We start from the raw sequence: 57,017 nt of genomic DNA, 5'->3' as shown, positions 1-57,017 counted from the left end.
GGTCGACTCTCGTGCAGTGTTCGGCCAACGCGTCGGCGACGGCGGGGTGGTGGCACCTCGCGGACAGCTGCATGCCGTCGCCCCGTGCGATGGGCTGCCACCGGGCCGCCGCCACGTCGTCCGCGAGGCGGGCGAGGTCGACGGGGTCCGGGATGCCGAGGTGTTTGACGATGGTGAAGGGCAGCGCGGTCAGCTCCACCGCGCGGGCGTGGGCGACCGCGAGGACCAGGCCGACCAGCCGTTCCCGTACGGCCTGGTGCTCGTACCCGCGCAGCGGCGGGTAGTAGTCGTCGCCCCATACGAACGCGCCACGGCCCGTGCCGCACAGGTCGTGCGGGGGGACGCTCACGCCGGTGAGCAGCCGGGCGAGGGGTTCGCGCTCCAGGACCGCCCAGATGTCGTCCCTGCTGTTGCCACCGACGGCCGCCGCGTCGAGCACCGCGTCCGTGGTCACCCGGCGGCGGCCGGCCCACTGGTGGAACAGCCACCAGGAGATGTGCCGTTGCCCCTCCCCCGCGTTCCCCGCGTCCTGCGCGCCCTTCCCGTCCTGCGCGTCCTGGCGTCCGATCCCGTTCGCCCGCCGGACGATCCGCTCGTGCGACCTGAGGAAGGTCTCGTAACCGCGCCGGTCCTGTCCCGGGTCGTCGGACTGTGCGAGGTCGGTGGCCCCGACACCGGCCAACTCGGCGGCGCCACTGGCCCGTTGAGTCTGATACAGGAAGGGCAGCAGGGCCAGCAGGGCGGCCTCGGGCGGTGAAAGGGCCAGCTGGGAAAGCTCGTTGACCAGCATTCCGCTGAGCTGTTCGGCGATGCGGACGGCCAGGCCCTCGTCGAGCCAGGGGTCTCCGTCCAGGGCGCGGTGATCCTCCCGCCTCCGGCGCGCCAGCGCTCGTACGGTCTGCTCGGCCTGCTCCTTGAGGGCCTCGGTGACCTCGCCGGTCCCGCACCGGGACCAGGCCACGCAGTCCGCGACGGCGGTCGCCCACTCGTCCTCGGCGGTCGTCCCCGGCTCGTGCGGGATCTTGGGGTGCTCTTCGCGAACGCCTGCCGCCCGTGCGTTCCGGTGGAGGACCCGCCACTGTTCCCAGTCGGTCAGAGGGAGGTGCGGGCCGACGGCCTGCCCGTACTTGGCCCGCAGCAGCCGTTCGTACGCCTGGATGAGCAGCTTGAGCTGGTCGGCGTTCCTCGGCACGGTCTGCCGTTTCAGCCACCCCTCCAGGGTGGCGTCCGGCAGGTCGGTCGCCCGCCGGGGCGGGAAGGCGCTGCGCAGCCGATGGGCGGCAGGCTCACCTGCCCTCCGGTGCAACTCGCCCAGCCTGTCGAAGAATTCGTCCCGCGCCTGCGTCTGTGCCTGTGCCACCCCGCGCCAGCCCTCCGCCGTGCCCGACCGCCCGAGTCGGGCCGACTCGGGCGACTCGGCATGTGGATGCTAGCGCTCTGGCCAGGGGGAAAGCAGGGGATCGGCGGAGTCGGCCCGGTACGGGACGGGCCGGCCGACAGACGGTCGTCCGGTCGCGTCGTTCCGGCGCGGCCCGGACCCTGGAGGCCTCATGGACCCCCTGCTCGTTCTCTTCCTCTCTCTCGGTGCCGTGCTCACCGTGCTGATCGTCGCCGCCGCCGGTGTGCTCGTCGTCCGCTTCGCCCTGCGCGACGCGAAGTCTCAGGACCGGGCGGGGATCCTCACCGCTGCGGCGGAAGTGGTCCGCGCCTTCCGGGGAAGGCGGTGACGCTGCTTGCGGCGGGAGCGTCAGCGGGAGCGGCCCGCGCCCCGTACCGCGAACCGGATCGGCGTGCCCGGTACCGCCTGGGCCGCCGCCGGAAGGTGCTCTTCGGGGACCACGCCGATCACCGGGTAGCCGCCGGTCACCGGGTGGTCGGCGAGGAAGACCACCGGGAGCCCGTCCGGGGGAACCTGGACCGCCCCCAACACCATTCCCTCGCTGGGGAGTTCGTCGTTCTTCGTACGGGCGAGGGCCGGGCCCTCGGTACGCAGGCCGATGCGGTTGGCGGCCGGGGAGACCCGGTAGCCGGGGGCGGCCAGCATGCGGACCGCCTCGGCGGTGAACCAGTCGTGGCGGGGGCCGAGCAGCAGCGGCAGTACCAACTCGGCGGGCGGGGCCTGCCAGGGCACCGTGTCCACGGCGGGCGGAGTCGGGTGCGGGGCGCCCACCGGGAGCAGGACGCCGGATGCGAGCGGGTCGGGGCCGAGGCCGGAGAGGAGGTCGGCGGAGCGGCTGCCGAGAACGGGTTCGACCGCGACGCCACCGGCGACAGCAACGTACGTACGGAGACCGGCAGTTGGGCGGCCAATGTCGAGGAGGGCGCCCGCCGGGACGCGTACCGGGGCTGCCCAGGGGACGGGCCGGCCGTCGACCCGTACCGGGCAGGGGGCACCGGTGACGGCGACCGTCACCGGTACGAGGGTGCGGAGGGAGACGCCGTCGAGGGTGGTCTCCAGGGTGGCCGCGCCACGCGGGTTGCCCACGAGGCGGTTGGCCAGCCGGTGGGCGTGCGCGTCGAGGGCTCCGGAGCGGGGAACGCCCAGGTGGGCGTGGCCGGGGCGGCCCTCGTCCTGGACGGTGGTGAGGGCTCCGGGGCGTACGACTTCGAGGGCGGGAGCGGGCGGGGCGCCGGCGGCTGCCGGGGCCTCGGAGGCTGCCACGGTCATCACGTGCGGGTCTCCTCGGTGAAGCGCACCCGGGTGCCGGGGGCGAGCAGGGCGGCCGGTTCGCGGTGGGGGTCCCACAGCACGGCGTCGGTGGTGCCGATGAGCTGCCAGCCACCGGGGGACGAGCGGGGGTAGACGCCCGCGTACTCGCCCGCGAGGGCCACCGATCCGGCGGGTACGGCGGTGCGCGGGGTGGCGCGGCGGGGCAGGTGGAGAGCCGTCGGCAGGCCGGTGAGATAGCCGAAGCCGGGGGCGAACCCGCAGAAGGCGACCCGGAGTTCGAGCCCACCGAGGGTCGCGGGGACGCGGTCGACCGGCATGCCCCAGAGGTCGGCCACGTCGGCGAGGTCGGGACCGTCGTAACGGACGGGGATCTCGATCAGCGGCCCCTCGTCGGCGGTGAGCGGCGGAATGCACCAGGTACGGAGGTCGGCGGCGAAGGCCTGCGGGTCGGCGAGCCCGTCGAGGAGAACGGTCCTTGCGGCGGGGACGATGTCGCGGACGGCGGGCAGCGCGTCGGCGGCACGGCGCCGGAGGACCTCGGCGTGGAAGGCCTGCGCCTCGGAGAGACCGTCGAGCTCGACGAGGAGGGCGTGGGGGCCCATGGGGCGGATGTGGAGGAGGGGGGTGGTTGGGGTGGCAGGGGTGACGACGGAGGGCGGGGTGGCCGGGGCGGCGTCGGAGGGCGTACGGCTGGTGCTCATGCGAGGACCTCCTGCTGGGCGCGTGTACGTGGCAGTTGGGACCATCCGGTGACGGCGGGCTGCGCCGCGCCCGGACGCGGCAGGCCAACCCCTTCGAGCGTCGCGGGGTCCGCCGCGCCGGGACGCGACAGTTCGCCCCGTTCCCGCACTGCGGGTTCCGTCGCACCGAGACGCGGCAGTTCGCCCCGTCCGCGCGCAGCAGGGTCCGCCGCACCGGAACGCGCCAGCACGCCCCGCCTGGACAGGACGGCGTCCACCACGCCCGAACGCGGCAGTCCGACCCCTCCGAACAGCCCGGGGTCCACCGCACCGGAACGCGGCAGTTCGACCCATCCGCGCGCGGCAGGGTCCGCCGCACCGGAACTCGCCAGCACGCCCCGCCTGGACAGGACGGCGTCCACCACGCCTGGACGCGGCAGTCCGACCCCTCCGAACAGCCCGGGGTCCGCCGCACCGGAACGCGGCAGTTCGCCCCATCCGCGCGCAGCAGGGTCCGCCGCACCGGAACGCGGCAGTTCGGCCCGTCCGGACACGACGGGTTCCGTAGCACCCCCGGACGGGATGCGTGAGGAGACCGGTGCGGCGGCTGCCTTCGTACCACTCGCGGTCATGCGCATGTGCACGGCCGTACGCATGCCCGCGGTCATGCGCGTACGCGCGGTCATGCGCGTACGCGCGGTCATGCGCGTACGCGCGGTCGCACGCCTACTCGCGGCCGTACGCGTACCCGCGATCGCGTGCATCCCCGTGCTGACCCGAGGGCCTCCCCCGCATCGTCCGCACGCAGAGGTTCGGCCCCGCACCCGTCCGGTCGGTGCCGCCGCGGCCCGGGGGCGGTCGCAGGAGAGAGCCGCCGGGACGGCGGCAGCGCCCGTACGGGCACGCCTGCGGGTGCTCACGCGAACGCCTCCAACTTGACTCCCGCGCGCAGCAGTTGGGCCCGCACCCGGCCTGCGAGTTCCGCGGCGCCAGGAGTGTCGCCGTGCAGGCACAGCGAGCGGGCCTCGACCGGGATACGTTCGCCGGTCAGCGCGGTGACCCCGCCGCCCGTGGCCATCGCGACCGAGCGGGCGACCACCTCGTCCGGGTCGTGGATCACCGCACCGGGCTCGCGCCGGGACACGAGGGTGCCGTGCACGGTGTAGGCGCGGTCGGCGAACGCCTCGGGAATGGGGACGAGTTGGGCGCTCTCGGCCTCCGCGAGGAGTTCCGAGCCGGGGAGGCCGAGGACGGGCAGGTCACCGCCCGCCATCCGTACCCCGGCGACGACGGCCGCTGCCTGCTCCGCGTCGTCGACGGTGCGGTTGTAGAGCGCGCCGTGCGGCTTCACGTAGGCGACGCGGGAGCCCGCCGCTCGGGCGAAGACCTCCAACGCGCCGATCTGGTACGCGACTTCGGCGGCCAGCTCGTCGGGGGGCACGTCCATCGCGCGCCGCCCGAAGCCCGCCAGGTCGCGGTACGAGACCTGGGCGCCGATCCGTACCCCGCGCTCGGCGGCCAGCTCGCACACCCGGCGCATCGTCACGGGGTCGCCCGCGTGGAAGCCGCAGGCGACGTTGGCGCTGGTGACGACGGACAGCAGTGCCTCGTCGTCGGTGAGCGTCCAGCGGCCGAAGCCTTCGCCGAGGTCGGCGTTGAGGTCGATCACCCCGGCCGCCTCGTCCACCCCGGCCGTCTCGTCCACCCTGGCCGCCTCGTCCACCTCGGCCGCCTTGCCCACCTCGGCCGCCTCCGCCGTCTCGGGCGTGCGGGCCGCTGCTACCGATGCTGCTGCGGTCATGCTCGTACCTCCGCTTGGGTGTTGAGTGTGTCGAGGATCAGTTGCCGCGAGTCGGCGAGATAGCTCTTCAACTCGGCTTCTGCCGCGCCGAGTTCCCCGCTCCGGACGAGGTCGGCGATGACCCGGTTGCGGCCCACGAAGGGTTCGTGGAGGTGGGCCGGGGAGGGCATCGCCTGGAAGACCAGGCGGAGTTCGGCGAGGATCGCGCTCATGTAGGAGTCGGTGCGCGGGCTGCCCGCGAGGGCCGCGAGCGCGCGGTGGAAGTGGATGCCCGCGTCGGCGACGCGCGGCCAGTCGCCGGCAGCCGCCGCACGCTCGCCGTCCTCCACGGCGCGGAGCACGTCGGCGACGAGCCGCGGCGATGCCGGGCCCGCGGCACGTACCCCCGCGGTCTCCAGCGCGAACCGCACCGCGTAGATGTCGACGATGTCGGCCGGACCCGGCACGCGTACGAAGACACCCCGGTTGAACTCGTGCACCACCAGCCGCTCGTGCACCAGCAGCCGGAACGCCTCGCGCACCGTGTTGCGCGAGACCCCGTACGCCTGGGCGAGCGCCGCCTCGGGCAGCTGCTCGCCGGGCTTCAGACCGCCCTCGGCGATGCGGTCGCGCAGGGACGAGGCAACGCGCTGAGCAGTGCCGATACCGCCGTCAATACCGCTGCCTGCACCGCTGCCACCACGGCTTTCACCACGGCTTTCACCACCGCTGCCGGTGCCGGATTCCGTGCCCTCGCCAAACCTCACAGCTCCTCCTCGATTCCTCGCCGCTCCCCCGTCGACGGAGTGTCACCAGAGATCCGCATGGTGGAAACCATTGTGGGATTGTTGAGCAATACCTTACTGTCACCGGAATCCGCTAGTCCGCCACGCCACCACTCAGCTGCCTCAGCCGCACTCAGCTGGTCGTCCCGTGCGGACCGAGACCGACTGACTGGAAGGCGGGCGACGCATGATCGTCCTTCTCGGCGTCGTCGTGGTGATCGCAGGATTCGCCACCCGACGCAATCCCCTGCTGGTGGTCGGCGTCGCCGGCATAGCCACCGGCCTGCTCGGCGGCCTGTCGCCGCGCGAGGTGCTCGCCTCGTTCGGCGAGGGCTTCGCCTCCAGCCGGTCCGTGACGATCTTCGTGATCACACTGCCGGTGATCGGCCTCCTGGAGCGCTACGGGCTCCAGGAACAGGCCCGCCGCCTCATCTCCCGCTTCACCAAGCTCACCACGGGCCGCTTCCTCACCCTCTACCTCGGGCTGCGCCAGCTCACCTCGGCGCTCGGGCTCACCAGCCTCGGCGGTCCGGCCCAGACCGTACGCCCGCTGGTCGCGCCGATGGCGGAGGCCGCGGCCGAGAAGAAGTACGGTCCGCTGCCCGAGAAGTGGCGCGAGAAGGTGCGTTCGCACTCCTCGGGCTCCGACACCGTCGGCCTGTTCTTCGGCGAGGACTGCTTCCTCGCCATCGGCTCGATCCTGCTGATCACCGGCTTCGTCAACACCACGTACAACCAGCACCTCGAACCCCTTCACCTGGCCCTGTGGGCGATCCCGACCGCCGTCTGCGCCTTCTTCATCCACGGCGCACGCCTGCTGCGCCTCGACCGCCAGATGGCCCGCGAGCTCAAGGCCGTGCACGCGGCCGGCACCGCAGGCTCGGCCGACAGCAAGGAGACGGCCAAGTGATCAAGGCAGAGTGGTTCTACTGGCTCATCGGCGCGATCTTCCTGATCATGGCCGCGCAGATGTTCCTGGACCGTACGAACCCCAAGCGGTTCGGCACCGCCGCCTTCTGGGGCCTGCTCGGCGTCGGCTTCGTCTACAGCACCTGGGTGGTCGACAAGTCGGCACCCGCGGAGCCCCTCGGCGTACTCGTCCTGATCATGATCGTGCTGGCGGGCTGCGGCTTCACCGGGCGCGGCAAGGTCAGCACCACCACGCCCGAGCAGCGTGCTGCGTCCGCCGTTCGCTTCGGCAGCAAGCTCTTCATCCCGGCACTGACGATTCCGGTCGTGGCGATGCTGTGCGCGACACTGGTGAAGAAGATCCACATCGGTGGGGAGCCGATCTTCCAGGACGGCAGCGAGACCATCCTGGGGCTCGGCGTCGGCGCCCTGGTGGCGCTCGCCGTCGGGATGTTCCTGCTCCGCGAGAAGAAGATCGCCGTCCCGGTCCACGCGGGCCGCAACATGGTCGAGGCCATGGGCTGGGCCATGCTGCTGCCCCAGCTCCTCGCCGTACTCGGCTCGATCTTCCAGAAGACGGGCGTCGGCGCGCAGGTCGGAAAGATCACCGAGGCGGTGCTGCCGAGCGGCATGGTCCACGTCTCGGTCATCGTCTACTGCCTGGGCATGGCGCTCTTCACGATCATCATGGGCAACGCCTTCGCCGCGTTCCCGGTGATGACGGCGGCCATCGGCTGGCCGGTCCTGATCCAGTCGGGCGGCGGCGACCCCGCGGTCGTCCTCGCGGTCGGCATGCTGTCGGGCTTCTGCGGCACGCTGTGCACGCCGATGGCGGCCAACTTCAACCTGGTGCCGGCGGCTCTCCTCGAACTCAAGGACCAGTACGGGCCGATCAAGGCGCAGATCCCGACGGCGGGCGCGCTGCTGGTCTGCAACATCGCGGTCATCTCCCTCTTCGCCTTCTGAACCGGCCTTCGCATCCAAGGACTTCCCATGTCTCCCCTCCCCCGCGTCCTGCTCACCGGCTTCGAGCCCTTCGGCGGCGAGGACGTCAACCCGTCCTGGCAGGCGGTCTCGCTGGTACGGGACGCACCGCCCGAGGGCGTCGAGCTCCACGCCGTACGGCTCAGCTGCGTCTTCGGCCGGGCCAACGACGAACTCCGCGCCGCGGTAAGGGACTTCACCCCCGACCTGGTCCTGTGTGTGGGCCAGGCGGGCGGCCGCCCCGACCTGACCGTGGAGCGCGTCGCGGTCAACGTCGACGACGCCCGCATCCCCGACAACGCGGGCAACCAGCCCATCGACGAGCCGATCGCACCCGAAGGCCCCGCCGCGTACTTCACCCCGCTCCCCGTCAAGGCGTGCGTGGCCGCGGTGCGCGGGGCGGGCCTGCCCGCCTCGGTCTCCCAGACCGCCGGAACCTTCGTCTGCAACCACGTCTTCTACGGCCTGGCCCACCTCGCCGCCACCGAACTCCCCGCCCTGCGCGGCGGCTTCGTCCACGTCCCGTACGCCCCGGAACAGGTCACGGACCGCGCGCTCCCCTCCCTCCCCGTCCCGTCGATGGCGGACGGCCTGCGCGCGATCATCACGGCCGCACTGACGACGGAGCAGGACCTGCGCGTCGCGGAAGGAGCGACGCATTGAGCATCCGCTCTCTCGCCCCCCACGCCCGCACCTTCGCCGAGGTCGCGGCGGCCAACGTCACCCGCCCCTACCCCTACGCCCCGATGCACCTGATCGCGGGCCCGGAAGACCTGCACACCCCGCGCGAGCAGCACCCCGCGTTCTACGGGGCGTACGACTGGCACTCCTCCGTCCACATGCACTGGCTGCTCGTACGACTGCTGCGCCGGCACGCCGCCGAGATCGACGCCGCAGCCGTCACCGCCGTACTGGACGAGCATCTGACGGCAACTCACCTGGCGTCAGAAGCCGCCTACTTGACCTCCCATCCCACCTTCGAGCGCCCCTACGGCTGGGCCTGGCTGCTGCTCCTCGAAGCGGAGTGCCGCGCACTGGGCCCCTCGGGCGCCCACTGGGCCGAGGCCCTCGCGCCCGCCGCACGGGCAGTCGCCGGTCTCGTACGGAACTGGCTCCCGAAGGCCACGTACCCGGTGCGCCACGGAACGCACGCCAACAGCGCCTTCGCCCTCGGCCTGATCCTGGACAGCGGTCGCGCCGACCTGGCCGCCCCGGTGCGCTCCACCCTCGCCCGCTGGTTCGCGGACGACCACGACGCCCCGGTCCACTGGGAGCCCTCGGGCCAGGACTTCCTCTCCCCCGTCCTCGCCGAGGCCGACGCGGTACGGCGGACCATGCCCGGCGACGCCTTCGCCGGCTGGCTGGACCGCTTTCTCCCCGCGCTGGAAAGCGACTCCCCGCTCCTCGCCCCGCCCGTGGTCGCGGACCCCGCCGACCCGCAGATCGGCCACCTCATCGGGCTCTCCCTCAGCCGTGCCTACGCCCTGCGGAACATCGCCGCCGCCCTGCCCCCGGCCGACCCCCGCACCCCCCTCCTCCGTACCTCCGCCGAGGCTCACCTGACGGCGGCGCTCCCGCACACCGACTCGGGAGACTTCACGACGGACCACTGGCTGGCCACCTTCGCGGCGTTGGCACTGGCAGCGCCGGAGATCTGACGTACGATCAACTCCCTTGCACAGTAAGCCTCTTGGTATCCCACGACCGGACAGCACACGGGCCGTTGGCTGTGGGGATCAAGGGGCGCACGTGGCCTGGTGGCAGACCCGGATCGGGGGTAGGTTCGGGCGTTCGCAGGCTTCGCAGCAAAAACGCTGTGCCAACGGGGGTTGGGGTCACGATGACGCAACGCACAGCCGCACTGGGACGCTACGAGGTGCGTCTGCTCCTCTGGCTCCTGGAGCAGTGCGGCAGCCGCGCCCATGTGCCGGTGCCGACAGGTGGGTTCGCCCGGCAGCAGAACAAACCGGCGCTCGGGGTCGCCGCAGTCGTCGAGGACCTCCAGGAGCGGGGCCTGGTACGGGCCCACGAGGACGGGGAACGGCCGCCGCCCGACGCGGAGCTCACCCCCGAAGGGCTCGCGCTCGCCCTCGAACTCTCCGAAGAACTCCATGACTTGGGCACCCTGCACCGCTACGCCGAGGACGCCCTGCTCGACTGGGCGCAGGAGCAGGAGCGCACCGGGCGCCTGCCGCGCCTGAAGGAGTTCTTCGTCTCCGAACAGGTCTTCTTCCACGGCAGCCCGCTCAGCCTGGCCGACGTCGAGGGCAGCGCGCGCTTTCTGCGCGGGGCGGGTCTGCTCGTACTGAGCGGTGACAGCGTCACGGCCCGGGTGTCGCTGACCGCGGCAGGGCGGCGGTGTGCGACCGACGGCCGCGGGGTATCGGCATATCTGGCCCGTGAACCCGCCCAGGCCGGCATCCACATCGGCACCGTCCAGGGCGACTTCCACGTCACCTACGGCAACATCATGAACTTCGTCGACACGATCCACGACCGGGCCCCCGGACTCGACCTGGACGCCGAGCGACTGGACCAACTCCTGCGGGACAGCGAGGAACTGCGCCGCACCGGCGCCCTTCCTCCGCAGCCCGGCAGACAGCGCACCCTTGCCGCCCGGATCAGGGACCAACTGGCGACGGCCCCCAACTCGGCTGCGGCGCAAGGGCTGTTGCAGACCATCGGGCCCATCCTGACGAGACTGATCGGCGGCGGCTGATGGGCGCGGAGCAGGGAGGACGAGCGTGAGCAGACTGTACGGCCGGGACGTCCTGCTGCACGATCTGGTGCCGCGCCTGGTGGGCCTCGACGCCAAGGAACCGGAGCTCCTGCGGCAGGCGCACCCCGTCGACCCGCCCGCACTGCTGCTGACCGGGCCGCACGGCAGCGGTCGCACCGCGGTCCTGGACGCCCTGTTCGGCGCGTACCACGCGCGTCTGCCGGTGGCCGAGGTGAACTGCGCACGCGACGCGGGCCCCGTCCTCCGCGAGGCGATGGTGTCCAACACGTCACCGGGCGCCCACCTCCTGGCCGCGGTGGCCTGCGGGCTCTGCGCCCGGATCGACGGATACCGGCGGGTGCGGCTGCCACGCCTGTGGACCGGGCTCGCGGCCGTCTCCGCCTGGCACCGCGGCGACCAGCAGGAGCAGCGGGTCGCCCAGGCCCGGATGCGGCTGCTGCTCACCAAGTGCGGTCTGGTCCCCGGGGGTTCCCCTGCGGCGGACAGCTGGGTGCAGGACGTCAACGACCTGCTGCCGCTGGGCGACCAGGGCGAACTCACCCCGGTCGCCGACACCTGCGTGAAGCTGTTCGCCAAGCGGTATCTGAACCGGCGGGAGGTCCGCGACACAGAGGCCTTCTACGCGGACCGCCTCGGGCCCGACCGGGGCGCGCAGCCGTTGAGCGAACTGTGCCGCTCCTTCCATCTGGGGGACGACCTCCAGGAGGAGTCCGAGGCCTCGCTCGCGGCGGCGCTCCTGGCGGACCTGCGGTCCCACTACAGCGGCTGGGCACGCCTCAACCGCACCCCCAGGCCGCTGCTGCTGCTCGACGACGTGCACGCCGCACCGGGCTCCCGGCTCCTGGGACAGCTGCTGGACTGCCGGGCGGGGGATGCCCGCGATCCGCTGATCCTGGTGGCCACCGCGCGCGGCGACGCCCGGCACCGGGCCGGGCCCGATGCGGCGGTGCGCACCCTGGCGCAGGTCGCGGGCGGGGCGAGCGGCTGGCAGCGGCCGTCGGCCGGGTCCGCGTCCGCCGGGCTCATCGCCCTGCCCCTGCCGCCGCTGGAGCGCGCCGACATCGTATCGATGCTGATGTCCGCCGACCCGCCCCCGAGGTCCGAACTGCCGCGCTCCGTACGCCGGTTCACCCAGGGTTCGCCGCTGGGGTGCGGGCTGGTCAGGGACGCCGTCGCCGCCGATCCGCGCGCCGCGTCCACGGCCGGGCACGATCTGGGGCTGCTGCAGCTGGCCGGGCAGTCGGTGACCCATCAGATCGCGGCCCAGCTCGTGCCGGACGCGCATCTGCGCCGCAATCTGGTCCTGTTCTCGGTGGCCCGGGACGGCGCCGCGGCGCGCGCCCTGGCGGACCGCTATCTCGGCTCCGACGCCGAGCGCGCGGCGGTCGAGACCGTCTACGGCTATCTGCGGTCGGAGTACGGGGCGCCGGTGCCGCGGCCGTTCGTCGCCGACCCGTTCCTGCGGGCCGTGCTCGTCCAGGAACTGCGCCGCCGCAAACCGGAGTCCACGCATCCGCCGCAGACCTGGTCCGGCATCCACGCCCTGCTGAACCAGCACCACGTGAACGCGGGGCAGCGCACCCAGGCCCTGCACCATGCGCTCGCGGGCGACCACGCCGAGCAGGTGGCGCTGCGGCTGGCGGAGCTGTTCCGGCCGCCCGCCTCCGCGCAGGAGTGGCTGCGCACCCTGTGGCAGGTGGCGTCCGCCCCGCATCCGCCGCGCGCCGACTGGGCGGGCGGGTGCCTGTCCGTCGCCACGGGGACGCCCGGCACGGAGCTCGCCGGGGACTCCGTACAGCGCTCCGTACACCGGCTGCTGCATGCGGTGTGGCTGGCCGCCGACCCGCTGACCGCACCGGACGAGACGCTGTGCGGGCGGATCAAGTGGGAGCTCGAACTCCTGTCGGCGCGGCACTCCACGGGCGCGGGCACGCTGTACGACGCGGCCCAGGAGTGGCACGACGAACTGCGTGAGCTGCGCACCCCGCCCTCCGCCGAACCTGCCGTCGGCGCAGCGCCGACTCCGGGTGCCGCGCCGGGTGCCGCGCCGGGTCCCGCTCCGGGCGCCGCACCGACGCCCGGCGCCGCACCTGGCCCTGACCCTGCCCCAGGCCCAGGCCCAGGCTCAAGCCCTGCCCCTGGCCCTGGCCCTGGCCCCGAAGGGAGCCGCGATGAAAGCCACTGAGTTCTTCGTCCGTCCAGCACGGGGGCTTGGCCGGCTGGTGTTCGTACGCCCCTACACCCGTCTGCGGCACCGCCCGCCCGGGACCGCCGAGAAGGTCGTGGCGGGTGTGCTGGCCCTCGTCCTCCTGGGCGTCGCGGCACTCTTCGTGGTGCCGTGGATCACCAGGGGCGACTGCGCGCAGGGCCTTGAGGAGCAGCAGGGCGAGTGCGTCGGCCTGCTGGACGCCACGGCCTCGTCGCCGTCCTTCAGACCCGGCGCCGACGGCCCCGATCCGCGCTTCTCCCGCCTGGTGACGGACGTCGCCGAGGAGAACCAGCGGGTGCGCGACGCCTGGGAGCGCCCCGCGGAGGACGCCCACAAGAAGCCCTACGTGAAGGTCGCCCTGCTGCTTCCGTTCAACGCCTCCGAGTCCGGGGCGATGACCGCCGAGCTCATCGAGCACAGCCTGGCGGGCGCCTACACCGCGCAGCTCAGGGCCAACAGCGCCCAGACCGGCGTCAATTTCCAGCTGCTGCTGGGCAACATCGGCACGCACCTCTCGCTGTGGCGCCCCGCCGTGACCAGGGCCGCGGACCTCGCGAGGGTTCAGGAGCCGAAGGACAGCGATTCGCCGCTCGTCGGTGTGATGGGCCTGCCCAACAGCGAACAGGACACGCTCGACGCGGCGAACGCCCTGAGCGCCGCGGGCATCCCGGCGGTCAGCGGCGTGCTCAGCTCCCCCGACATCCAGTCCGAGACGCTCTTCAAGACGGCCCCCAACAACCGCAACTCCGTCGCCGCCCTCGCCGAGTACCTCAAGAACAGCCCGGGAAAGAACCAGGGCTATCTCGTCTGGGACTCACGCGCCCAGGACAACTACGTCACCAACACCAAGGCGGAGCTGGAGAAACGCTTCGGCAAGGCCTACCGGCTGGACATCCGGCAGAGCTCGTACGTGGGCACCATGGGCCCCTACCAGGGCGCGCCGCACGCCGTGGCGTCCGCCGCCGAGGGCATCTGCAAGACGGGCTCGGACACGGTGTTCCTGGCGGGCCGGGACTGGGACCTGCCGTATCTGGTGGAGGCGATCGCCAAGGAACCCGAGTGCCAGGACCGCAAGGGCATGCACACCATCCGGATCCTGCGCGTCTCCACCGGGCTCACCTCGCGGATCCTCACCGACGACTCCCGCAAGCAGATGGAACAGGCGAAGGTCGTCACCCTCAACGCGGCGCCCACGGACGGCCCTTCATGGCGTGCGGGCCAGGGCGCGCCCACGCAGTTCGCACCGTTCGCCGCGGCCATGGACAAGGAGGCCGGGATCAAGGGCCCCGCCCTGGACGACGGTTACGCGATCATGCACTACGACGCGTTCCAGGTCCTGTCGGAAGCCTTCGCCGAAGCCAACGAGGGCTTCGCCGAACGCCGGCTGCCCTCCACGCACGACGTCACCAACACGATCAGAAACATGCGGATACTGCCCGGCAACAAGTGCCAGGGCTGCGTCAGGGGCGCGAGCGGGAACTTCGGCTTCACCGCGGGAAACGGCAACTGGCCCGTCTGCAAGCCCGTCCCGGTCGTCGAGTTCCCCCGCCCGAAGGGCTACCGCCCACCGGAGTCGTACCGGACGAACCAGGGGAAGGACGGGACCTGCCCCGGGTGAGAACGGACGTGCCCCGGGTGAGCCTTCGCGCACCCGGGGAATCCCGGTCCGTCCCGTCGGGATCCGTCCCGTCGGGATCCGTCCCGTCAGCCCTCGTCCGCCGCCAGCCGCAGCGAGATCGAGTTGATGCAGTACCGCTGGTCCGTCGGCGTCGGATACCCCTCGCCCTCGAAGACGTGGCCCAGGTGGGAGCCGCACTTCGCGCAGCGGACCTCGGTGCGGACCATGCCGTGCGAGCGGTCCGAGATGAGCTCGACGGCGTCGGTGTCCTTCGGGTCGTAGAAGGACGGCCAGCCGCAGTGGGACTCGAACTTGGTGTCCGAGCGGAACAGTTCGGCGTCGCAGGCGCGGCAGGAGTAGACGCCCGCCGTCTTGGTGTCGGTGTATTCGCCGACGAAGGCCGGTTCGGTGCCGGCCTGGCGGAGGACGGCGTACTCGGCCGGGCTCAGCTCAGCGCGCCACTGCTCGTCGGGCTTCTCGATGTCGTACGGCATAACAGCTGTCCCCTTACTTCCGCGCGAGTCGCGCCAGGATCTCCGGGCCCAGGTCCGTCACGTCGCCCGCGCCCATGGTGAGAACCAGGTCGCCGGGTCGGGACATTCCCGCGATCACGTCGGGGATCGCCGACTTGTCGGAGACGGCCGTCACGTCCGCGCCCGCCGCCTTCGCCGCGTCGACGATCATGGCGCTCGTGATGCCGGGGATCGGGTCCTCGCGGGCCGGGTAGATGTCGAGGACCACCGAGGCGTCCGCGAGGGCGAGGGCCTCGCCCATCTCCTTGCCGAGTTCCTGGGTGCGGGAGAAGAGGTGGGGCTGGAAGACGACCAGGAGGCGGGATTCGGAGGAGTCGGAGGCGGTGGCTCCGCGCATCGCCTCCAGGTCGGCCGTCATCTCCGTGGGGTGGTGCGCGTACGAGTCGATGACCTGGACGCCCTGCTCCTCGCCCTTGAGCTGGAGGCGGCGCTTCACGCCCGTGTAGGCGCCCAGCGCGGAGGCCAGGTTGTGGGCCGGGAGGCCCAGGGCGACGCCCGCCGCGAGGGCGGCGACGGCGTTGTGCGCGTAGTGGGCGCCGGGGACCGAGACCGTGAAGGTGAGGAACTTGCCGTTCAGGAGGACGGTGACCTCGCTGGTCAGACCGCGCGGGGTGATCTTGTGGACCCGTACGTCCGCCTGGGCGGAGTCGCCGTACGTGACGATGTTGAGCATCGAGAGGTCGCGGAGGCGGGAGGTCAGCTCGACGGCGCCCGGCTGGTCGGCGTTGATGACGAGCGTGCCGCCGGGGACGATCTTGCCGACGAAGGTCTCGAAGGAGTCGTAGATCTCGTCCATCGAGGCGTAGTTGGCGTGGTGGTCCAGCTCGACGTTGAGGACGATCGCGACCTGGGGGTCGTACTTCTGGAAGCTGCGGTCGCTCTCGTCCGCCTCGGCGACGAAGATGTCGCCCTCGCCGTGCGTGGCGTTGGTGCCGGGGCCCGCCAGGTCGCCGCCGATGGCGTACGAGGGGTCGAGGGCGAGCTCGGTAAGTGCGACGGCGAGCATCGAGGTGGTGGTGGTCTTGCCGTGGGTGCCGGCGACCGCGATCGAGCGCAGGCCGTGCATGAGGGAGGCGAGCGCGTCGGAGCGGTGGACCACCGGGATGCCCAGCTCGGCGGCGCGGACCAGCTCGGGGTTGTCCTCGCGGATCGCGGACGACACCACGACGCTCGTGGCGTCGTCCGCCAGGTTCCCCGCGGCGTGCCCGACGTGGACCGTGGCGCCCCGTGCGCGCAGCGCCTCGGCCGTGGCGGATTCCTTCGAGTCGCTGCCCGCGACCTTCGCCCCGCGCTGGGCGAGGATCTTGGCGATGCCCGACATTCCGGCGCCGCCGATGCCGATGAAGTGCGGTCGGTCCAGAGCGGTGGGGATGCCGGGTGCCATGCGCGTGTCTCCCAGTGGTGCGGGTGATAGGGGGTCCTGAAGGGGCCCAGCCTATTCGCTGTGCGAGAAGAGCTTGAGCACCGGTACGCCGACCTTGTGGCGGGCCCGCGAAGCCCAGTCGCGGTGGAAGAACTCCTCGACGTAGTGCGGCGCCGTCAGGACGATCACCTCGTCCGCACCCGTCTCGTCGACCACCGACCTCAGCAGGTCCAGCGGGTGGTCCTCCACCACCTGGCCCACCGCCTCGCTGCCGGCCTGGCGCAGCGCCTCAAGGGACACCGACAGGGCCTGGACGGCGAGGGGCCTGGCGGCCGGGCCCTCCGGCTCGTCGCCCTCGCGGACCGCTTCGTCCAGTTCGCCCAGTGCGACGTCGTCGATGGCTCTGAGCAGTACGTCGGCCTGGTCGCCGCGTGGCTGCATCAGGACCACGAACGAGACGGACTCATCGCCGTGCAGGGTCGTGACGAACTCCACGTCGGCCGCAGTGAGGGGCTTCTCGATCATCAATACGCTCGTGAACATGTCGGGCGCCCTTTCTCCTTCTCTGGCCCGTACGCCTGTGCGCACCGGCCGCTGCGAAACCTTGCGGAAACCATCCTTCCCCGTGCCCGCACGGGGACCGCGAAGTAAGTGTGCCCACCGGGAGCTAACCGGAACGGTGAATTCCGCTCTTTGTCGACCCTAGACCAATGATCACTTTTCGCATTGATTCCGACGGTACTGGGTGTAAAGGAACCCGGCCTCCTCCAGAATCGACGCCAGTACGAAGCGATCCGGAACCTCACGACCCGGCCCGTCCGCGATCCGCTGGGCACGGCCCGCCGTGAGCATCGGGGACACCGTCAGGCACAGCTCGTCCAGTACCCCGTCCGCGATGAACTGGGCCAGCAGCCGCGGCCCGCCCTCGGTGAGCTGCCTGGTCAGGCCGCGATCGGCGAGGGCCCGTACCGCTTTGGCGGGCTCCACCCGGCCGCCGTCCCCGGCGATCAGCACCTCGGCCCCGGCCTCGCGGGCCGCGCGGATGCGGTCCAGGGGGGCCGTGGCACCGGTCAGCACCAGGGTCGGTACGAGCGGGGAGACGAAGAGCGGAAGCGAGAAGTCCAGGTCGAGGCTCGCGCTGACGACGGCGATCGCGGGGACCGGGGCCTGTCCGGCCGCCTCCCGGCGTGCCGCGAAGGCCTCGCGGGCGCGGGCGGGCCGGTAGCCCTCAAGACGTACCGTTTCCGCGCCCACCACGACCACGTCGGCCAGACAGCGCAGGGTGCCGAAGATCCGCATGTCGGTGGCGGAGGAGATCGGCTGGGAACGGCCGTCGTGCTGGGCCGCGCCGTCCAGCGAGGAGACCATGTTGGCGCGCAGCCACACCTCCCGGTCCGCGGGGTACGCGTAGGCGTCGGCCAGCGCGTCCAGGCTCCACTCCCCGCAGCGCTCCGGGTCCCCCTCCCCGCTCTGCTCGGTCGCTACGTGCGGTGTCTCGTCGGTCACAGGGAACAGGCGTCGCATGGGAGGCAGTCTGGCACGGTGCCCGCGCAGCCCGGAGCGGAGCTTAGAGTGGACGGTTGTGTCGTCCTCACAGCCGTCTTTGCCGAAGTCGTCGTCCGTGTCCGAGCAGGGCTCCGGCCCCATAGCCGACGCGGTCCCCCTCTCCCTGTGCGCCCGCGAGCCCCGCGTCCCCGCAGACCGGCTCGTGGCCGAGATGGTGCCGCCGCCGCGCTTCGACTCCGTACGTTTCGATACGTACGTGCCCGACCCGAAGCAGTCCAGCCAGACCGAGGCCGTCACCGTGCTGAGCGGTTTCGCGGCGGGGCTCGGGGCCACGCCGGAGAGCGGGAAGCGGCGCTGGTTCGCGAAGAAGCCCGCCGCGAAGGCGTCGGCCGGGCCGCGCGGGGTGTACCTCGACGGCGGGTACGGCGTCGGCAAGACGCACCTGCTGGCCTCCCTCTGGCACGCGACGCCCGCCGAGCCGTCGCTGAAGGCCTTCGGCACGTTCGTGGAGCTGACCAATCTGGTCGGCGCGCTCGGCTTCCAGCAGACCGTGGCCACCCTGAGCGGGCACCGGCTGCTGTGCATCGACGAGTTCGAGCTGGACGACCCGGGGGACACGGTGCTGGTGTCCTCGCTGCTCAGCAGGCTGGTCGAGGCGGGTGTGGCGCTGGCCGCGACCTCCAACACGCTGCCGGGCAAGCTCGGCGAGGGCCGGTTCGCGGCCGCCGACTTCCTGCGCGAGATCCAGGGCCTCTCGGCGCACTTCAGGCCGCTGCGCATCGACGGTGAGGACTACCGGCACCGGGGGCTTCCGGAAGCTCCGCCTCCGTACACCGACGAGCAGGTCACGAAGGCCGCGTACGCGACCGGAGGCGCCAGCCTGGACGCCTTCCCCGCCCTGCTCGACCACCTCGCGAAGGTGCACCCGAGCCGGTACGGGGCGCTGACGGACGATCTCCGGGCGGTCTGTCTGACCGGGGTCACGCCGGTGCCCGACCAGTCGACCGCGCTGCGGCTCGTGGTCCTCGCGGACCGGCTGTACGACCGCGAGGTGCCGGTGCTCGCGTCCGGGCTGCCGTTCGACAAGCTGTTCAGTGACGAGATGCTGAACGGCGGCTACCGGAAGAAGTACTTCCGGGCGATCTCCCGGCTGACGGCACTGGCCCGGGACGCGAAGGGCCTCGTCGCACAGTAGGTTCGAGGGCGTTGCATCTGTTCGCTCCCGAAGGGACCCACCATGGCCACCACCCGTAACGCGCACACCGTTTGGAACGGCACCCTCATGGACGGTGAGGGCACCGTCTCGCTCGACTCCTCCAACGTCGGCAGCTACGCCGTGTCCTGGCCCTCGCGCGCCGAGGAGGCGAACGGCAAGACCAGCCCCGAAGAGCTGATCGCCGCCGCGCACTCCTCCTGCTACTCGATGGCCCTCTCGCACGGGCTGGCCGGCAAGGGCTACACCGCGACCCGGATCACCACGTCCGCCGCGGTGACCTTCCAGCCGGGCGAGGGCATCACCGGCATCGTCCTCACCGTGGAGGCCGAGATTCCGGAGCTGAGCGAGGCGGACTTCCAGGCCGCCGCCGAGGACGCCAAGAAGAACTGCCCGGTCAGCCAGGCGCTGGCGGGCGTCAAGAACATCACGCTGGACGCCAAGCTGGTCTGATCCGGTGCGTGCGCCGGTCCGATCCGGTGCGCGCTCCGGTCGTCTGATCCCGTGCGCGCACCGGTCCGATCCCGTGCGCGCAACCGGTCCGATCCGGCGCCGATTTCGGGGTAACTCCGGGCACCGCCCGAGGCGTTGTGGCCCGCACGGTTCACGTGCCACCTGTTGCGTGGTACACACGTGCGGGTCACATTCCTGTCCGCCAGCAGGGAGTTTGCCTCATGTCCGAAACATCAGAAGCAGCCGCGAGAACCGCTTCGCGTCGTCAAGTCCTCGCTCGCACAGGTGCGTTGGGTGCCGGGATCGCCTTCACCGGTGCACTCTCCGAAGTCTTCGCGGGTACGGCACTGGCCGGACCGCGCGGCGGAGGGCACGGCCGCGCGGGGTACGGGCCGCTGCTGCCCGACCCGAAGGGCCTGCTCGACCTCCCCCGGGGCTTCCGCTACAGGGTCCTCTCCCGCGAGGGCGATCCGCTCCGCTCGGGCGAGGGCAGGGTACCGAGCAATCACGACGGCATGGCGGCCTTCAGGGGCCACCGCGGCCGGGTCCACCTGGTGCGCAACCACGAGAACCGGGTCTCCGGCAAGATCCCCGTCCCCACGGTCAAGGGCCTGACGTACGACCCGATGGGCAAGGGCGGCTGTACGGTCCTCACCCTCGACGGCCGCGGCAACGTACGCGACGAACGGGTCGGAGTCGCCGGCACGGCCGTCAACTGCGCGGGCGGGCCCACCCCTTGGGGCACCTGGCTGACCTGCGAGGAGACCGAGGACAAGGCCGGCACCAACGGCTACACCAAGGACCACGGCTTCATCTTCGAGGTCGACCCGGCCGACCCGCACCGCACCGGCGCGGTCCCGCTGACCGCGATGGGCCGCTTCCAGCACGAGGCGATCGCGGTCGACCCCAAGAGCGGCATCGTGTACGAGACCGAGGACGCCTTCGACCGCCCCTTCGGCCTCTTCTACCGCTTCCTCCCCGAGAAGCCGCACGGCGGAGTGGGTTCGCTGCGGGCCGGCGGCACCCTGGAAGCGATGCGGGTCCCGGGCGTCCCTGACCTGTCCGCCGTCCACGAGACGGGGAAGTGCTTCGGCGGGGTGGAGTGGGTGCCGGTCCCGGACCCGCTCGCCAAGGAAACCCCCATCCGCTTCCAGGACTTCGGCCCCAAGGGCATCACGCACGCCCAGAAGCTGGAGGGCTGTTACTGGGGCGACGGCGTCGTCTACTTCGTCTCCAGCTTCGCCCGTTCGAAGGAGGGCTCGGCCCGCGACCACTTCGGCCAGATCTGGAAGTACGAGCCGAGGCGCCGCCGCCTCACCCTGGTCGTGGTCTTCGGCCCTTCGACGGACATCCAGCTGCCGGGCGAGTCCCCCGACAACATCTGTCTGGCGCCGAGCGGCGGACTGATGGTCTGCGAGGACGGGGACGGGGCGCAGCACGTGTACGGGCTGAGCAGGAAGGGCCAGGTGTACGCGATGGCCCGCGGCCGGCAGAACATCGGCACGCCGGAGAAGCCGGAGTGGGGCGAGTTCGCGGGAGTCACCTTCTCGCCCGACGAATCGACCATGTACGTCAACTGCTACACACCGGGGACGACCTTCGCGGTGACGGGACCCTGGGACGACTGACGCAAGGCCTCCCTCCGGGGGGCGGGGAACATGTGCGGGCACGTTTGTGGCCGGCCGCGCCCGCGCGGCGGAGCCGCAGGTCCGGCACGGCCCCGCGCCCCTGAGGCGCCGCCCCGGCCGTACGCGCCCAGCGACTCGCGCCCGGCGCCGATTCGGCGCACGATCGAGTGGTCCGCCTCGACGACCACGCCGGAGGGCTGCCCCCATGTCCAAGAAGAACAAGCCGCGGGACCAGTCCGGTCACTCCGTCCGCGACACCCTCCGCATCCCTCCTGCCTCCCATGTCTCCCTCGCGGTGCACGCGGCGGACGCCACCCCTGTCGGCCCGCAGGACAAGGCCGCGGGGGTGGCCGCCGCCGCTCTGCTGGGCGAACGCCTCGGCAGCCTCCAGGAGCGCCTCTACGCGTCGAGCACCGCAGGGGACTCCCGGCGGGTCCTGCTGGTGCTCCAGGGCATGGACACCAGCGGCAAGGGCGGCACGGTCAAGCACGTCATCGGCCAGTTCAACCCGTCGGGCTGCCGGATCCGCGCGTTCAAGGCGCCGACCGAGGAGGAGCGCGCGCACTCCTTCCTCTGGCGCATCACCAAGGCGCTCCCGGCGGCGGGCGAGATCGGCATCTTCGACCGCTCGCACTACGAGGACGTACTCATCGGCCGGGTCCGCGAGCTCGCCCCGCCCGCGGAGATCGAGCGCCGCTACGACCAGATCAACAATTTCGAGAAGTCCCTGACCGACAGCGGCGTCACCCTCGTCAAGGTCTTCCTGCACATCAGTTACAGGCAGCAGAAGCGCCGGTTGCTCGAACGGCTCGACAATCCGGAGAAGTACTGGAAGTTCAACCCGGGCGACATCGACGAGCGCGCCCTGTGGCCCGCCTACCAGCAGGCGTACGAGATCGCGCTCCGGCGGTGCTCGACGGACGCGGCCCCCTGGTACCTGGTCCCCGCCGACCGCAAGTGGTACCGGAACTGGGCGATCAGCAACCTCCTCCTGGAACACCTGGAGGCGCTGGATCCGCAGTATCCGAAAGCCGGCTTCGACGTGGCGGAGTGCCGCGAGCGGTTGCTTGAGGTGGGGTGACCCGCGCAGGACCGCGCGCGGGGGCCGCGGACGAGGGACCGCGCAGGAAGGACCGCGCAGGAGGGATCGGCTACACCAGGGTGCGCTGGAGGGCCACGCCCACGGAGCACGGAACACCGTTCGACCGACCGGCCATCATGGCCTCGCCGATGCGCCCGGCATTCTCGCGAGTGATAATGAGTTCGACACGGTCACCTGTCTCGTCGCTGCTTCCGATCTTGCCGATCACGATGTGCACGGAAATGTCACCGTCCTCGTTGGGGAACGCGCTCACACGTCCGTCGACAACACCTGGAATGATCGAGTTGCTCTTCATCGTCTCGCTCTCATTTATGTGACGGTCAGCCAGTGGACGGTCAGTGGACCAGTGCCGAAAAGAGCTCGGAGTGCACTCGCTTCCGCCCGACCCCGGCAGCCGTGAGGAAGGACCGCACGTCCTTGACCATCCCGGCCGGGCCGCAGAGGTAGAAGTGTGTTTCCTCATCCGTGGCGCCCCAGCCCGTGGCTCCGAGCAACGCAGGCAGGTTGGCCGCATCGATGCGGCCGGAGCGATGATGCTCCCGGGGAACCCGGGAGAGGACGTGAAGGACTGTGAACCGGTCGGGAAAGCGAACCTCAAGGTCGGCTATCTCGTCGGCGAACATGGTGCTTTCCTCAGTGCGGTTTCCATAGACGAGGGAGAACTCGTCACCGCGGAGCAACGCCGCCTCTGCCATGGCGAGGACGGGGGTGATTCCGGAACCGGCGGCGGTCGCGATGTGGCGGGCCGCCGGCTGAAGCCGGAACCGCCCCGTCGGCCGAAGGACGTCGACGGTGTCACCCGGGCTCAGCTTCGAGTGGGCGAACTCGCCGAAGCCACCGGGGCCCAGCAGCCTGACGGCGATCCGAACGGTCTCCGGACCCCCGCCCGCGGCAGGCGGCGCCTGGCAGATCGAGTAGGAGCGGAATTCGTCCTCACCGCCCCCGGGATGACGGACCATGAGGTACTGGCCCGGCAGGTAGTGGAACTGGTCACGGATTTCCGGGGCGATCCGAAGCGTGATCGTCACCACGTCCGCCGCCTGCTTCACCACGTCCTGGACAGTGAGCGCGTACAACTCGTCACTGCTCATTGAGTTTTCTCCTCCGTTCACTCTCGAAATAGTCAGCCACTGAAACGGTCAGCCACTGAGTGCTTGCTCAACCGGTTGTGCTGTGACGGCCCGCGACTTCAACGGACGGAGCACGAGCACGTAAACGATCGAAGCCACCGCTCCGACCACCAGGAAGAGCGTCTGCACGGGAAGCCATCCGCCGACCACCGCCACCAGCAACCCGGCCATCGGCATCGTGCTCTGGTTGAGCAGCACGATCAGGCTGATGACCCGCCCTCGCTCCTCCGGCTCGATCCAGTGCAGCCGTTCGAGACGGATGAAGACGTTGAAGAGCCCGCACAGGCCGATGCAGAGGCCATAGCCGAGGACATAGGCCGGGAACGTCGGGGCCGCGCCCATCAGCACTCCCCCGACGGCGCTCACGACGAAGGCGACGGCGCCGATCCGGTAGACCGAAACGCGGCGCAACAGCCACGGCATGAGGACGAAGGCGGCAATGGAAAGCACTCCCACGGCCATCTGGAGGCTGGCGAATACGCTGTCGTCCTGCTTGAAGTGCCCGACGGTCAGGGCTGCCCCTGTCGCCACGGCGAGCCCGACCATGAGGTTGACCACCATGCTCACCCCGACGAGAGACAGCAGTACCGGCTTGGCCGTCAGGCTGCGGACGCCGACACGGAGGTCGTCCGACACGCTTCGCCGCACCGCACCGGCATCCCGCGAAGCCTGGCTTCCGATGCCCTTGAGCGCGAGCACCCCGAGGGCGCTCACCGCGAACATCGCCCCGGCGACCGACAACAGGTGCGTCGGGGGGATCCAGATCAGCAGTACGCCGCCGAGGGCAGGACCGAACACCCCCGCACCGCTGTTGATCACCTGGAGCACGCTCTGCGCCTTCGCCAGGTCCTTCTCCGGCACCAGGTCGGGCACGGTCGATTCCAGTGCGATGAACGCCTGCGCGTAGCAGAAGGCGCAGACGGCCATGAGGGCGGCGGTCCAGGCGAAGGTGTGGGCGGGCCAGCGGAACAGCGCCAGCAGGGTGAGCGCGCAGGCAACGGCTCGCAGCCCGTCGGCGACGGTGTAGACGCGGCGCCCCCCGAACCGGTCGGTCAGCAGACCGGCGACGGGGAGCGAGAACAGCCGCGGCAGCCACTCGACCATGAAGGCCAGACCTGCCAGGGACACGCTCCCGGTCGCGGTGTAGACGATGAGCGGTACCGCGAACTGCAGAAGTTGGTCACCGACGGTGGAGAACATGCGCGACCCGAGGAAGACCTGAATACGCCAGCTATGCACGACAGCTCCTTGGGAATTCGCGGATCCTCATCGGGGATGGACCACGGTCTGTGCCTCGACGGCATGGGCCAGCTCATCCAGTCGGTCCACGAGCGTCTTGCTGTGATCGGCGACCAGTATGATGTGGCCGATAAACCCGGAATTGTCCATGACATCGGCACTGACTCGGTCCGAAACGGACTTCGTGAACACTGCTCGATGCACCGGGATTTCGAGTTCCTGGGCCAATTTCGAAATGTCGGGAAGGGAAATCAGGATGCCGTCGCTCGGGGCAGCGAGCATGCGGATTCCGCTGTAGGCACGCGGCTTCAGCTTGATGTGCCTCGTTTCCCCGCTCACCGCCCACCGGAGCCAGGTGCGCCAAGGATCGAAGTCCTCGAAGGAGAGCTGGGCCAGGTCCCAGATGTGCATGCCACCCGGGCGCATGTTGGTTTCCACCGCCGAAACGCCGTCCGCCCGGAGGAACAGCTCGTTGTGGAACGCACCGCTGCTGGTGGAGACCAGCTGCCGGACGTGCTCGCCGGCCCGGTCCAGGGCGTCGTCCTCGGCCGGCTCCAGCGGCGCCGGCACGATCTGCTGCACCTCGGCACGGAACCGGCTCCGCGTCGTGGTCCGCTTCTCTGTCAGCCACCGGAAACCCCCGACGAAGTCCCAGCTGTACTCGTGCGCGTCGCGCACCAGGGACTCGACCATGACACCTGTGCGGTGGTAGGGCTCCAACGTCTCCCAGACGCTCCGGCACATGCTCACGCCGGACACGGCCTGGCAGCCGCGGCTGTTGCCCTCGCCGACGGGTTTGACGAAGGCGGTGCCGCCGAGCCGCTCGACTGCGGCCTCGAACTCGTCGAGTGTGCCGACCGGCAGGCTCCGCAAGGGCTCGTAGCCGGCCGGATGGGCCGCGGCCCCGGCTTCGAGCCTGCGGAATCGCCGCTTGTCGAGACCGATCAGTGCCTGCGCCGGATCGGCACCGGGCAGTGCGAAGTAGCTTGCCAGGCACGCACCCATGGGCACGCCGCGATCGGAGAAGGGGAGGATCCCCACGGGCTTCAGGCCCAGTCGGCGCAGTTCCGCGGCGATCGGCTCGGCGGCGTCGGCCGAACCGACCTCGCCGAGCCGGGACACCAGGACCACATCGGCTGCCTCGTGGTCCTCCGGCTTCGCCTGCTCCGTGACCAGGACGACCTTCGCCCCGTACTCCTGGCGGCAGATTTCGCGCAACTTGGCAATGTCATAAATCCGAGTGTTGTTGTATCCGGTTACGACAAAGCAATCGCTACTCATCGCTGCTCCAAAACTGCTGTCCTGGCGAATATCTCTTCCAGGGTGGTCCGTACACCTGTTGCGGTGCCCTGTGCGATTCCGGAGAGCGGCGTCGCTCCCGTCGCATAAGTGATCTGTCCGGGACGGGAGGCAGGGCTGGCGTTCTGAATGAATGAGCGGAGGCGGCCCGCATACAGGGCAGGGTCGAAATCAAGGACCGTGCGCTCGGCACTGTGGTGCGCCGGATAGACGAACCAGCCGTAGTAGTCCGACGACAACTCCGGCAGGGAGTCCGGCGGGAGGCCTCCGAGCTGGTGTCGCAGATCCGCCTGGTAGAGGTTGATTCCGGTGCGCAGCTCGAAGGTGTCCGCCACTCCGGCCCCACCCACCCGGCTCGCGGTCTCCAGGAAGAGGAACCGGCCGTCCTGCGCGCGGATGGCCTCGAAGTGGAAGCAGCCGTCGCTCTGCCCCAGCGCGGCCAGTGTCCGACGCAGCAGGGACAGCGCGCCCGGCTCGTCGGGCCGCTGGGCCGATCCGAGCGGGCTGCCGAAGGCGAAGCTGAGGCAGTCGCCGACGTAGGCGCTGCAGACGACGGGCCCGAACTCGCCGCTCTGGACGTAGCCGTCGAGGTGCCAGATCTCCCCGGGTACGAATTCCTCGACGAAGACGCCTTCGGGATCCTCGACGCCGTCCAGCACTGCGAGGATCCGCTCCGTCCCCCCGAGTTCGATACCGCTGCTCGATGCCTCAAGCCTTGGCTTGACCAGATACGTTCCCTCGCCGGGCGCATCCCGGCGGAACTCCTCGGCACTCCAGAACGAGGGCTGCGGAACTCCGGCGTCGGCCGCCAGCGTGCGCATCAGCCACTTGTCGCGCACCGGCAGCACCGCGTCCGGCAGGTCGCCCGGGATGCCGAACTCCTCACGCAGCAGGGCGGCCGGGAGCAGGTCGTACTCGGAGCGGGCGATCAGCCGGTCCGCTTCGCCCAGCCAGTCGGCGTGCTGCTTGGCGAGCGCCCGCGTGTCACTGGTGGGGCCTTCGAGGACCCGGTGCTCCGAAGGAGTCGGAACGCCGTCGAACCCTCCGGCCGCACCGAGATAGCGGACGGTGTGTTCCTCATGGTCGATCGCCATGTCGTAGCGAACCCTGGCGAAGGGGATCCTGTGGAGGATGACGATGTTCATGGGCGGTACTCGACCTTGAGGTGGGACTCGGTCTCGTGGAAGAAGTCCTCAAGGACGTCCGGGTTCAGCGAGGTGATGTCCCACAGCGCCTGGCCGATGAATATCTCCCGGTCGACGAGGGGGAGATGTTCGCCCTCCTTCACGAATATCTTCTCCTCCAACGCCTCGATCCGTCCGGGCCGACGGTCCAACCGCGCGATCTGCCTTCCCGGTTCACCGAAGAAGACGCGGAAGAAGGTGCTGCGGTCCGTGGATTGGCCCGGCCCGTCGGACGGGGCTGCCTGGCCCAGCAGGAGGTCGAGCCAGCGTTCCAGGAGGTCGACTCCGCTGTGCCGGCGGGTGCTCGGCACGATGCACGCCCCGCCGATACGGGGATTGGCCTCGACCAGCTCCCAACCGCGGCCTCGCTGGAAGCGTGCTTCGGCGTGGTAGACGCCGGTGGTCACGCCAAGTGCCCGCAAGCAGCGCCGTACGTAGGCGATGCCGGCTCCGACCTCGCCGGGGTCGAGCGATCTGGGCGGGCAGACACAGGCGTTCTCCAGTGTCGTCCGGCCGGACTGCTGGAGGTCGATCTTCTCGTGCACGGCATGCACCGTCGACTCACCTTCGAGCACACTGACTTCGAAGCTGCACTCGATGCCGTCGATGAATTCTTCCAGGATGAAGGAACGGCGCCCGGTGAAGACACCCGCATAGGCGCTGTCGCCCTGTGCCCCTTCCCAGAGGGTGTCGAGTTCTCCGAACTCACCGAGCCGGTCGGCGCGGAACGCACCCAGAGAGGCAAGACCCTCCCGCGGCTTGATGAAATAGCGCGTTCGGTCCTGCAAGGAAAGATAGCGGTCCTCTTCGAGCGGCCAGGCTGTCACTTCCGACAGCCCTGCTTCGCGAAGGCATTCCCGCATGGCCAGCTTGTCACGGAGGAGGCGTACTCCCTCCTCCGAAAGGTCGGCCGTCCCGATCTGCTGGTTCGCGTATGCCATCAGCTCCCGGTAGGCGTCCCAGACGGTCACGCATCCGAGCAGATTCACGTCCGCCGCGGACAGCTCTTTCAAGAAGAGGTCGATGTCCGAACTGTGAAGCGCATGGGCATCGGTGATGTACAGGGTTTCCACCTCGGACCGCCATCCCGAATCCACGTCCCGCGTCGGCTTCGATGCCAGTACGTAGGTTTTGATTCCACGGCGGCTCAACGCGGTAGCAAGCGGGCCCACCATGGACATCAGCTGGTGCGAGAGGATCAGAAATCCAGGTTCTCCAGCCACGCGTCTTTCCTTTCCTCGATCACGTGGCCCGGGGGAAGGGCTGTCGTCCTGAGACAGAGCCCCGCCCCCGGGCGGCAAGGCGGCCCGGGGGTGGGGGCCGGCCGAGTCGTATGCAGGTGTGTGCTCAGGCAGCCTGGGGAGCTTCGGAGGCGAAACGCTCGTAGAGGTCGACGAAGAACATCTTCAGGAGTTCCTGAATTTCCGCCATGTACCGCTTGATGTCGACGATGTCCTGCTCGCTCTCGATGAAGAGGCTCAGGATGTCCCACATGTCCTGCGTGTGGTCCTCGACGATGTCCGTGTTCAGGTGGGCGGCCTGACCCACGATCAGGTCCTTGCCCAGGGACTCGGACATCGCCTTGATCTGCTTCGGGGTAATCGTCTGCGTGGTGTATTCCACCAGGTAGCTGTAGCAGATGACGCCCAGCGGCTTCTCGTGCTCCGCGACGAAGTAGAGGTATCCCGCGAGCAGCCGGGTGTTGAAGTTCGGCTCGGTCGCGAAGACCTGCTCGGCGGAGAGCCCCACCTTCTCGGCGTCCGTGAGGAACAGGACGTCGTGCAGCATCTCCTCGTCCTGATAGGCCGCGTAGAGCTGGGCGGCCTCGGCGTTAATACGGGTGATCTTGTGGAGAGCATTGGCTTGCGCGGTGCGCATGAGGCGGATGCGCCAGGCGTGCTCCACCAGCGTCTGCTTGTAGTAGGGCAGGTTGACCTCGCTGCCCTCCAGGTGACGCGCATACGGAACGGTGTCGTTCCACTCCTCCATCTTCGCGTCCAGGAAGGAGTCGATCTCTTCCTTGGTCCGCTTGCTCTCCTCACTGGACAGGAAAGGCTTCGGACGCAGCAGCGCGCGGTCGGTCAGGCGGTTCGTGTTTTCCATCTTGATGTCTCCACTAGTTGATTTCGAACAGGACAGCGTCACCGTGCGCCCGGCTTTGGCAAGCCAGGCGAACGGCTGGGTCGGACTCCTTGAGCAGCGCAAAGAGACGTTCCTCGTGAGAGGTCTTGGGCGACAGGTTCTCCGCACCACTGACGACCCGCACGGAGCAGATCCCGCACTTTCCGGATCTACAGCCGAACGTGATGAAGTCGCCCATCTCTTTCAATTCAACTTTTCCGTCGAATTCCACTGTCTCTTCGGCGTTTACGAATCTCAGGTTCGGCACGAGAAACCTTGGCTCGGAGAAATAGGTGGTGAAAGGGGAGCGCAGTCGATCGCAAAAAGTCAGCACCGGGCCGACGCCGGCCACAGGATGCACCTGGCTCAGACAACCCGGCAATGCGGACAATTCAACCCGTGCGCCAGGATTTCGCCCCACTGCGTCACGGGCCGCCGATGGCGACTCGACTTATCCAGGAAAGCTGCGAATACTCAACGGGCAGCTTCGCGGAAGCTAGCTCCAGCCCGTGTCGGACTGGGGAATCGACACAACGACCTCAGTGACCTTGCTCACAGCATTAACGGATTGCGGTGAAGTTCCCCCGCCGGTCGATCCAGCGACCGCGACCGTGGCTGCGACAACAAGTGCCGCCAGTGACAGTGTTATCGCCGAGATTCGGCGCGTGGCATTCACGATGTTCCCCCGGGCATTTTCTGTCAGCCGGCGCGAAGTGGCGCCCGGCTCTTGAAGCAGGATCACAACGGATAGCTATTTCAGTCCAGAGGATTGGCCTTCATCATGGTGTCCAACACCAAGCTGCAAGGCAGGCACATGATGACCAACACCCACACAACGGGCAATCAGGCCCGGTTGCAACGCCTCAATGCCGTGGACATGCAGGTGTACGGGTGGGCTGTTACCCATGGTTGTCTGGTTGTCGCTGATGCCGCGGCGGCTCTCGGCCTGCCTCGCGAGCAAGTGGCCAGGTCCGCATCCGCCCTGGCGTCCATCTCACTGTTCCGCCTGGCCGAGCCGCTGACCGCGGGATCCGACCCGGAAGCGCCCGAGCCCGTCTGGAACGCGGTCGATCCTCAGATGCTGGCAGCCGAAGTGGCGGCCAATGAATCACGGCTGCGCCGCGGACTGGCCGAGTTGTACTCCGTCTGGGACACCATGGACTCACTGGCCGCGCTCTACGCGGCGGGCACGGACAACGAGGTCAGAACGGCGCCTCTGGAGATCGTGGACTCGCTCGACGCCGCCATCTCCCTGATCCAGCAGGCCAGCGCCGGTTGCCGCCATGAGCTGATGACCTCGCAGCCGGGCGGCGGCCGCCCGGCCGGAGAACTGGAAGAGGCGTTCCAACGCGATCTGGCGATGCTTCAGCGCGGCGTTCAGATGCGTTCCCTCTATCAGCACACCTCGCGCCGCCACGCGCCGACGCAGGAGTATGCCGAACGCGTCACCGCCGCAGGGGCGCAGGTGCGCACGCTCCCCGAACTCCTGGGCCGCATGATCGCCTTCGACCGTTCGGTCGTGTTCCTCCCGCACCACGAGGCGAACGGCGGCGCCGTCGTCGTCCGGGACCCCTCCACGGTCGCCTTCCTCTGCAACGCCTTCGACCATTCATGGGGCATCGCGGTTCCCTACAGCCCAACGGACCAGGACAGGACGGTCCGTGCCGATCTGGCGCACACGATCCTCAGTCTGCTCAGCGAGGGTCTGAAGGACGACGCGATCGCCCGTCGCCTCGGCGTCTCCTTGCGCACCTGCCGCAAGTACATCGCCGAGATCTTCAAGGACCTCAGCGCGGAGAGCCGCTTCCAGGCCGGCTACCTCACCGGCACGAAGGACCTCCTCGCCGACAGACCCCACGCTCCCCGGCCCTAGAAGCGGATCACGAGCTCGGGGCGGTCCCAGAGCACGGCGGGCGGGTTGGCCGCGACCGTGCCGACGGGTTCGGCGCCGACGCTGCGGTAGAAGCCCTCCGACGGCGGGTGCGAGACGATCCGCACCTCCGTCAGACCCGCCTCGCGGGCGCGTTCGGCTAGATGGGCGATCAGACGGCGGCCGATGCCGAGGCCCTGGGCCGCGTCCGCGACGAACATCAGGTCCAGCTCGGGCGGGTCGAGGACCAGCGCGTAGAAACCGAGCACCTGTCCCTCCCCCGACTCGGCCGCGTACACCTCGTGGTGCTCGATGTAGTCCGGGCCGACCCGGTAGCCCGCGACCATCGACTCGTACGGACCCTCGTAGGCGCGGGAGGTGCGGACGAGGCGGGTGAGGCGCTTGGCATCGCGGGCGGTGGCCCGGCGGATGCGGATCCCGTCGCCCTGCGCAGCGCCCGGTGTAAGAAGTGAAGTCACTTGGAGAGTATTACTGATGCACAGGGATCCGTGCCGCTGACCTGACGGCGGGAAATGATCGGCTACTTTCCGTGAGTGACCACTTTTGTACGAAGAATGATCGCAGCGGCGGTTCTGGGTACGGTCCTCACGGGGTGCGGAACGGACGGGGCCGACCGGGCCGGTGACGGCAGCAGCGCCCCACAGCCACACCGGTCGACCTCCGCGCCCGTGTCCCCGCCGCTGTCCCCGTCCGCGTCCCCCGCGTCGCCCGCCCCGGCCGCGCCGCCCACCGTCGCGGCCGGGCCCGGCGGTCTCACGCCCGTCTTCGAGCGGGCCCGCGCCCACCGCAACAGGGGCGCAGGCCAGGAGAAGGTCGTCGCGCTCACCTTCGACGCGGACATGACCGCCGACCAGGGCCCGCGCGCGGCACGCGGCGAGCACTTCGACAATCCGGAGCTGATCGCCTCGCTGCGCCGCTGGAAGGTGCCGTCGACGGTGTTCATGACGGGGCGGTGGGCCGAGGAGTACCCGGCCCAGACGCGCTCGATCGGCACCGACCCGCTCTTCGAGATCGCCAACCACTCGTACAGCCATCACGCCTTCAAGTCGCCCTGCTACGGGCTGCCGACCGTGGCCCCGGACGCGATGAGGGCGGACGTGGACCGGGCGTTCGCCGCGTTCCGGAAGGCGGGGGCACGCAATGTGGTGCCGTACTTCCGCTTCCCCGGCGGGTGTTACGACGACCGGGCGCTGCGCACCCTCGGGCCCGCCAAGGTGACGGCGGTGCAGTGGGACGTGGTCAGCGGTGACGCGTTCGCGACGGACGCGGACGCGGTGGCGGAGCAGGTGCTGGCCGGGGTGAAGCCTGGCTCGCTGGTGGTGATGCACTGCACCCGCAGTGCGGCGCCGGTGACGGAGAAGGCGCTGCGGCGGGTCGTGCCGGAACTACGGAAGAAGGGGTACCGGTTCGTGAAAGTGTCGGAGCTCATCGGGCGGAGCTAGGGGCGCGGACCCCAGGGCCGGGGTTCTGCGGCTGTCCCGGTGGCGAGCAGGCGTATCTCCTCGGCGATCACGTCCGGATCGGTGAGCGGAACGTAGTGGCCGGACCGCTCGGCGATCACGTGCTTGCCGGGCGAGGCGGCCGCGGCCGAGCGGGCGTGTGCCGCGTTGACGGCGGCGCGGGTGGCCGCGTTCATGCCGCCGCCCGCGAGCTTCCCGGAGATCACCGTGACGGGAAGGGACTTGAGGTCGGGCGGCGTCGTGCGGAAGGCGGCGACTTCGTCGAGGAAGGTACGGGCCTGGGCCCGCTGGGTCCGTACCAGCCCGACGGTGAATCCCTCGCTCCGCAGGTCGCGCCGCGCGTCGTCCGGCAGCCCGGCGGCGAGCGGGGCGTAGAGACGGCCGAGCAGTCCGAGCCGTGCCAGCAGCAGGTTGACCGCGATGACGGCGCGCTCGGCCCGGCGGAAACCGGGCCGGAACAGCAGGTCGACGCCCTCGTCGGTGGGATCGACGAGCACCAGGCCACGGATCTGGGCGTGGGCCTCGTCGGGGACCTGCTCCCGGCGTCCGGCGGCGGCGAGGCGCACGATCGGCCCGCCCGCGCTGTGCCCGACGAGGACGAAGGGGCCGGGGCCGAAGTGGTCGAGCAGGTCCTCCAGGTCGTCCGCCATCCGGCGCAGCGTCCGGGGACCCGGGTCGGCGGGGCTGCGGCCGAGCCCGGCGCGGTCGTAGACGACCGCCCGCGCCCACTTGCCCACCAGGGGCTGCACCAGCGCCCAGGAGGAACGGGTGGTCGCCGCGCCCGCCTCGAAGACGACGGTCGGGGCGTCCTCGGCAGCCTCGTCCGGGGACGGCCCCTCACCCGGCCCCGGCAGCACCATCGCGTACAGCTTGCGGCCGTCGCGTGTGGTCACCCACTCCGCGTTTCCCTGAACGTGCGGTGCGCCAGCGGTCGTTGAGGACATGCGTGACCGTCTCCCTCGCTGTGGTGAGGTGACCCTAACCTACCTGAAGGACCCGCCCCTCTTCAGCTGCGCCGGGAGGACAGTCGGCAGGCCACCGCGCCCGCCGCGCACGCGAGCAGTGCCGCCACGGCGAACGGCAGCAGAGGAAGCCCGACCCTCGCGGTGTGCGACCCGCTGACCAGGCCTGTCACCGCCGCACGGGCGGGCGAACCGACGGTGACCAGCACCAGCAGCGCACCGAGTGCGGTGAGCGCGATGCTCCAGCCGGTGCCGCGCAGTAGCGGCCAGTTGCACAGCGCGCCGACGGCCGTGCCGAGCAGCGCGCAGGTGAAAGCGGCGAGCAGCCCGGCCGCCGCCGCGGACAGCGGGGAGACGCGGACGCCGCCGTCGGTGTCCGTCCATCTGCTGATCAGCACCACGAACGCGGTGCCCAGCGCGCCGAGCGCCGCCGTGCTGCCGGCCGCTGCCAGCAGCGAGGCGAGGTGCACGCGGGCCGGGGTGGTGGCCGCGGCGGCGCAGTGCCGGGCCGCCGGGGGTTCGTTGGTGACGCAGACCCGGACGAGCCAGGCAGCGACGGGCAGCAGGACGGCGGCGCCGTAACCGAGCGAGTCGAGGACGGGCTGGCCGCCCTGCACGCCGATGGCGAGGAAGGCCGCGTAGAGGAGGACGGGGGCGATCCACCGCTGCGACCTTGCGAGCAGGGCGAGTTGGTACCGCAGCAGTGCGTTCACGCCTGTTCCCGTTCCGGTTCGTTGTGCTCACTGTGCGCGGACGCGTCGTCCAGCGCCACGACCTCCCGTACGTGCCACGGCGGCCGGGCGCCGAGGAGTGCCCGCAGCACCCCGTCGGAGTGCACCGCTGCCACGGTCAGCGTCGTGCCCCCGTCGGCCTGCGGTACCGCCGACGGCGCGCCCGGCAGCCCCGCCGGTACGGCGGACCCCTGCGGCCCGACCGCCAGGATCCGCACCTGCGGCCCTGAAGTGACGTCCGTTGTGGAGGAGTTGGCCGGGACCAGCCCGAGCCCCTCCACCCGGTACACCGTGTCCACGACTCCCGCGAGCCGTCGCGGGTCGTGGTCGACGAACGCGACCGTCGCCCCGGCCGTGACGCGCTCCGCCACCACCCGGTCCAGCTCGCCCCTCGCCGTCTCGTCGAGGCCGGTCCACGCCTCGTCGAGCACCAGCAACTCCGGTGCGGCGAGCAGGGCTTGTGCGACGGCCACCTTCTGGGCGGTGCCCTTGGAGAGTTCGGACACCGGGGTACGGGCGTGGCCCGCCGCCCCGAATCGCTCCAGCCACTCCCCCGCCCGTTCCACGGCCTCGGCGCGACCCAGGCCGTGGATGCGGCCGAGGTGGACCAGGTAGCCGTGCGCGGTGAAGGGCAGTGCGGCGGAAAAGCGCTCGGGGACGTAACCCACCCTGCGGGGGCGGACTTCGATCCGCCCTTCGGTGGGCGCGTCGATCCCGGCCAGGACCCTCAACAGAGTTGATTTTCCAGTGCCGTTGGCTCCTTGAAAGCGGACCAGGGAGCCGGGGAGCAGTTCCAGTTCGATGCGGCGGAGCACCCAGTCCCCGCCGAGGCCGTAGCGGCGGCCCACCCCGATGAGTTTCAGTTCGCCGTCGGCTTCGTCTGGGTGAGCTCGCTGGGGCGTACGATCACGAACCCCTCGCCCTGCAGCATGAGTTGCACCGCCTCGCCCGAGCCGCCGCGGATCATCGAGCCGACCGACTGCGAGCGGTGCAGCGAGGTGTTGAGCTGGGCGCTCCAGCCGACCACGGCGTCCGTGTCGACGTACACGGGCAGGTGCCCGGTGACCGGGATGACCAGCGGGCTGCCGTCGCACACGACGGCGAGCTTGCCGTACCCGGTGAAGAGGCTGTTGAAGAGGCCGCCGCCGGTCATGCCTGCGCCCTTCACCATCTTGATCTCGTACGACAGCGTGGAGTCGAAGCAGAGCACGTTGCGGCCGTTGACGGTGAGGGCGTCGCCCTGCTCCATGTCGACGATGAAGCAGTTCTGCGCCTCGTGCGCGAACCACGCCTCGCCCTGGCCGCGCACGGCCATCAGCGGCAGTCCCTCGCCGGTGACGGCCCGCTTGAGCATGCCGCCGATGCCCTGGCCCTTGCGCTCGAACTGGAGGTTGCCGCGGTAGGCGATCATCGCGCCCTGGCGGGCGTGCATCTCGCCGTTGACGACGTACTTCACCGACTTGGCGTTCTGCAGGGTCATGCCGGCGACGGTCGCCGGCTGGGCCATGTTCTCTGACGCAAAAAGATCGCTCTTCATGTACACATCCTCGCTTGCCCGGTTTTGGTCCCACAAGGAGCCCGGCGTCACGCCCTGGCAAACTTGGCCGAATGATCAGCCACGACACCCCCGGTCCGTCCTCCGCCGCCCCCCGCGACACTCCTGATCCGGGCAACGCTCCCGATCCGCGTGACGACGCGCCCCAGTACGTACTCCCCCTCGTCGTGCACATCGAGAAGGCCGATCCCCCGGCCCGTACCGACGCGTTGGAGACGGCGGCACGGGCGGTGCTGGTGATCCTGTCCGACGAGCGGTCGCAGGGCGCGGGCGAGGACGCCGGCGAGTGGGCCCGGGCGATGCGGGACTGGCAGGACGCCCGGATCCGCAAGGTGGTGCGGCGGGCGCGCGGCGCCGAGTGGCGCAAGGCGTCGGCGCTGCCGGGGATCACGGTCACCGGCAAGAATGCCGAGGTACGGGTCTTCCCGCCGGTCCCGCTGGACGGCTGGCCGAAGGAGCTGGCCAAGCTCCAGGTGTCGGGGACCGATCTGGACGACCCCCGGGAACCGGGCGAACCGGAGCCCGGCGGGCTGGTGCTGTGGATGAACCCGCACCTCGACATGTCGGCGGGCAAGTCGATGGCGCAGGCCGGGCACGGTGCGCAGCTCGCCTGGTGGGACCTGGACGAGGTGGACCGGGCCGCCTGGCGCGACGCGGGCTTCCCACTGTCCGTGCGTACGGCACCGGCGGCGCGGTGGCGGGAACTGACCGGGTCGGACCTGCCGGTGGTGCACGACGCGGGCTTCACGGAGATCGCCCCGGGGATGACCGTCGCGGTCGAGGGAACCCGCAGGACCCGCCCCTGGAGCGGACAGCGGACGTGACCGGCGGGCCGGGGGGACGGGGAGCGGGTATATCCAGCGGGCCGGGGTACGGGCACGACCGGTGAGCCGGGCGAGCCGAGAACGGGCACGAGCAGCAAGCCCGGGGACGGGGGCGCGCATGACCGGCAGGGCGGGCGGGGAACGGGCACGAGCAGCAGGCCGGGCGGGCGGGGAGCGGGAGTGACCGGCCAGCCGGGCAGGCGGGGAACGGGCACGACCGGCAAGCCGGGGGACGGGGCGCGGGCATGAGCGGCAAGCCGGCTTTACCGAAGGCGTTCCGGCGGGTCTGGGTCGCCTCCGGCGTATCGGCGTTCGGTGACGGCATCTATGTGACCGCGCTGCCGCTCGTGGCCGCGGGCGTGACGCGCGACCCGGTGGTGATCTCGGTGGTCGCCGCGGCCTCCCGGCTGCCGTGGCTGTTCTTCGGCCTCGTCGGCGGCGCCCTGGTGGACCGCTGGGACCGCCGGCGCACCATGTGGATGTCCGACGCCGCGCGTGCGGCACTGCTCGTCGCCGCCTCGGGTGCCGTCTCCCTCGGCCTGATCGACGTGCCCCTGCTCGTGGTCGTCGCGTTCCTCCTGTGCATCGGTCAGATCCTGTTCGACACGGCTGCCGCCGCGTACCTGCCCGAGGTCCTCCAGCGGGACCCGGCACTGCTGCAGAGCGCCAACGCGCGGCTGCAGAGCACCCAGACCGCCGCGCACGGCTTCCTCGGCCCGCCGGCCGGCGCCGCGCTCTTCTTCCTCAGCCGTGCCGCACCCTTCGTCGCCGATGCGCTGTCGTTCCTGCTCAGCGCGCTGGTCATCCGTTCGCTGCCGAGGACTCCGCCGAAGAGCCGCACCGCCAAGGGCTCGCTGCTCGCCGACGCGCGCGCCGGTGCCGTGCACCTGTTCCGCGACCCCCTGCTCCTCGGTCTCGCACTGCGTCCCGCCTTCGGCAATCTCGCCTTCAGTGCGGGCACCGCGGTGTTCGTCCTGTTCGCCCAGGAGGAACTGGGCCTCGGCCCGGTGGGCTACGGGTTCCTGCTCACCTCGGAGGCGGTCGGCGGCCTGCTGGGAGCCGTGGCGGCGGGCTGGTTCCGGGACCGCATGGGGACCGGTGGAGCGCTGATCCTGGGGGCCGTCGTCCTGACCGGCAGCCAATTCGCCCTCGGCATGTGCACCGCTCCCCTGCCTGCGGCCGCCGCGATGACCTTCCGGGCCGCGGCGTTCGGTCTCACGATGGTGCTGGGGCCCTCGATCCGCCAGGCCGTCGTGCCGGACGCGCTGATGGGACGGGTCTCCGCCGCCGCTCGTCTGATGGCTGTGGCCCCCACGCCGCTGGGCGCGCTGCTCGGCGGCTACCTGGCGACGGTCGCCGGTCTGCACGCCCCGTATCTGATCGGTGCGGCGCTGCTCGCCGTCGCCACGTTGGTCACCGCGCCCATGACGACGAACCGCAGGATCGAGGCGGCCTTGACCAAGGCCGCAGCTGCCGGATGAAGGGCCCCAATCCCCTTTCTGCACAGACGAGTTGAGGACTGCTTGAGGCCCCCGGCCGGTCCCTTCAATCCCATGATCCCGGCTGTTAGCCTGCCGCCGTGAAAATCACGAGGTGGGCTCAATCGCATGCGGCAGAAGCGCAGTTGAGGCTGGAACTCACCGACTCCCGGCGCTTTCGTACCGCCGAGCAGGTCGCGCTGAGCCCTTGCGGCAGCAGAGTGGCGATCGTCGTCCGCCGGGCGGACGAGTCGGCGGACCGGTGGACGTCCACCCTCACCGTGCAGAGCGTCACCGAGCGAGAAGACGAGGGTGAGGGCGAGGGCGCGAGCGAGCCCGAAGTGGTCGCCCCGGCCGGGGCGGACGCCCCGTGCTGGTCGCCGGACGGCCGGTGGCTCGCCCATCTCGGGCGGGAGGCCGGAAGGCCGGGCACCTCGCTGCTCCTGTGGTCCGCCACCGAGCACTCCGTACGTTCCCTGGCCGGCGGCCTGAAGGCCGTCAGCCACCTGATGTGGTCACCGGACGGCACCGAACTCGCCTTCGTCGCGGCCGCCGAGGACGAGACCGAGACCGGGAGCACGAGGAACGGCAGCCCCCGGGTCATCAAGGACCTCGGCTACAAGATCGACGGCGTCGGTCTGGTACCGGAGGCGCGGCGCCATCTGCACGTGGTGCGGCCGGACACGAGCGGGGGCTCAAGCAGGGGCGCGAGCGAGGTGCGGCAGCTGACGCACGGGAGCTTCGACGTGCACGCCCCTGCCTGGTCGCCGGACGGGGAAACGATCAGCCTCGGGGTGAGCCGCCCGGCCGACCGTGAGGCGTGGCCGCTCGCGGACGTGTACGCGCTGCACCGCGCCACGGGCGACCTTCGGCCGGTGAGCGACTGGGGCGGCACCGTCGTCTGGACGGGCTGGACGCCGGACGGCCGGGTCGTCTTCGCGGGACAGCCCACGCCGGGCCCCTGCCGGCGGGCGAGCCTCTACCGCGTCGACGACCGCGGCAAGGATCCCGTCGACCTGCTGGCCGGGTTCGACCGGCGGCTGGTGGCGTCCGCGCGCGGGGTCACGCCCGCGGTCCTGTTCCTCGACGCGGAGCAACTCCTGTTCTGTGCGCGCGACGCGGGGCGCACCTGGGTGTACTCCGTTCCGCTCACGGGTGGCGAGGCGACTCCATGGTTCGCCGCCGACAGCGCCGTCGTCCAGGGGATGAGCGCGTCGGCCGGGGCCGGTGCGCTGGCCCTCGTCGTCAGTGACGCCCACACGGCGGGCGACGTCTATCTGACCGTTCCGGGAAGCTCGGAGCACCGCCGGATCACACACCTCAACAGGTGGGCGGAGCGGATCCCCGTGACGGTGGCCGAGGAGATCCGGTTCGACTATCCGGACCGCACGGACCAGGCGGACCGCACGGACCGCACGGACCGCGCGGACCGCGCGTACCTGCACGGATACCTGTTGCGGGGGCGCCCCGACGGGACCGCGGGGCCCACGCTCTTCGACATTCACAGCGGGCCCGACTACGCGTGGCGGCCCCTCTTCTCCCCGCGCCACCTCTACCACCAGGTCCTGGCCGACCGTGGCTGGAACGTCCTGCTGCTCAACCCGCGGGGCAGCGACGGCTACGGGACCGACTTCATGCGCAGTGTCGTGGGGCGCCTGGGCTTCAGCGAGGAGGAGGACTTCCTCCTGGCCCTCGACTGCATGGTGCGCGACGGGCAGGCGACCGAGGGGCGCGTCGCCGTCATGGGTTCCAGCCACGGCGGCTTCATGACGAACTGGCTGACCGCCAGGACCGACCGGTTCGCCGCCGGCATCAGCGTCGCGGGCGTCTCCAACTGGCTGAGTCTGTACGGGACGTCGTCGCTGGGGGCGACGACCGGTCCCGCCCTCCTCGGCGGAACGCCACGGGAGCTGCCCGAGAGTTACGTCAACAGCTCACCCCTGACGTACGTCTCGCAGGTCAGGGCGCCCACGCTCCTCCTGCACGGGGAGAACGACCTCATGAACCCGATCGGCCAGAGCGAGGAGTGGTTCACCGCGCTGCGCAGTGAGGGCTGTCCGGTGGAGCTGGTGCGCTACCCCGGGGGCGGGCACCTGTTCATGCACAACGGCCCCCTCAGCCACCAGGAGGACTACGCCCGCCGCATCGTGCGGTGGCTCACCGAACACGTCGAGGGCCGGAACGAATCGGGCGGTCAGGGGGTCCGACGATGAGCGGGCGGAACGACATCACCTCGTACTCCCCCACCCCGTACTCCCCCACCGGGCGCTCCCTCACCGACGCCGTGTGGGAGCGGGCGCTCGCCCGGCCCCACGAGCCGGCGCTCGTCGAACTCCGCGACGGCGGGGCCGACTTGGTGCTCGACCGGCAGGAGCTCGTCGACCGGGCCGACCGTACGGCAGCGGTGCTGGCCTGGCTCGGGGTCGGGACCGGTGACACCGTCGTCGTCCAGCTGCCGAACTCCGCCGACTTCGTCACGGTCTCCCTCGCGGCCCTGCGGCTGGGGGCGATGGTCTGCCCTGTGCTGCCCAGCCTCCGCGAGCACGAGATCGCGCACGTCCTCCGGCGTTCAGGTGCGCGCGTGCTGGTCGTGCCCCGAGCGTTCCGGCGGCGCGACCGGGTGGCGGAAGTGGCCGCCATGGCGGCGGCCGGCCGGACCGGCGCGCTGCGGCACCTCGTGGTGACCCGGGGAACTCCGCCCGACACACACCCTCTCGTCGGAACGGCCGGACCAGGCGGACCGTACGAAAGCAGTGTCGCGGTCCACGATCTCGCCAGGTCCGTGGCCCTGGCCGAGCCCCTCAGCAGTACCGCGCGTCCGGTGGCGCTCCCGGCCCGGCACGTCGCCCATCTGCTCTTCACCTCCGGGACCACGGGCGAACCCAAGGGCGTGCCCCACCGGATGGACACGCTCGACCGGGCCGCCACGCTCGCCGCCGACAGGCTCGGCCTGACGGCCGCCGACCGGGTGCACATCGCCGCCCCGATGGCGCATCACAGCGGGTTCCTCTACGGGATGTGGCTCTCGCTGCTGCTCGGCGCGGTGCAGATCGTGCAGCCGGTCTGGGAGGCGGGGCGCGCGCTGCGGGCGTTCGACGACTGGCACGGCACGTTCATGCAGGGGTCCACGCCGTTCCTGCTCGACATGGTCGACGCGGTCGACGCCGGCGCACCGGTGCCGAAGTCGCTGCGGACCTTCGTGATCACCGGCGCTTCGGTGCCGCGCGCGGTGGCGGAGCGCGCCCGCAGCACCCTGGGCGTGCAGGTGTGCGCGGCCTGGGGAAGCACGGAGACCTGCATGGCCACGCTGTCCGCGCCGGGCGACGATCCGGCGAGCGTCGCGGCCACGGACGGGCGCCCGCTGGACGGCGTGCGGCTCAGGGTGACCGACGACGCGGGCGCCGCCCTCGGCACGGGGCGGGAGGGCCACCTCGAAATGACGGGGCCCTGCGTCTTCGACGGCTACCTGGAGGACGGCTGCCCGGGGGACGGCTGCCCGCAGGACAACTGCCCGGAGCCGCACCCCGTCGCCCAGCGGGACGGCCTGACGGCCGAGGCCTTCACCGACGACGGCTGGTACCGGACCGGTGACCTCGCGGTCCTGGAGCGGACCGGTTTCCTGCGGATCACCGGCCGCGCCAAGGACGTGATCAACCGCGGCGGGGAGAAGATTCCGGCCGGGCTCGTCGAGCAGCTCATGGCCACCCATCCGGCCGTGCGCGAAGCCGCCGTGGTCGGTCTGCCCGATCCACGGCTCGGCGAGCGTGCCTGCCTGTTCGCGGTGGTCCGTCCCGGTGCGGAGCTCGGTCTGTCCGACGTGCAGGAGCATCTCGACTCCCACCGGGTGACGAAGCACTACTGGCCGGAGCGACTGGAGATCGTTGACGCGCTACCCCGCAATCCGGCAGGAAAGGTACAGAAGTTCCTCCTGCGCGAGCGCACCTGAAGGCCACCCCCGTCACACGTGAACGCGTCGCGTGCATCACACGTACCCATGAATGCCGCCAAGTACCTGAAGGATCAAGGTACTTGGCGATTGATTCGACGGCGTACCGCAGCACGACGCACCGCAACCACGCATGACGCACCGCGTACCTCGTACCGCGCCCGGGAGCAGCCTTGTCCAGGTCCACCGCCCTGTCCACCGCCCTGTCCACCCCCGCATTGGCCCTGTTGCGCCGCATCAACGGCACGGCGCTCGTCGTCGTCGCCCTGCTCGCCACGCTCGCCGCGCTCGCCTTCCCCGTCTGGTCGTACGCCGACCGCACGGGCACCGGCCAGGCCAACCTGGCGGCGTCGACCGTGGGCACCAAGTGGGGGCCGCTGTCGGCCGTCGACCGGGACCTGCTGGTGAAGGTGCGCCTCGCCGGGCTGTGGGAGCTGCCGGCCGGGCAGCAGGCGATCGAGCGGGCGCCCAGCCAGTCGGTCAAGGCGGCGGGTGACCATCTGGTCGTCGGGCACACCGATCTGGACGCACGGGCCCGCTCGGTGGCCGCCCAGCTCGGCGTGGAGCTGCCGAACCAGCCGACCCCGGAGCAGCAGGGCTGGCTGCGCGAGCTGACGGCCGCGACCGGGCAGACGTACGAACGCCTCTTCGCCAACCTGCTGCGGCGCGCCCACGGCAAGGTCTTCGCGGTGATCGCCCAGGTCCGCAACAGCACCCGCAACGCTCTGATCCGGCAGCTCGCGGACGCCTCCAACCAGACCGTCCTCGACCACATCACCATGCTGGAGGCGACCGGCCTGGTCGACTTCGACGCGATCGCCAACGAGGCGGCCGGGGCCGCCACCGCCAGCCCCACGGGGCCGCCACCGCCGGTCCCCGGCGGACAGGTCCCGGTCCCTGCCCCGGTGGTGCCGACGGGCACGCAGAGCTTCACGTCGGTGCCGTCGGGACCGCCGGTGGGCGAGATCGGCAGCCCGGCGGCACGGCAGTAGCCACGCCCGGCCGCCGGGGCCCGGAACCTCAAATCAACCTCTGAACGTCCCCTCCTCGGGGTTCGGCGCCGCGTGTCGGGGCCATGACCCCTTCACGCAGCACGCAGGCGCGGCACGGAGGAACACAGGGGGACACATGGACCGGCGGACACACCTCGGGGTCGGCATCGGCTGGCGCCCGGAGATCGCGGACACGATCGAGGCCCTGCCCGGCGTCGACTGGGTGGAGGTGGTGGCGGAGAACATCTGCCCCGGCCACCTCCCCGAATCCCTGCGACGGCTGCGTGCCCGGGGTACGCAGGTGATCCCGCACGGCGTCTCGCTCGGCATCGGCGGCGCCGACCGCCCGGACGCGGGGCGGCTCGCGGACCTGGCGGCGCGCGCGCAGGCGCTGGGGGCTCCGCTGGTGACGGAGCACATCGCGTTCGTACGGGCGGGTGGCCCGCAGACCGCTTCGCCGGTGCTTGAGGCGGGCCACCTCCTCCCCGTGCCGCGCACCCGGGACGCACTGCGCGTGCTGTGCGAGAACGTACGCATCGCGCAGGACCAGCTGCCTGTTCCGCTGGCACTGGAGAACATCGCGGCCCTGATCGCCTGGCCCGACGAGGAGTTGACGGAGGGTCAGTTCCTGGCCGAGCTGGTGGAGCGCACGGGGGTGGGCCTGCTCATCGACGTGGCCAACCTGCACACGAACCACGTCAACCGGGGCGAGGACCCGACCCGCGCACTGGACGAGCTGCCGCTCGAATCGATCGCGTACGTCCATGTCGCGGGCGGCTCGGAACGGGACGGCGTCTGGCACGACACGCACGCCCACCCGGTGACCGAACCGGTCCTGAAGGTCCTCGACGCACTGCGCTCACGGGTGGCCCCGCCGGGCGTGCTGCTGGAGCGGGACGAGAACTTCCCGGCGGCGCAGGAACTCGCGGCAGAACTGGAGCTGATCCGCGAAACGGCACGCATCCCGGCCGGGCGGCGGGGGGAACCGGTGGAGCCCCGAGGGTTCGAGAAGCCCTCGGACTCCCCCGCGCCCGCACGCACGCCCGAAGCGGCGCCCACCCGTACGCCCGAAGCGGCACCCACCCGCACGCCCGAGGCGGCACCCGAACCCGCCAGGCAACGCCTCGCCCTGTCCCAGACCGCCCTCCTCGACGCCCTCGTCGGCGCCGGGCCCGTGCCCGAAGGTTTCGACGGGCCGCGGCTGCGCGTGCAGGCCCGCGCCCTGACCGCCAAGCGCGCCGACATCGTCGCCAAGGTCGCCCCGGAACTCCCCCAGATACTCGGCACCGCGCCCGGCACCGGCTACCGGTCCGCCTTCTTCTCGTACGCGAGCACCCGCCCGCTCAGGGCCGGCTACCGCCGCGACGCCCTCGACTTCGCGGAGCACGCCCTCGTGCACGCCACGCTCGACCCGGCCGCCCGCCGCGCCCTCACGCACTGGTGGCAGGACAGGACCGACGCCCGGCCGCCGACCCGCACCACCCGCATCGCGCGCGCGGCCGCCGCCCTCGTCAGGAGGTGAAGCCACCGTGAACAACGACAATCTGGCCGTCGTCGTCAACTTCACCGTCGCCGCCTCCACGCTCCTCCTGGTCGTCACCCTGACCGTCGCCCGGCGCCGCCACGGCTCCGGCAACGCCACCCTGCACGACGTCATGGAGGCCGCGTTCCTGATCGGCGGCCCCGGCAGGGCGGTGGACACCGCACTGACCGCCCTGCACGAGGACGGGCGGCTGGCCGTCGGCGGTCCCGGCGTCGTCGTCATGGACGGCAGGAGCGCCCGCGACACGGTGCAGCGCGCCCTGTTCCAGGAGTACGAAGCCGCCCCCAACGGGGCGCTGCACAGCCTCCGTTACGCGGCGATGCGCAACCCCGCCGTGCAGGAGATCGGCGACGGCCTCGCCGGGCGCGGGCTGCTGCTCGCACCGCGGGAGACCCGCAAGTGGCGGCGCTGGGGCATGGTCCAGGGCGTGACCTGTCTGGCCGCCCTTCCGGCCGCCGGGATCTACACGATCTTCGACGAGGCGCTCGTTCCCCGGCCCCAGTACACCGAGTACGAGCAGCTCTACGGCGTCGACCGCTCGTTGCCGTTCGTCCTGCAGATCGTCGCCGTCCTCGTCATCGGCGCGGTGGTCGGCTTCGCCATGACGGCCCGCGCCAAGCGACGGGTGACGAAAGCGGGCCGCCAGGCCCTGAAGGCGTACCGCGCCGACCCGTCGAACGCCGTGACACAGCCGCAGCAGGTCGCCATCAGTGGCATCCGTGCGATCGCCGACGCCGAACTGCGCGACCAGCTCCGCGCGGCGGTCCGCCACCGCCCGCCGCCCGTGCCCTCCTTCTCGTCCGACCTGCCGGACCAGGTCGCGGCCCTCGTGAACGTCTGGTGCGCCGGTACGATCCCGGGCGGCGGCCCCGGCACGGCCTGCGGCGGCGCGAGCGGCGGCGGCACCGGCTGCTCGGGCGGCAGCGGAAGCGCCTGCTCAGGCCCGGGTTCCGGAGGAGGCGGCTGTTCCTCGGGAGGTGGAGGAGGCGGCTGCTCCTCCGGCGGAGGCGGCGGGGGCTGCGGGGGCGGGGGTGGAGGCGGGGGTGGAGGCGGCGGCTGCGGGGGAGGAGGCGGAGGAAGCTCGTGACCTGGCACCACGCCACCACCCGGTCGAGCGGCAGCACAAACGCACCCACCCCGCCACACTTCCCACCACCCTCGGTAACGGATCCACAACACCCTGCTCACATCATGGACACGCCATGGCGCAAGGCCCGTGCCTCGCATAGAAATCCGCCATGTTCTGGGTCCTGCTCCTCCTCGTCTCCTGGTTCGTGGCCATCGCCTCCTGCGCCCGGCTCTGCCTCGCCGCCACCGCGGTCGCGGCCGTCGACCACGCGGTGCCCGATGTCCCGCCAGGGGACGCCGGGTTGACGCTCCACCAGGCGGCCTTCCTCAGCGGCGGCCCGGACCGGGTCGCCGCCCTGACCCTGCTGTCCATGCACACCGGCCGCAGGCTGCTGCTCGCCCACACCGGCTGGACGACCGTCGTCGCCCCGCACGGGGCGAACGCCCTGGAGCGTGCGGCGATCGAAGCCGCCGGACCCGACGGGCAGTGCCGTACGACAGCGGTACGCGCCGCGGTGGCCGCCGCCGACGCCGTGCGGGAACTCTCCGAACGGCTGGTCGCGTCGGGCCTCGCCGTACCGGCCCACGCCCGGCACGCGGTGACCGCCGGGGTGCGGGCGGTGCGCGGCGCGACCTGCCTGGTCCTGGCGCTGGCCGCCGTGTCGGTGCTCGTACTGCCGCAGGACCCGGCGGAGCGCGGACGGACCGCGCTGTGGTTCTCGCTGCCGCTGGTCCTCACCCTCGGCTGCCTGGCCGTCGCCCGCATGGAGGTCCACCCGTACACCCGGTGGGCGACCGCCACCGGCCGGACCCGCCTGCGGGAGCTGCCTCGGCTCACGGGCCCCGCCCCCGAGCAGACGCTCCTCGTCTCCGTCGCCCTCTCCGGCACCCGGGCGATACCCGACCCGGAGCTGCGCACCGCGCTGGCCGCGCCGCACCCGCGCCCCGCGCATCGGGGTCAATGACCCCGACACCGCACACAGGTGCTTTACATCGTCAACTGCCTTGCCAAGTATCCCTTTTGTTCGCCATGGCAATCGGCGCCACGACACATCGGCACAGAACAAGGGATCGCGATGAGAGCACTAGCGCTGTACGGAGCCGCCACCACCCTCGGCTCCCTGGTCCTGACCGCCCTCACCGCGGCCCCCGCACTCCCCTCCTCCCAGGGGGTTCCCGAGGCCTTCCAGGGGGCTGCCGAGGCACACGGCACGGAGCTGGCCGCCGGGCGCGCCCAGGCCCTGGGCGTGAAGTTCGGCAAGTGCCCGGCGTCCGAGGAGCTGCCCGCCCCCGTCCAGTGCGGGACGGTCCGGGTCCCGCTCGACTACGCGAAGCCGCGCGGCAAGCAGATCGAACTGACCGTCAGCCGGCTGAAGGCCGGCGGCAAGGACGCCAAGTCGGGGAAGCCCGTCGCCCGCCAGGGCGCCCTGGTCTACAACCCCGGCGGTCCCGGCGCCTCCAGCATGTACTTCCCGCTGGTCTCCGGGATGCCCGAGTGGAAGAAGATCGCGGCCGCGTACGACCTGGTGGGCTACTCGCCGCGCGGCGTGGCCCGTTCCGCCCCGCTCTCGTGCGCGGACCCCAAGGACTTCGCCGCGGCGCCCACCCAGTCGCCGGTCCACCCCTCCGACTCGTACAAGAAGGAGCGGATCGCCCGCGCGAAGACCTACGCGCAGGGCTGTGCCCGCAGGGCGGGCGCCGCGCTCCGGCACTACCACTCCCTCAACAACGTCCGTGACCTGGAGGTGCTGCGCGCCGCACTCGGCGAGCGGAAGCTCAACTTCATGGGCGCCTCGTACGGCACCTACTTCGGCGCGGTGTACGCGACGCTCTACCCCTCGCACGTACGCCGCATGGTCTTCGACTCGGTGGTGAACCCCGACCCGGGCCAGATCTGGTACCGCAACAACCTCGACCAGTCCGCCGCCTTCGAGGACCGCTGGGAGGACTTCCGCACCTGGGTCGCCAAGCACGACAAGACGTACGGCCTCGGCGACAGCCCGGAAGCGGTGCAGCACAGCTACGCGAAGGTGCGCGCCGAGCTGTCCCACAAGCCCGCGGGCGGCAAGGTCGGCCCCGGCCAGCTCCAGGGGGCCTACCTGCAGGCGGGCTACTACGACGACGTGTGGGCGATGCGCGCCACGGCCCTCTCGCAGTATCTGAAGGGCAATCCGAAGCCGCTGATCGAGCAGGCCGCGCCCCGCCCCGAGGCGGCGAAGGACGACGAGAACGGCAACGCCGTCTACACGGCCGTCGAGTGCAACGACGCGCGCTGGCCGACCGACTTCAGGACCTGGGACCGCGACAACTCCCGGCTGGCGCAGCGCGCCCCGTTCGAGACCTGGGACAACGCGTGGATGAACCTGCCGTGCGCGTACTGGCCTGCGCCCCGGCAGCGGCCGGTGGACGTACGGGCCGCGAAGGGCGCCCTGCCGCCGACGCTGATCCTGGCGGCCGAGCGTGACGCGGCGACGCCCTACAAGGGGGCCCTGGAGCTGCAGAAGCGGCTGCCGGGCGCCGCGCTGGTCACCGAGAAGGACGCCGGTACGCACGGCATCGGCGGCGGCGCGAACGCCTGCGTCAACAAGCACATGGAGACGTACCTGCTGACCGGAAAAACGCCGGTGCGGCGCGCAGCGTGCGCGCCGCACCAGGAGCCGAACCCGGTGTCGCTGGACAGGCACGCCCTCCCCGAGAGGATTCCGGCGGCCGTCTGATCTTCCGGGCTGGGGTGGCGTTCCTGGCGAATACGCGCCAGGAACGTCACCAAGTCATCGTGCACGTACGAAACTTGTCCGTACGTGAAGGAGGGTCAGGCGAGCCCCGCCACCAGGTCCGCGACGTCCTTGCGGCGCCCGGTGTAGAAGGGCACCTCCTCGCGGACGTGCATACGTGCCTCGGAGGCCCGCAGGTGACGCATCAGGTCGACGATGCGGTACAGCTCGTCGGCCTCGAAGGCCAGGATCCACTCGTAGTCGCCGAGCGAGAACGAGGCCACCGTGTTGGCGCGCACGTCCGGGAAGCCACGGGCCATCTTGCCGTGGTCCGCGAGCATGCGGCGGCGGTCCTCGTCGGGCAGCAGGTACCAGTCGTAGGAGCGCACGAAGGGGTAGACCGAGACGTAGTCGCGCGCCTTCTCGTCGGCGATGAAGGCCGGCACGTGCGACTTGTTGAACTCGGCGGGGCGGTGCAGCGCCATGTTCGACCACACCGGCTCAAGGGCGCGGCCCAGCTTGGTGCGGCGGAAGAGGTTGTACGCGGCCTGGAGCTCGTCGGAGGTCTCCGCGTGCCACCAGATCATGACGTCGGCGTCCGCGCGCAGCCCGGAGACGTCGTACGTGCCGCGCACGGTGACGTCCTCGGTGGCGAGCTTGTCGAAGAGCGCCTGGACCTCGTCGGCGTAGCCGGTGCGGTCCTCCGGCAGCACGTCGCGCAGCTTGAAGACGGACCACAGGGTGTAGCGGATGACCTCGTTGAGGTCCTTGGCCTTCTTGCCGGCGTTCGGGGCCTTGCCGGTGGCGGCGGGGGCCTCGTTCGCAGCGTTCTCCTGAGCAGTCATGTGGCTATTGTCCCGCGCCGTCTGCCGTGCCCTCCACCAGGGTGGGCGTGGCCAAGATCTCTTCCGTGATCTCGTCGGCCGCCCGCTGCCCGCTGCCCACGCACGCGGGGATCCCCACCCCGTCGTAAGCGGCTCCGCAGACCCGCAGTCCGGGCAGCTTCGCGACGGCGTCGCGGATGCGGGCGACGCGGGAGAGGTGGCCCACGGGGTACTGGGGCAGCCCGCCGATCCACCGGGTGACCCGGGTCTCGACGGGCCTCGCGGCGAGCCCGGTGGCGGCGCCCAGGTCCCGCAGCGAGACGTCGACGAGGTCACGGTCGTCGCGGTGCAGGTGCTCCTCCTCGCCGTACCTGCCGACGGACGTCCGCAGCACGAACAGGTCGGGGGCGTGCTCGCTCACCCATCCCCACTTGCGGGAGGAGAAGGTGGACGCCTTGATGGTGTGCCCGTCGACGGGCGGCACCAGGAACCCGGAGCCGTCCGGCAGCACTTCGTCGACGTCCTTGCGGGCGAAGGCCATGGTGACCAGCGCCATCGACGCGTACTCGACGCCCTGGAGTTCGGCAGCGGCGGCCGGCGACTCGTCGGCGAGGAGGGCGGACGCGGACCAGGCGGGGGCGGCGAGGACGACGCCGTCGGCCCGCAGGATCTCGCTGTCGGTACGGACGAGCCAGTGGGACCCGGTCCGGGTCAGCTCCAGTACGGGCGTCTCGGTGAGGATCCGGCCGCCCCCGGCCCGCACCGCGGCGGCGACGGCGTCGGGGAGGGTGCCGATGCCGCCGTCGATCCCCATGAAGACGGGCCCGGTCCGCTGGTTGTCGGCGGCGCGCCGCTGGAGCTCCCGCACGCCCTCCAGCAGGGAGTCGTACGACGTGGCCGCGTCGTACAGGGTCGGTACGGCGGCGCGCATCGACGTCCGGTAGACGTCCCCGGCGTACACGCCGCCGAGCAGCGGCTCGACGAGCCGGTCGACGACCTCGCGGCCGAGCCGGGCGGCGACGTACTCGCCGATCGCCATGTCGTCGCCGACCTCGGTACGGGGCAGGGTGCGGTCCTGCTCCATCCGGGCGAGGCTCTCGGCGGACAGCACCCCGCCCAGCACGGCCGGATCCCCCGGCACACCCATCACGTGCCCCTTGGGCATCGGGGTCAGTTCGCCCCGGTTCCAGAGGGAGGCACTGGCGGTGGACGGCGGCTGCAGACGCTCACCGATCCCGACCGCACGGGCGAGGTCGACGGCCTCGGGCCGCCTGGCCAGCATCGACTCGGCGCCGAGGTCGACGGGGGCGCCCGCGATCTCCCCGGCCTCCAGCTTGCCGCCGAGCCGGGTCGTGGCCTCCAGCACGGTCACCCGCGCACCGGAGCCGACCAGCCGGTGGGCGGCGGCGAGTCCGGAGATTCCGCCGCCGACGACGACCACATGAGCCTTGTTCCCGTCCGTACCGTTCATGCCCCCACTCTCTCAAACCCCCTGCCGAGTCCCGTCCGTGACCGGTTCGGAGCCGCTTCGGGACCGGGAAAGGGCAACCCCCGCGCCCGTCCCGTACGTCGAACCTGCAACACCCATCACCATCTTCGGGGGGACCGGAATGCGTGCAGCAGTACGTACGACAACTCGTGCGGCAGGACGTCGGAAGCGCTTGTCCTGGGTGGGAGCGGCGGTGGTCGCGGCGACGCTCGCGGCCGGAGGCTGCTCGGGCGGCGGCAGTGACTCGGGCAGCAGCAAGGCTGACCACGGGGCGGCGGCGCCGCAGAACCAGAAGCCCGCGGAGCGGGGCACGGGGGCGGGCGGCGGGGCTGCGGACCAGGCGAAGCCGGGCGCGGGATCGGGCTCCGGCTCCGGGGCCGCGCGGCCGAAGGCGCCGTCGGCCGCGCAGACCCATGTCATCCGTACCGCCGAACTCCACATCCAGGTGGCCAACGCGACGGCGGCACTGGCCAAGGCCCGTACGACGGCCGAGTCGGCGGGCGGCCTGGTCGGCAGCGAATCGACCGAACGCGACTCCTCGGGCCACGTCTACTCGCGCATCGCGCTGCGCGTCCCGCAGGACAAGTACTCGGAGACGCTGACCACGCTGGAGAACAGCGGCGGCAAGCTGCTGGCCCGCAAGGCAGAGGCGAAGGACGTCACCGACCAGGTGGTGGACATCACCAGCCGGATCAAGTCGCAGCGGGTGAGCGTGGCGAGGGTCCAGGAGTTCATGAACCGGGCGACGAAACTGACCGACGTGGTCTCACTGGAGGCCGAACTCTCCACCCGCCAGGCGGAGTTGGAGTCCCTGATCGCCCAGCAGTCCTCCCTGAAGGACAGCACCAGCATGGCGACGATCACCCTCGTCGTCTCCGAGACCCCGCCGAAGAAGAAGCCGGTGGCACCGGTGGAGGACGAGCCCGGATTCGTGGACGCGCTGGACGGCGGCTGGGAGGCGTTCCTCACGACGGTGCGGTGGATCGCGATGGTGGTGGGGGCGGTGGCACCGTTCGCGGTGGCGCTGGTGCTGCTGTATCTACTGTGGCGGCGGCTGCTGGCCCCGGTCTGGGAACGCCGCACGCCGAGGCGGCCGCGGAGGGTCGCGCCGACGTTCCCGTCGTACCCGGGTCCTGCCGGACGGGTGCCGTGGGGGCCGGAGGGGTCACCTGAGCAGGCACCGGAGCGGGCGCCGAAGCCGGGGCCGGAATCGCAGTCGGAGTAGCCCACCGGAAAGGGGGGGGCGGTGTCGGGCGCGTGCGGTCGCGGAGGGGGCGTGCCGCAGTGGGGGGGCCGCCCCCTTGCCCACCCGTCCCGCCCCCGGGGGGCGGCCCCGCTGCCCAAGGAGGCTAGGGCGGGCTCACTGCCCAAGGGGGTTCGGGGGCTCAGGGGCTCGGGGGCAGGCATTTGGGGGCGCGGGGAACTGCGCGACCAGCCACGACGCACCCGCACAACGCCCACCAGCCCTCCGCCCCCATACCGTGTGCCCATGACCACCACCGCCCCGCAAACCCTCCTCATCATCGGCGGCGACGCAGCCGGCATGTCCGCCGCCTCGCAGGCCCGCAGGCTCAGGAGCCCCGACGAGCTCAAGATCATCGCGTTCGAGCGCGGCCACTTCACCTCGTACTCCGCCTGCGGGATCCCGTACTGGGTGGGCGGCGACGTGACGTCGAGGGACGACCTCATCGCCCGTACCCCCGACGAGCACCGCGCCCGCGAGATCGACCTGCGCATGCAGACGGAGGTCACCGAGATCGACGTCGAGGGCCGCCGGGTGAAGTCCCGCAACCTCAAGACCGGCAACGACGTCTGGACCCACTACGACAAGCTCGTCATCGCCACCGGCGCCCGCCCGGTCCGCCCGCCGATCCCCGGCATCGACGCCCCTGGCGTGCACGGCGTGCAGAACCTCGACGACGGACAGGCCCTCCTCGACACCCTCAAGGCGACCAAGGGCCGCCGCGCGGTCGTCGTCGGCGCGGGCTACATCGGCGTGGAGATGGCCGAGGCGCTCGTCCATCGCGGCTACGAGGTCACCGTCCTCAACCGCGGCGAGCAGCCGATGGCGACCCTCGACCCGGACATGGGCGCCCTCGTCCACGAGGCGATGAACGGCATGGGCATCACCACCGTCTCCGACGCCGAAGTCACCAAGATCCTCACGGGCTCGGACGGCCGGGTCAGCGGCGTCGCCACGGACGGGACCACCTACCCGGCCGACGTGGTGGTCCTCGGCATCGGGGTCACCCCGGAGACCACCCTGGCGAAGGCCGCGGGCCTCCCCCTCGGCAGTTCCGGCGGCCTGGTCACCGACCTGTCCATGCGCGTCAGGGGCCACGACGACATCTGGGCGGGCGGCGACTGCGTCGAGGTGCTCGACCTGGTCTCCGGGCGCCTGCGCCACATCGCCCTCGGCACGCACGCCAACAAGCACGGCCAGATCATCGGCTCCAACGTCGGCGGCGACTACGCCACCTTCCCCGGCGTCGTCGGCACCGCCGTCAGCAAGGTCTGCGACCTGGAGATCGCCCGCACGGGCCTGCGCGAGAAGGACGCGAGGGCCGAAGGGCTCCAGTTCGTGACCGTACGCATCGAGTCGACGAGCCGCGCGGGCTACTACCCCGGCGCCTCCCTCATGACGGTCAAGATGACCGCGGAGCGCCGCACCGGCCGCCTCCTCGGCGTCCAGATCGTCGGCCGCGAGGGGGCCGCCAAGCGCGTCGACATCGCGGCAGTCGCCCTCACGGCCAGGATGACGGTCGATCAAATGACCGCCCTGGACCTGGGTTACGCCCCGCCGTTCTCCCCGGTCTGGGACCCGGTCCTGGTCGCGGCCCGCAAGGCGGTGGCCGCGGTGCGGAAGGCGGGGGCGTGACCCACCGTGCCGCCGACCCGGTAGACGGTCAACGCCCGTAGGGCGACGGCGGGTTCGGCCGGACCGCCGTCCCGGGTGATCCTCCAGGTCACGGCGGAAGTCTCCCCCGGTGCGAGCGTGCGCACGGTCGTGGGGGTGAGCGGTTCGGCGGTGCAGCCCGCCGGTACCCGCAGCGTGCACCGCAGTCCTGTGGCCGGGGCGAGGCCGTTGCGGTTGGCGAGGGTGAGGGTGGCGGTGAGCGGGGCCGCCCGGCCGGGGCCGCCGCCCTCGGTGACCAGGTGCGGGACGAGGTGGTACGGGTCGGAGGCCAGGGTGTCGTGGACCTGCCGCGCCAGCCGGTGGGTGTCGCCCCGGGGCGTCGTGGCGAGCCTGCCGGGGTTCCGGGTCCAGGCCTCCTCCCGCGCGTACCAGTCGATCGGCCGGGGCTCCCGGTGCTCGGCGAGTGCGGCGGCCAGTTCGTCGAAGTACGCGGCCCAGCGCTGCCGGTAGAGCCCGCCGACCAGGCCTCCCCACTCGCGGTTCGCGTAGTCGTGCAGGCCGCCGCCGTCCGCGCCGGACCGGTGGCCCCACACGGTGAGCAGCGACAGCGCGTCGTACGCGAGCCGGTCCGACTCGGCCCGGTCCGCGCCCCACGCCCTGGCGTCCGCCTCCCAGCGGCCCAGCAGGTGCGTGGGCCGGGTGGACACCAGCGCGTCCAGCAGGTCGACGCGCTCCAGCCAGACGCGGGCGAGGTCGAGCAGCCGGGGCCTGTCCCCCGCGTCGTACGCGTCCTTGATCAGCGGCAGCAGGACGCGGCTCTGGTTCGCCAGGACCTGGCGGGCGACGTCGAGCAGGTCGTCGGCGTACGCGGAGCTGCGGCGCAGTGCCGGCCCGGCGGCGAGCAGCGCGGGCAGGGCGGCCGCGAACGCGACGTCGTCGTACCGGATCCTCTGCGGCGACCAGCTCGCGGCGCTCTTCACCGTGAGTCCCGGCCGGGCGCCGAACAGCGAGTCGGCTGGCTCGCTCCAGGAGTCGGCGCGGGTGGTGCCGTACGCGGTGCGGCGCAGGACGTCCCAGGCTCGCGCGGCGTTCCGGTCCCGGCCGCCGTAGCGGGAGACGGCGTACGCGGCGAACCACTCCTTGAGGTCGGGGGCGGCGGGCGTCCACGCCAGTTCGGAGAAGAGCTCCAGAGCCGCGGGGTTGTTGTCGGCGGCCTCCGGCAGCAGTGCGATGCCCCGCAGCGCACTGCCCTCGCGGGTCAGCCAGGAGTGGTAAAGGGCGGCCCAGTCCGGGGTGTTGGCGCCCAGGGCGGTGTGCCCGCCGAAGTTCCAGATCGACCCGAAGGCGTACGGGGCGCCCAGCCAGTCGTCCTCGCGGTGGTCCACGGTGGCGTAGCGGTCGGAGAGGCCGTCCAGGACGAGGACCTTGGTGCGGTCGACGGCGCCCATGAACGTCTTCGAGGGGTTGTCCTGCCAGCCCAGGACGGCCCAGGTCGCCCCGGGGCGGGCGGCGAGCAGCGCCGCCTGCACGGCCCTGACCGCGTCCGGCACGGGCACGTCTCCGGGCTTTCCGCCCTCGTGCAGCAGGTCCATCTTGTACATCGTCGAGTCGCCGAACAGCTCGCGCTGGATCCGGTAGTACGCGGCCGCCACCCGCCGGAAGTGCTCGCCGCGCGGGTCGAGCCAGTCCGGCCGCCGGAAGCCGACCCAGTCCCCCTGCGGGACGGTGTGCGCGCCCGGATTGCGCGCGGCGAAGCCGTCCGGGACGGTGCCGAAGTAGCCGGGCAGGACGGGGGTCATGCCCAGCTCCCGCAGCCTCCCCACGATCTTCTTCCCCAACTCCACTCTCCTGTCCAGGAGTTGGCGCGAGACGGGCCCACCGAAGGCCGACATGTTCTGCAGCTGCCACCAGGGCTGGTGCGCGGGCCCCGGAATCCAGGCGCGCAACTCCTCGTCCCCGTAACCGAATTGCTGGAAGAGCCGGTGGTGGACCGCGTCGGCGCCCGCGTGGACGAGGACCTCGTTGTAGCCGTGCAGCGCGAGCACGTCGATCTCGCGCTCCCAGTGGTCCCAGCCGTGGTAGGCACCGGTGTAGCCGTCGTTGCAGTCGTTGAGGGCGAACCGGTGCGGGACGTTGGCGGCGATCGTCACGGGCTCGGGGACGGCGGGAAGCCGTCCGGGCAGCCGGAGTTGCTCGCCCGCCCAGCTGATGTTCGCGTGCGCGACGTGCTTGAGGTACCAGTACATGCCGCGCAGCCGGACGGCGGGCGTACTGCCCTGTACGAGGATCCTGCCCCGGCCCCCGGAGACCCGGAAGGCGTCCTGCCCACCGCCTGCGGGCAGGGCCGCGAACACGAACTGCTGCCAGTGCTCCGGCAGCAGCCGCCTCGCGGCCCGCGCATCGGCCCCGGCAGCGGCTCCGGAAGCGGCGGCCGGCAGCGCGGACGACGCGAGGAGCGCTCCGGCGATCGTCGTGGCGGCGGCGAGGAAGGTACGGCGATTCATGGCACGGCCTCCGGAGCAGGGTGAAGGTGCTCGGAACTACTGCTGTGCCGAAGTGTTGCGCATGCCACGGGAGTTGCACGAGAGGCCGTGGGCCACTGTCGTGGCGCACCCTGGCCCGGATCGCGGCGCTCTCCGTCCCGGATCGCGGCGGCGGCCCGGCCCGGCACACCGCCGTCCCGGGCCGCCGCCGTACGGGCCCTAGCGGGCCGTCTGCTTGTGGACGTACTCCACCAGCCGCGACAGCGCGTCCGGGTCCATCGACGGCAGCACGCCGTGCCCCAGGTTGAAGATGTGCCCCTCCAGCCCCTTGGCCGCCTCAAGCACCTCGTCCGTCTTCGCCATCACGGCCTCCGGGCCTGCGAAGAGGACGGCGGGGTCGAGGTTGCCCTGGAGCGCCTTGCCGGGACCGACCCGGCGGGCGGCCTCGTCCATCGGGACCCGCCAGTCGACGCCCACGACGTCGGCGCCGGCCCGGCCCATGAGCCCGAGCAGTTCGCCCGTACCCACTCCGAAGTGGATGCGCGGGACGTCGTACGGAGCGACCGCGTCGAAGACCTTCGCCGAAGCGGGCATCACGGCACTGACGTAGTCGGCGGGGGCCAGGGCGCCCACCCACGAGTCGAAGAGCTGGACGGCGGAGGCTCCGGCCTCGATCTGCACCTTGAGGAAGTCGCCGGTGATGGAGGCGAGCCGGTCCACGAGGTCGGCCCACAGCTGCGGGTCGCCGTACATCATGGCCTTGGTGTTCTCGTGGTTGCGGGAAGGACCGCCCTCGACGAGGTAGCTCGCGAGGGTGAACGGCGCGCCCGCGAATCCGATGAGCGGGGTCTCGCCCAGCTCCTCCACCAGCATCCCGATCGCCTCGGTGACGTACCAGACGTCCTCGGGGGTCAGATCGCGCAGCCGGTCCAGGTCGGCGCGGGTGCGGATGGGGTCGGCGACGACCGGGCCGACGCCGGGCTTGATGTCGAGGTCGATGCCGATGGCCTTGAGCGGGACGACGATGTCGCTGAAGTAGATGGCCGCGTCGAC

General features: G+C 71.3%; 52 protein-coding genes (2 of these 52 only partly in view). 25 read left to right on the top strand and 27 right to left on the bottom strand.

Translation table 11 applies throughout. The annotated features are described in order from the left end of the window. On the bottom strand, positions 1-1,360 hold the beginning of the coding sequence (locus tag ACH4SP_RS06300; protein ID WP_398410197.1) for a hypothetical protein. It extends 3,269 nt beyond the left edge of the window; the window shows 1,360 of its 4,629 coding nt (coding positions 1-1,360); the start codon lies at positions 1,358-1,360; its stop codon lies off the left edge, out of view. 190 nt (positions 1,361-1,550) lie between these two features. Between ACH4SP_RS06300 and ACH4SP_RS06295 the strand changes: the two genes are divergently transcribed. Continuing rightward, entirely contained in the window at positions 1,551-1,727 is a 177-nt protein-coding gene (locus ACH4SP_RS06295; protein WP_398410193.1) for a hypothetical protein, read from the top strand. Between the two features lie 20 nt (positions 1,728-1,747). On the opposite strand, the gene ACH4SP_RS06290 is transcribed toward ACH4SP_RS06295, so the two are convergent. The 5 genes from ACH4SP_RS06290 to ACH4SP_RS06270 all read right to left on the bottom strand — a co-directional run bounded on the left by ACH4SP_RS06290 (position 1,748) and on the right by ACH4SP_RS06270 (position 5,898). Continuing rightward, the gene (locus ACH4SP_RS06290) at positions 1,748-2,668 is read right to left on the bottom strand and encodes a biotin-dependent carboxyltransferase family protein (protein WP_398410189.1); all 921 of its coding nucleotides are present in this window, start codon (positions 2,666-2,668) and stop codon (positions 1,748-1,750) included. After that, positions 2,668-3,273 (bottom strand): allophanate hydrolase subunit 1, encoded by a 606-nt coding sequence (locus ACH4SP_RS06285; protein WP_398411765.1) that lies wholly within the window; start codon positions 3,271-3,273, stop codon positions 2,668-2,670. The genes ACH4SP_RS06290 and ACH4SP_RS06285 overlap by 1 nt, the downstream gene beginning before the upstream one ends. A 95-nt stretch (positions 3,274-3,368) precedes the next feature. After that, on the bottom strand, positions 3,369-4,055 hold the full coding sequence (locus tag ACH4SP_RS06280) for a hypothetical protein (protein ID WP_398410186.1): 687 nt from the start codon (positions 4,053-4,055) through the stop codon (positions 3,369-3,371). 212 nt (positions 4,056-4,267) lie between these two features. Next, entirely contained in the window at positions 4,268-5,020 is a 753-nt protein-coding gene (locus ACH4SP_RS06275) for a LamB/YcsF family protein (RefSeq protein WP_398411763.1), read from the bottom strand. A 128-nt stretch (positions 5,021-5,148) separates the two neighbouring features. Then, positions 5,149-5,898: a GntR family transcriptional regulator gene (locus ACH4SP_RS06270; RefSeq protein ID WP_398410183.1), complete on the bottom strand. Its 750-nt coding sequence runs from the start codon at positions 5,896-5,898 to the stop codon at positions 5,149-5,151. A 205-nt stretch (positions 5,899-6,103) separates the two neighbouring features. Here ACH4SP_RS06270 and ACH4SP_RS06265 point away from each other — a divergent pair, with 205 nt between their 5' ends. The 7 genes from ACH4SP_RS06265 to ACH4SP_RS06235 all read left to right on the top strand — a co-directional run bounded on the left by ACH4SP_RS06265 (position 6,104) and on the right by ACH4SP_RS06235 (position 14,376). Beyond that, the gene (locus ACH4SP_RS06265) at positions 6,104-6,826 is read left to right on the top strand and encodes a DUF969 domain-containing protein (RefSeq protein ID WP_398410179.1); all 723 of its coding nucleotides are present in this window, start codon (positions 6,104-6,106) and stop codon (positions 6,824-6,826) included. Then, positions 6,823-7,791, top strand: a complete 969-nt coding sequence (locus tag ACH4SP_RS06260) for a DUF979 domain-containing protein (RefSeq protein WP_398410176.1) — start codon at positions 6,823-6,825, stop codon at positions 7,789-7,791. The genes ACH4SP_RS06265 and ACH4SP_RS06260 overlap by 4 nt, the downstream gene beginning before the upstream one ends. 27 nt (positions 7,792-7,818) lie before the next feature. After that, positions 7,819-8,472, top strand: coding sequence for a pyroglutamyl-peptidase I (gene pcp / locus ACH4SP_RS06255; RefSeq protein WP_398410172.1), 654 nt, complete (start codon positions 7,819-7,821; stop codon positions 8,470-8,472). Next, entirely contained in the window at positions 8,469-9,467 is a 999-nt protein-coding gene (locus tag ACH4SP_RS06250) for a DUF2891 domain-containing protein (RefSeq protein WP_398410170.1), read from the top strand. The genes pcp and ACH4SP_RS06250 overlap by 4 nt, the downstream gene beginning before the upstream one ends. Positions 9,468-9,649: 182 nt before the next feature. After that, complete coding sequence (locus ACH4SP_RS06245; RefSeq protein ID WP_398410164.1) at positions 9,650-10,528, top strand: hypothetical protein; 879 nt, start codon at positions 9,650-9,652, stop codon at positions 10,526-10,528. Between the two features lie 25 nt (positions 10,529-10,553). Then, the gene (locus ACH4SP_RS06240) at positions 10,554-12,734 is read left to right on the top strand and encodes an ATP-binding protein (protein WP_398410161.1); all 2,181 of its coding nucleotides are present in this window, start codon (positions 10,554-10,556) and stop codon (positions 12,732-12,734) included. Further along, positions 12,721-14,376 carry a hypothetical protein gene (locus ACH4SP_RS06235; protein ID WP_398410158.1) on the top strand — a complete coding sequence of 552 codons (1,656 nt, stop codon included), beginning with the start codon at positions 12,721-12,723 and terminating at the stop codon, positions 14,374-14,376. Before ACH4SP_RS06240 ends, ACH4SP_RS06235 begins: the two co-directional genes overlap by 14 nt. Before the next feature lie 86 nt (positions 14,377-14,462). On the opposite strand, the gene msrB is transcribed toward ACH4SP_RS06235, so the two are convergent. The 4 genes from msrB to ACH4SP_RS06215 all read right to left on the bottom strand — a co-directional run bounded on the left by msrB (position 14,463) and on the right by ACH4SP_RS06215 (position 17,796). Further along, positions 14,463-14,870, bottom strand: a complete 408-nt coding sequence (gene msrB, locus ACH4SP_RS06230; RefSeq protein ID WP_398410155.1) for a peptide-methionine (R)-S-oxide reductase MsrB — start codon at positions 14,868-14,870, stop codon at positions 14,463-14,465. Between the two features lie 13 nt (positions 14,871-14,883). Next, the gene (gene murC, locus ACH4SP_RS06225) at positions 14,884-16,293 is read right to left on the bottom strand and encodes a UDP-N-acetylmuramate--L-alanine ligase (protein ID WP_398410148.1); all 1,410 of its coding nucleotides are present in this window, start codon (positions 16,291-16,293) and stop codon (positions 14,884-14,886) included. 51 nt (positions 16,294-16,344) lie between these two features. Next, positions 16,345-16,815, bottom strand: coding sequence for an indole-3-glycerol phosphate synthase (locus ACH4SP_RS06220; protein ID WP_398410141.1), 471 nt, complete (start codon positions 16,813-16,815; stop codon positions 16,345-16,347). A gap of 171 nt (positions 16,816-16,986) precedes the next feature. Further along, complete coding sequence (locus ACH4SP_RS06215) at positions 16,987-17,796, bottom strand: pyrimidine reductase family protein (protein WP_398410136.1); 810 nt, start codon at positions 17,794-17,796, stop codon at positions 16,987-16,989. 121 nt (positions 17,797-17,917) lie between these two features. Between ACH4SP_RS06215 and zapE the strand changes: the two genes are divergently transcribed. The 4 genes from zapE to ACH4SP_RS06195 all read left to right on the top strand — a co-directional run bounded on the left by zapE (position 17,918) and on the right by ACH4SP_RS06195 (position 22,153). Beyond that, positions 17,918-18,973 carry a cell division protein ZapE gene (gene zapE, locus ACH4SP_RS06210; RefSeq protein WP_398411761.1) on the top strand — a complete coding sequence of 352 codons (1,056 nt, stop codon included), beginning with the start codon at positions 17,918-17,920 and terminating at the stop codon, positions 18,971-18,973. A 42-nt stretch (positions 18,974-19,015) separates the two neighbouring features. Continuing rightward, on the top strand, positions 19,016-19,444 hold the full coding sequence (locus ACH4SP_RS06205; protein ID WP_398410132.1) for an OsmC family protein: 429 nt from the start codon (positions 19,016-19,018) through the stop codon (positions 19,442-19,444). Between the two features lie 221 nt (positions 19,445-19,665). Beyond that, entirely contained in the window at positions 19,666-21,072 is a 1,407-nt protein-coding gene (locus ACH4SP_RS06200) for an alkaline phosphatase PhoX (protein ID WP_398410126.1), read from the top strand. Positions 21,073-21,277: 205 nt separating this feature from the next. Next, the gene (locus ACH4SP_RS06195; RefSeq protein ID WP_398410121.1) at positions 21,278-22,153 is read left to right on the top strand and encodes a polyphosphate kinase 2 family protein; all 876 of its coding nucleotides are present in this window, start codon (positions 21,278-21,280) and stop codon (positions 22,151-22,153) included. A 70-nt stretch (positions 22,154-22,223) separates the two neighbouring features. On the opposite strand, the gene ACH4SP_RS06190 is transcribed toward ACH4SP_RS06195, so the two are convergent. The 8 genes from ACH4SP_RS06190 to ACH4SP_RS06155 form a co-directional block, all read right to left on the bottom strand. Then, a complete protein-coding gene (locus ACH4SP_RS06190) occupies positions 22,224-22,469 on the bottom strand; it encodes a hypothetical protein (protein ID WP_398410118.1) in 246 nt (81 codons plus the stop codon). 40 nt (positions 22,470-22,509) lie between these two features. Next, on the bottom strand, positions 22,510-23,265 hold the full coding sequence (locus ACH4SP_RS06185; protein WP_398410114.1) for an FAD-binding oxidoreductase: 756 nt from the start codon (positions 23,263-23,265) through the stop codon (positions 22,510-22,512). A gap of 48 nt (positions 23,266-23,313) precedes the next feature. Next, a complete protein-coding gene (locus tag ACH4SP_RS06180; protein ID WP_398410109.1) occupies positions 23,314-24,543 on the bottom strand; it encodes an MFS transporter in 1,230 nt (409 codons plus the stop codon). A 27-nt stretch (positions 24,544-24,570) separates the two neighbouring features. Beyond that, on the bottom strand, positions 24,571-25,824 hold the full coding sequence (locus tag ACH4SP_RS06175) for an acetyl-CoA carboxylase biotin carboxylase subunit family protein (protein ID WP_398410105.1): 1,254 nt from the start codon (positions 25,822-25,824) through the stop codon (positions 24,571-24,573). Then, a complete protein-coding gene (locus ACH4SP_RS06170) occupies positions 25,821-26,987 on the bottom strand; it encodes an acetyl-CoA carboxylase biotin carboxylase subunit family protein (protein ID WP_398410102.1) in 1,167 nt (388 codons plus the stop codon). Before ACH4SP_RS06170 ends, ACH4SP_RS06175 begins: the two co-directional genes overlap by 4 nt. Next, positions 26,984-28,249: an acetyl-CoA carboxylase biotin carboxylase subunit family protein gene (locus tag ACH4SP_RS06165; protein WP_398410098.1), complete on the bottom strand. Its 1,266-nt coding sequence runs from the start codon at positions 28,247-28,249 to the stop codon at positions 26,984-26,986. Before ACH4SP_RS06165 ends, ACH4SP_RS06170 begins: the two co-directional genes overlap by 4 nt. 124 nt (positions 28,250-28,373) lie before the next feature. After that, the gene (locus ACH4SP_RS06160) at positions 28,374-29,129 is read right to left on the bottom strand and encodes an iron-containing redox enzyme family protein (protein ID WP_398410094.1); all 756 of its coding nucleotides are present in this window, start codon (positions 29,127-29,129) and stop codon (positions 28,374-28,376) included. Between the two features lie 13 nt (positions 29,130-29,142). Continuing rightward, positions 29,143-29,499, bottom strand: coding sequence for a 2Fe-2S iron-sulfur cluster binding domain-containing protein (locus ACH4SP_RS06155; RefSeq protein WP_398410089.1), 357 nt, complete (start codon positions 29,497-29,499; stop codon positions 29,143-29,145). A 429-nt stretch (positions 29,500-29,928) separates the two neighbouring features. Between ACH4SP_RS06155 and ACH4SP_RS06150 the strand changes: the two genes are divergently transcribed. Continuing rightward, complete coding sequence (locus ACH4SP_RS06150) at positions 29,929-31,020, top strand: LuxR family transcriptional regulator (protein WP_398410084.1); 1,092 nt, start codon at positions 29,929-29,931, stop codon at positions 31,018-31,020. Here the strand turns inward: ACH4SP_RS06150 and ACH4SP_RS06145 are convergent. Beyond that, on the bottom strand, positions 31,017-31,496 hold the full coding sequence (locus tag ACH4SP_RS06145) for a GNAT family N-acetyltransferase (protein WP_398410081.1): 480 nt from the start codon (positions 31,494-31,496) through the stop codon (positions 31,017-31,019). The genes ACH4SP_RS06150 and ACH4SP_RS06145 overlap by 4 nt on opposite strands. A 96-nt stretch (positions 31,497-31,592) precedes the next feature. On the opposite strand from ACH4SP_RS06145, the gene ACH4SP_RS06140 reads away from it, so the two are divergent. Continuing rightward, positions 31,593-32,480: a polysaccharide deacetylase family protein gene (locus ACH4SP_RS06140; RefSeq protein ID WP_398411757.1), complete on the top strand. Its 888-nt coding sequence runs from the start codon at positions 31,593-31,595 to the stop codon at positions 32,478-32,480. On the opposite strand, the gene ACH4SP_RS06135 is transcribed toward ACH4SP_RS06140, so the two are convergent. From ACH4SP_RS06135 to ACH4SP_RS06120, 4 genes are all read right to left on the bottom strand, one after another. Continuing rightward, the gene (locus ACH4SP_RS06135; RefSeq protein ID WP_398410076.1) at positions 32,477-33,391 is read right to left on the bottom strand and encodes an alpha/beta fold hydrolase; all 915 of its coding nucleotides are present in this window, start codon (positions 33,389-33,391) and stop codon (positions 32,477-32,479) included. The two genes, ACH4SP_RS06140 and ACH4SP_RS06135, sit on opposite strands and share 4 nt — an antisense overlap. Before the next feature lie 113 nt (positions 33,392-33,504). Beyond that, positions 33,505-34,173, bottom strand: coding sequence for an ABC transporter (locus ACH4SP_RS06130; RefSeq protein ID WP_398410070.1), 669 nt, complete (start codon positions 34,171-34,173; stop codon positions 33,505-33,507). Continuing rightward, on the bottom strand, positions 34,170-35,054 hold the full coding sequence (locus ACH4SP_RS06125; RefSeq protein WP_398411754.1) for an ATP-binding cassette domain-containing protein: 885 nt from the start codon (positions 35,052-35,054) through the stop codon (positions 34,170-34,172). Before ACH4SP_RS06125 ends, ACH4SP_RS06130 begins: the two co-directional genes overlap by 4 nt. Next, positions 35,051-35,728, bottom strand: a complete 678-nt coding sequence (locus ACH4SP_RS06120; RefSeq protein ID WP_398410066.1) for an AIM24 family protein — start codon at positions 35,726-35,728, stop codon at positions 35,051-35,053. The genes ACH4SP_RS06125 and ACH4SP_RS06120 overlap by 4 nt, the downstream gene beginning before the upstream one ends. Before the next feature lie 71 nt (positions 35,729-35,799). Here ACH4SP_RS06120 and ACH4SP_RS06115 point away from each other — a divergent pair, with 71 nt between their 5' ends. From ACH4SP_RS06115 to ACH4SP_RS06075, 9 genes are all read left to right on the top strand, one after another. Next, complete coding sequence (locus tag ACH4SP_RS06115; protein WP_398410062.1) at positions 35,800-36,570, top strand: peptidyl-tRNA hydrolase; 771 nt, start codon at positions 35,800-35,802, stop codon at positions 36,568-36,570. A gap of 245 nt (positions 36,571-36,815) precedes the next feature. Continuing rightward, on the top strand, positions 36,816-38,051 hold the full coding sequence (locus tag ACH4SP_RS06110) for an MFS transporter (RefSeq protein WP_398410060.1): 1,236 nt from the start codon (positions 36,816-36,818) through the stop codon (positions 38,049-38,051). Positions 38,052-38,149: 98 nt separating this feature from the next. Further along, positions 38,150-40,261, top strand: coding sequence for a S9 family peptidase (locus ACH4SP_RS06105; RefSeq protein ID WP_398410058.1), 2,112 nt, complete (start codon positions 38,150-38,152; stop codon positions 40,259-40,261). Further along, positions 40,258-41,994: an AMP-binding protein gene (locus ACH4SP_RS06100; protein ID WP_398410053.1), complete on the top strand. Its 1,737-nt coding sequence runs from the start codon at positions 40,258-40,260 to the stop codon at positions 41,992-41,994. Before ACH4SP_RS06105 ends, ACH4SP_RS06100 begins: the two co-directional genes overlap by 4 nt. A gap of 227 nt (positions 41,995-42,221) precedes the next feature. Beyond that, entirely contained in the window at positions 42,222-42,986 is a 765-nt protein-coding gene (locus tag ACH4SP_RS06095; RefSeq protein WP_398411752.1) for a DUF4142 domain-containing protein, read from the top strand. Between the two features lie 136 nt (positions 42,987-43,122). Then, positions 43,123-44,508: a DUF692 family multinuclear iron-containing protein gene (locus ACH4SP_RS06090; protein ID WP_398410049.1), complete on the top strand. Its 1,386-nt coding sequence runs from the start codon at positions 43,123-43,125 to the stop codon at positions 44,506-44,508. A gap of 7 nt (positions 44,509-44,515) precedes the next feature. Then, complete coding sequence (locus ACH4SP_RS06085) at positions 44,516-45,616, top strand: TIGR04222 domain-containing membrane protein (protein ID WP_398410043.1); 1,101 nt, start codon at positions 44,516-44,518, stop codon at positions 45,614-45,616. 151 nt (positions 45,617-45,767) lie between these two features. Beyond that, positions 45,768-46,562 carry a TIGR04222 domain-containing membrane protein gene (locus ACH4SP_RS06080; protein WP_398410039.1) on the top strand — a complete coding sequence of 265 codons (795 nt, stop codon included), beginning with the start codon at positions 45,768-45,770 and terminating at the stop codon, positions 46,560-46,562. 111 nt (positions 46,563-46,673) lie between these two features. After that, the gene (locus ACH4SP_RS06075) at positions 46,674-48,314 is read left to right on the top strand and encodes an alpha/beta hydrolase (protein WP_398410037.1); all 1,641 of its coding nucleotides are present in this window, start codon (positions 46,674-46,676) and stop codon (positions 48,312-48,314) included. A gap of 95 nt (positions 48,315-48,409) precedes the next feature. Here the strand turns inward: ACH4SP_RS06075 and hemQ are convergent, their stop codons facing one another. Then, positions 48,410-49,156, bottom strand: coding sequence for a hydrogen peroxide-dependent heme synthase (gene hemQ / locus ACH4SP_RS06070; RefSeq protein ID WP_398410032.1), 747 nt, complete (start codon positions 49,154-49,156; stop codon positions 48,410-48,412). A 4-nt stretch (positions 49,157-49,160) separates the two neighbouring features. Next, positions 49,161-50,606: a protoporphyrinogen oxidase gene (gene hemG, locus ACH4SP_RS06065; protein ID WP_398410029.1), complete on the bottom strand. Its 1,446-nt coding sequence runs from the start codon at positions 50,604-50,606 to the stop codon at positions 49,161-49,163. 139 nt (positions 50,607-50,745) lie between these two features. Here hemG and ACH4SP_RS06060 point away from each other — a divergent pair, with 139 nt between their 5' ends. Together ACH4SP_RS06060 and ACH4SP_RS06055 are read left to right on the top strand one after the other, a co-directional pair. Next, positions 50,746-51,849, top strand: coding sequence for a DUF4349 domain-containing protein (locus ACH4SP_RS06060; RefSeq protein ID WP_398410023.1), 1,104 nt, complete (start codon positions 50,746-50,748; stop codon positions 51,847-51,849). Between the two features lie 264 nt (positions 51,850-52,113). Further along, positions 52,114-53,502, top strand: a complete 1,389-nt coding sequence (locus tag ACH4SP_RS06055; RefSeq protein WP_398410018.1) for an FAD-dependent oxidoreductase — start codon at positions 52,114-52,116, stop codon at positions 53,500-53,502. Here the strand turns inward: ACH4SP_RS06055 and ACH4SP_RS06050 are convergent. After that, complete coding sequence (locus ACH4SP_RS06050) at positions 53,415-55,985, bottom strand: alpha-N-acetylglucosaminidase TIM-barrel domain-containing protein (RefSeq protein WP_398410013.1); 2,571 nt, start codon at positions 55,983-55,985, stop codon at positions 53,415-53,417. The two genes, ACH4SP_RS06055 and ACH4SP_RS06050, sit on opposite strands and share 88 nt — an antisense overlap. A gap of 198 nt (positions 55,986-56,183) precedes the next feature. Continuing rightward, positions 56,184-57,017, bottom strand: the 3' portion of a protein-coding gene (hemE, locus tag ACH4SP_RS06045; protein ID WP_398410007.1) for a uroporphyrinogen decarboxylase. The gene runs 234 nt beyond the window's last position; 834 of the gene's 1,068 nt are visible here — the last part of the coding sequence; the start codon falls outside the window, past its right edge; it ends in the stop codon at positions 56,184-56,186.

The sequence above is a fragment of the Streptomyces sp. NPDC021093 genome (assembly GCF_044333135.1).
Lineage (GTDB): Bacteria > Actinomycetota > Actinomycetes > Streptomycetales > Streptomycetaceae > Streptomyces.
The sequence above is the reverse complement of the archived record's forward strand: the minus strand, read 5'-3'. Positions and strand labels throughout refer to the sequence as shown.

Bases quoted from the DNA above. Each gene is read 5' to 3' on its own strand.
- ACH4SP_RS06295 (WP_398410193.1), top strand. From the start codon at position 1,551: ATGGACCCCCTGCTCGTTCTCTTCCTCTCTCTCGGTGCCGTGCTCACC.
- ACH4SP_RS06290 (WP_398410189.1), bottom strand. From the start codon at position 2,668: ATGACCGTGGCAGCCTCCGAGGCCCCGGCAGCCGCCGGCGCCCCGCCC.
- ACH4SP_RS06285 (WP_398411765.1), bottom strand. From the start codon at position 3,273: ATGGGCCCCCACGCCCTCCTCGTCGAGCTCGACGGTCTCTCCGAGGCG.
- ACH4SP_RS06280 (WP_398410186.1), bottom strand. From the start codon at position 4,055: ATGACCGCGCGTACGCGCATGACCGCGCGTACGCGCATGACCGCGGGC.
- ACH4SP_RS06265 (WP_398410179.1), top strand. From the start codon at position 6,104: ATGATCGTCCTTCTCGGCGTCGTCGTGGTGATCGCAGGATTCGCCACC.
- pcp (WP_398410172.1), top strand. From the start codon at position 7,819: ATGTCTCCCCTCCCCCGCGTCCTGCTCACCGGCTTCGAGCCCTTCGGC.
- ACH4SP_RS06245 (WP_398410164.1), top strand. From the start codon at position 9,650: ATGACGCAACGCACAGCCGCACTGGGACGCTACGAGGTGCGTCTGCTC.
- ACH4SP_RS06235 (WP_398410158.1), top strand. From the start codon at position 12,721: ATGAAAGCCACTGAGTTCTTCGTCCGTCCAGCACGGGGGCTTGGCCGG.
- msrB (WP_398410155.1), bottom strand. From the start codon at position 14,870: ATGCCGTACGACATCGAGAAGCCCGACGAGCAGTGGCGCGCTGAGCTG.
- murC (WP_398410148.1), bottom strand. From the start codon at position 16,293: ATGGCACCCGGCATCCCCACCGCTCTGGACCGACCGCACTTCATCGGC.
- ACH4SP_RS06220 (WP_398410141.1), bottom strand. From the start codon at position 16,815: ATGTTCACGAGCGTATTGATGATCGAGAAGCCCCTCACTGCGGCCGAC.
- ACH4SP_RS06215 (WP_398410136.1), bottom strand. From the start codon at position 17,796: ATGCGACGCCTGTTCCCTGTGACCGACGAGACACCGCACGTAGCGACC.
- ACH4SP_RS06205 (WP_398410132.1), top strand. From the start codon at position 19,016: ATGGCCACCACCCGTAACGCGCACACCGTTTGGAACGGCACCCTCATG.
- ACH4SP_RS06200 (WP_398410126.1), top strand. From the start codon at position 19,666: ATGTCCGAAACATCAGAAGCAGCCGCGAGAACCGCTTCGCGTCGTCAA.
- ACH4SP_RS06195 (WP_398410121.1), top strand. From the start codon at position 21,278: ATGTCCAAGAAGAACAAGCCGCGGGACCAGTCCGGTCACTCCGTCCGC.
- ACH4SP_RS06190 (WP_398410118.1), bottom strand. From the start codon at position 22,469: ATGAAGAGCAACTCGATCATTCCAGGTGTTGTCGACGGACGTGTGAGC.
- ACH4SP_RS06185 (WP_398410114.1), bottom strand. From the start codon at position 23,265: ATGAGCAGTGACGAGTTGTACGCGCTCACTGTCCAGGACGTGGTGAAG.
- ACH4SP_RS06175 (WP_398410105.1), bottom strand. From the start codon at position 25,824: ATGAGTAGCGATTGCTTTGTCGTAACCGGATACAACAACACTCGGATT.
- ACH4SP_RS06170 (WP_398410102.1), bottom strand. From the start codon at position 26,987: ATGAACATCGTCATCCTCCACAGGATCCCCTTCGCCAGGGTTCGCTAC.
- ACH4SP_RS06160 (WP_398410094.1), bottom strand. From the start codon at position 29,129: ATGGAAAACACGAACCGCCTGACCGACCGCGCGCTGCTGCGTCCGAAG.
- ACH4SP_RS06150 (WP_398410084.1), top strand. From the start codon at position 29,929: ATGGTGTCCAACACCAAGCTGCAAGGCAGGCACATGATGACCAACACC.
- ACH4SP_RS06140 (WP_398411757.1), top strand. From the start codon at position 31,593: ATGATCGCAGCGGCGGTTCTGGGTACGGTCCTCACGGGGTGCGGAACG.
- ACH4SP_RS06120 (WP_398410066.1), bottom strand. From the start codon at position 35,728: ATGAAGAGCGATCTTTTTGCGTCAGAGAACATGGCCCAGCCGGCGACC.
- ACH4SP_RS06115 (WP_398410062.1), top strand. From the start codon at position 35,800: ATGATCAGCCACGACACCCCCGGTCCGTCCTCCGCCGCCCCCCGCGAC.
- ACH4SP_RS06110 (WP_398410060.1), top strand. From the start codon at position 36,816: ATGAGCGGCAAGCCGGCTTTACCGAAGGCGTTCCGGCGGGTCTGGGTC.
- ACH4SP_RS06100 (WP_398410053.1), top strand. From the start codon at position 40,258: ATGAGCGGGCGGAACGACATCACCTCGTACTCCCCCACCCCGTACTCC.
- ACH4SP_RS06090 (WP_398410049.1), top strand. From the start codon at position 43,123: ATGGACCGGCGGACACACCTCGGGGTCGGCATCGGCTGGCGCCCGGAG.
- ACH4SP_RS06080 (WP_398410039.1), top strand. From the start codon at position 45,768: ATGTTCTGGGTCCTGCTCCTCCTCGTCTCCTGGTTCGTGGCCATCGCC.
- ACH4SP_RS06075 (WP_398410037.1), top strand. From the start codon at position 46,674: ATGAGAGCACTAGCGCTGTACGGAGCCGCCACCACCCTCGGCTCCCTG.
- hemQ (WP_398410032.1), bottom strand. From the start codon at position 49,156: ATGACTGCTCAGGAGAACGCTGCGAACGAGGCCCCCGCCGCCACCGGC.
- hemG (WP_398410029.1), bottom strand. From the start codon at position 50,606: ATGAACGGTACGGACGGGAACAAGGCTCATGTGGTCGTCGTCGGCGGC.
- ACH4SP_RS06060 (WP_398410023.1), top strand. From the start codon at position 50,746: ATGCGTGCAGCAGTACGTACGACAACTCGTGCGGCAGGACGTCGGAAG.
- ACH4SP_RS06055 (WP_398410018.1), top strand. From the start codon at position 52,114: ATGACCACCACCGCCCCGCAAACCCTCCTCATCATCGGCGGCGACGCA.
- ACH4SP_RS06050 (WP_398410013.1), bottom strand. From the start codon at position 55,985: ATGAATCGCCGTACCTTCCTCGCCGCCGCCACGACGATCGCCGGAGCG.